The organism is Halomonas sp. McD50-4, from assembly GCF_022348135.1.
GTDB classification, from domain to species: domain Bacteria; phylum Pseudomonadota; class Gammaproteobacteria; order Pseudomonadales; family Halomonadaceae; genus Vreelandella; species Vreelandella piezotolerans.
Map to the genome: position 1 here is coordinate 56,774 of NZ_JAKRFG010000006.1, position 55,602 is coordinate 112,375.

Annotated in this window: 56 protein-coding genes (2 of these 56 only partly in view); 40 read left to right on the plus strand and 16 right to left on the minus strand. The window is 59.5% G+C overall.

What is annotated here, in order from left to right; all coding sequences use genetic code 11:
• The 4 genes in view from pcaF to pcaG are tightly spaced (at most 32 nt apart) and all read left to right on the plus strand, a layout consistent with a single transcriptional unit that may run on beyond the window.
• Window positions 1-718: the 3' portion of a 3-oxoadipyl-CoA thiolase gene (gene pcaF / locus MHM85_RS09145; RefSeq protein ID WP_219862272.1), read on the plus strand. Its footprint begins 485 nt before the window's first position; the window shows 718 of its 1,203 coding nt (coding positions 486-1,203); its start codon lies off the left edge, out of view; the stop codon is at window positions 716-718.
• An 11-nt stretch (window positions 719-729) separates the two neighbouring features.
• Entirely contained in the window at window positions 730-1,899 is a 1,170-nt protein-coding gene (locus tag MHM85_RS09150) for an alpha/beta fold hydrolase (protein ID WP_219862270.1), read from the plus strand.
• Between the two features lie 32 nt (window positions 1,900-1,931).
• A complete protein-coding gene (gene pcaH, locus MHM85_RS09155) occupies window positions 1,932-2,663 on the plus strand; it encodes a protocatechuate 3,4-dioxygenase subunit beta (protein WP_219862268.1) in 732 nt (243 codons plus the stop codon).
• Window positions 2,664-2,678: 15 nt separating this feature from the next.
• Window positions 2,679-3,323: a protocatechuate 3,4-dioxygenase subunit alpha gene (pcaG, locus tag MHM85_RS09160; protein ID WP_219862265.1), complete on the plus strand. Its 645-nt coding sequence runs from the start codon at window positions 2,679-2,681 to the stop codon at window positions 3,321-3,323.
• Window positions 3,324-3,469: 146 nt separating this feature from the next.
• On the opposite strand, the gene MHM85_RS09165 is transcribed toward pcaG, so the two are convergent.
• Both MHM85_RS09165 and MHM85_RS09170 read right to left on the minus strand, forming a co-directional pair.
• On the minus strand, window positions 3,470-4,579 hold the full coding sequence (locus MHM85_RS09165) for a 2-dehydropantoate 2-reductase (RefSeq protein WP_219862262.1): 1,110 nt from the start codon (window positions 4,577-4,579) through the stop codon (window positions 3,470-3,472).
• Window positions 4,580-4,806: 227 nt separating this feature from the next.
• Window positions 4,807-5,706 (minus strand): LysR family transcriptional regulator, encoded by a 900-nt coding sequence (locus MHM85_RS09170; RefSeq protein ID WP_219862261.1) that lies wholly within the window; start codon window positions 5,704-5,706, stop codon window positions 4,807-4,809.
• 99 nt (window positions 5,707-5,805) lie between these two features.
• Here MHM85_RS09170 and mdlC point away from each other — a divergent pair, with 99 nt between their 5' ends.
• The 6 genes from mdlC (at window position 5,806) to MHM85_RS09200 (ending at window position 13,181) form a co-directional block, all read left to right on the plus strand.
• Window positions 5,806-7,392 (plus strand): benzoylformate decarboxylase, encoded by a 1,587-nt coding sequence (gene mdlC / locus MHM85_RS09175; protein ID WP_219862259.1) that lies wholly within the window; start codon window positions 5,806-5,808, stop codon window positions 7,390-7,392.
• A gap of 73 nt (window positions 7,393-7,465) precedes the next feature.
• Window positions 7,466-8,485, plus strand: coding sequence for a TRAP transporter substrate-binding protein (locus MHM85_RS09180; RefSeq protein WP_219862257.1), 1,020 nt, complete (start codon window positions 7,466-7,468; stop codon window positions 8,483-8,485).
• A gap of 51 nt (window positions 8,486-8,536) precedes the next feature.
• Window positions 8,537-9,988: an aldehyde dehydrogenase gene (locus MHM85_RS09185; RefSeq protein ID WP_219862255.1), complete on the plus strand. Its 1,452-nt coding sequence runs from the start codon at window positions 8,537-8,539 to the stop codon at window positions 9,986-9,988.
• A 348-nt stretch (window positions 9,989-10,336) separates the two neighbouring features.
• Window positions 10,337-11,362, plus strand: a complete 1,026-nt coding sequence (locus MHM85_RS09190) for a TRAP transporter substrate-binding protein (protein WP_139526065.1) — start codon at window positions 10,337-10,339, stop codon at window positions 11,360-11,362.
• 12 nt (window positions 11,363-11,374) lie between these two features.
• The gene (locus MHM85_RS09195; RefSeq protein ID WP_219862253.1) at window positions 11,375-11,902 is read left to right on the plus strand and encodes a TRAP transporter small permease subunit; all 528 of its coding nucleotides are present in this window, start codon (window positions 11,375-11,377) and stop codon (window positions 11,900-11,902) included.
• Window positions 11,892-13,181: a TRAP transporter large permease gene (locus tag MHM85_RS09200; RefSeq protein ID WP_219862252.1), complete on the plus strand. Its 1,290-nt coding sequence runs from the start codon at window positions 11,892-11,894 to the stop codon at window positions 13,179-13,181. The genes MHM85_RS09195 and MHM85_RS09200 overlap by 11 nt, the downstream gene beginning before the upstream one ends.
• Before the next feature lie 6 nt (window positions 13,182-13,187).
• Here the strand turns inward: MHM85_RS09200 and MHM85_RS09205 are convergent, their stop codons facing one another.
• A complete protein-coding gene (locus MHM85_RS09205; RefSeq protein ID WP_219862250.1) occupies window positions 13,188-14,090 on the minus strand; it encodes a helix-turn-helix domain-containing protein in 903 nt (300 codons plus the stop codon).
• A gap of 143 nt (window positions 14,091-14,233) precedes the next feature.
• Here MHM85_RS09205 and pobA point away from each other — a divergent pair, with 143 nt between their 5' ends.
• Window positions 14,234-15,418, plus strand: coding sequence for a 4-hydroxybenzoate 3-monooxygenase (gene pobA, locus MHM85_RS09210; RefSeq protein ID WP_153843543.1), 1,185 nt, complete (start codon window positions 14,234-14,236; stop codon window positions 15,416-15,418).
• 154 nt (window positions 15,419-15,572) lie between these two features.
• A complete protein-coding gene (gene mscL / locus MHM85_RS09215) occupies window positions 15,573-16,064 on the plus strand; it encodes a large conductance mechanosensitive channel protein MscL (protein ID WP_153843542.1) in 492 nt (163 codons plus the stop codon).
• A 78-nt stretch (window positions 16,065-16,142) separates the two neighbouring features.
• On the opposite strand, the gene MHM85_RS09220 is transcribed toward mscL, so the two are convergent.
• The 4 genes from MHM85_RS09220 to hemC are packed head-to-tail and all read right to left on the minus strand — an operon-like array spanning window position 16,143 to window position 20,569.
• Window positions 16,143-17,405 carry a heme biosynthesis HemY N-terminal domain-containing protein gene (locus MHM85_RS09220; protein ID WP_139526059.1) on the minus strand — a complete coding sequence of 421 codons (1,263 nt, stop codon included), beginning with the start codon at window positions 17,403-17,405 and terminating at the stop codon, window positions 16,143-16,145.
• Window positions 17,402-18,832 carry a uroporphyrinogen-III C-methyltransferase gene (locus tag MHM85_RS09225; protein ID WP_239285778.1) on the minus strand — a complete coding sequence of 477 codons (1,431 nt, stop codon included), beginning with the start codon at window positions 18,830-18,832 and terminating at the stop codon, window positions 17,402-17,404. The genes MHM85_RS09220 and MHM85_RS09225 overlap by 4 nt, the downstream gene beginning before the upstream one ends.
• Before the next feature lie 43 nt (window positions 18,833-18,875).
• Window positions 18,876-19,628, minus strand: a complete 753-nt coding sequence (locus MHM85_RS09230) for a uroporphyrinogen-III synthase (RefSeq protein ID WP_219862247.1) — start codon at window positions 19,626-19,628, stop codon at window positions 18,876-18,878.
• Window positions 19,625-20,569 carry a hydroxymethylbilane synthase gene (hemC, locus tag MHM85_RS09235; protein ID WP_139526057.1) on the minus strand — a complete coding sequence of 315 codons (945 nt, stop codon included), beginning with the start codon at window positions 20,567-20,569 and terminating at the stop codon, window positions 19,625-19,627. Before hemC ends, MHM85_RS09230 begins: the two co-directional genes overlap by 4 nt.
• A 137-nt stretch (window positions 20,570-20,706) precedes the next feature.
• Here hemC and MHM85_RS09240 point away from each other — a divergent pair, with 137 nt between their 5' ends.
• The 8 genes from MHM85_RS09240 (at window position 20,707) to MHM85_RS09275 (ending at window position 29,267) form a co-directional block, all read left to right on the plus strand.
• Window positions 20,707-23,154: an EAL domain-containing protein gene (locus MHM85_RS09240; RefSeq protein WP_219862244.1), complete on the plus strand. Its 2,448-nt coding sequence runs from the start codon at window positions 20,707-20,709 to the stop codon at window positions 23,152-23,154.
• Between the two features lie 97 nt (window positions 23,155-23,251).
• Window positions 23,252-24,655 carry an argininosuccinate lyase gene (argH, locus tag MHM85_RS09245; RefSeq protein WP_139526055.1) on the plus strand — a complete coding sequence of 468 codons (1,404 nt, stop codon included), beginning with the start codon at window positions 23,252-23,254 and terminating at the stop codon, window positions 24,653-24,655.
• Window positions 24,652-24,780 carry a lipoprotein gene (locus tag MHM85_RS09250; protein WP_139526054.1) on the plus strand — a complete coding sequence of 43 codons (129 nt, stop codon included), beginning with the start codon at window positions 24,652-24,654 and terminating at the stop codon, window positions 24,778-24,780. The genes argH and MHM85_RS09250 overlap by 4 nt, the downstream gene beginning before the upstream one ends.
• The gene (lysA, locus tag MHM85_RS09255; protein ID WP_219862242.1) at window positions 24,780-26,051 is read left to right on the plus strand and encodes a diaminopimelate decarboxylase; all 1,272 of its coding nucleotides are present in this window, start codon (window positions 24,780-24,782) and stop codon (window positions 26,049-26,051) included. Before MHM85_RS09250 ends, lysA begins: the two co-directional genes overlap by 1 nt.
• Window positions 26,051-26,884: a diaminopimelate epimerase gene (gene dapF / locus MHM85_RS09260; RefSeq protein WP_219862240.1), complete on the plus strand. Its 834-nt coding sequence runs from the start codon at window positions 26,051-26,053 to the stop codon at window positions 26,882-26,884. Before lysA ends, dapF begins: the two co-directional genes overlap by 1 nt.
• A gap of 16 nt (window positions 26,885-26,900) precedes the next feature.
• Window positions 26,901-27,626 (plus strand): DUF484 family protein, encoded by a 726-nt coding sequence (locus MHM85_RS09265; RefSeq protein WP_139526051.1) that lies wholly within the window; start codon window positions 26,901-26,903, stop codon window positions 27,624-27,626.
• Window positions 27,619-28,533: a tyrosine recombinase XerC gene (locus MHM85_RS09270; protein WP_219862238.1), complete on the plus strand. Its 915-nt coding sequence runs from the start codon at window positions 27,619-27,621 to the stop codon at window positions 28,531-28,533. Before MHM85_RS09265 ends, MHM85_RS09270 begins: the two co-directional genes overlap by 8 nt.
• Window positions 28,530-29,267 (plus strand): HAD family hydrolase, encoded by a 738-nt coding sequence (locus tag MHM85_RS09275; RefSeq protein WP_139526049.1) that lies wholly within the window; start codon window positions 28,530-28,532, stop codon window positions 29,265-29,267. The genes MHM85_RS09270 and MHM85_RS09275 overlap by 4 nt, the downstream gene beginning before the upstream one ends.
• Before the next feature lie 5 nt (window positions 29,268-29,272).
• Here the strand turns inward: MHM85_RS09275 and yihA are convergent, their stop codons facing one another.
• A complete protein-coding gene (gene yihA, locus MHM85_RS09280; protein ID WP_139526048.1) occupies window positions 29,273-29,920 on the minus strand; it encodes a ribosome biogenesis GTP-binding protein YihA/YsxC in 648 nt (215 codons plus the stop codon).
• A 309-nt stretch (window positions 29,921-30,229) separates the two neighbouring features.
• Between yihA and MHM85_RS09285 the strand changes: the two genes are divergently transcribed.
• The 10 genes from MHM85_RS09285 to dtd all read left to right on the plus strand — a co-directional run bounded on the left by MHM85_RS09285 (window position 30,230) and on the right by dtd (window position 38,991).
• Window positions 30,230-30,859 (plus strand): c-type cytochrome, encoded by a 630-nt coding sequence (locus MHM85_RS09285; protein WP_219862236.1) that lies wholly within the window; start codon window positions 30,230-30,232, stop codon window positions 30,857-30,859.
• A 118-nt stretch (window positions 30,860-30,977) separates the two neighbouring features.
• Window positions 30,978-31,610: a thiol:disulfide interchange protein DsbA/DsbL gene (locus MHM85_RS09290; RefSeq protein ID WP_219862234.1), complete on the plus strand. Its 633-nt coding sequence runs from the start codon at window positions 30,978-30,980 to the stop codon at window positions 31,608-31,610.
• Between the two features lie 2 nt (window positions 31,611-31,612).
• Complete coding sequence (locus MHM85_RS09295) at window positions 31,613-32,461, plus strand: endonuclease/exonuclease/phosphatase family protein (protein ID WP_139526045.1); 849 nt, start codon at window positions 31,613-31,615, stop codon at window positions 32,459-32,461.
• A gap of 96 nt (window positions 32,462-32,557) precedes the next feature.
• The gene (locus tag MHM85_RS09300) at window positions 32,558-33,118 is read left to right on the plus strand and encodes a TRAP transporter small permease subunit (RefSeq protein WP_219862232.1); all 561 of its coding nucleotides are present in this window, start codon (window positions 32,558-32,560) and stop codon (window positions 33,116-33,118) included.
• Window positions 33,118-34,521, plus strand: a complete 1,404-nt coding sequence (locus MHM85_RS09305; RefSeq protein ID WP_219862230.1) for a TRAP transporter large permease subunit — start codon at window positions 33,118-33,120, stop codon at window positions 34,519-34,521. The genes MHM85_RS09300 and MHM85_RS09305 overlap by 1 nt, the downstream gene beginning before the upstream one ends.
• A gap of 172 nt (window positions 34,522-34,693) precedes the next feature.
• Window positions 34,694-35,803 carry a TRAP transporter substrate-binding protein gene (locus tag MHM85_RS09310; protein WP_139526042.1) on the plus strand — a complete coding sequence of 370 codons (1,110 nt, stop codon included), beginning with the start codon at window positions 34,694-34,696 and terminating at the stop codon, window positions 35,801-35,803.
• 113 nt (window positions 35,804-35,916) lie between these two features.
• Window positions 35,917-36,777, plus strand: a complete 861-nt coding sequence (thiD, locus tag MHM85_RS09315) for a bifunctional hydroxymethylpyrimidine kinase/phosphomethylpyrimidine kinase (protein WP_231125624.1) — start codon at window positions 35,917-35,919, stop codon at window positions 36,775-36,777.
• 150 nt (window positions 36,778-36,927) lie between these two features.
• A complete protein-coding gene (locus MHM85_RS09320) occupies window positions 36,928-37,773 on the plus strand; it encodes a universal stress protein (RefSeq protein ID WP_239285781.1) in 846 nt (281 codons plus the stop codon).
• A 104-nt stretch (window positions 37,774-37,877) separates the two neighbouring features.
• Window positions 37,878-38,459, plus strand: a complete 582-nt coding sequence (locus MHM85_RS09325) for a chalcone isomerase family protein (protein ID WP_219862226.1) — start codon at window positions 37,878-37,880, stop codon at window positions 38,457-38,459.
• A gap of 94 nt (window positions 38,460-38,553) precedes the next feature.
• Complete coding sequence (gene dtd / locus MHM85_RS09330; protein WP_219862225.1) at window positions 38,554-38,991, plus strand: D-aminoacyl-tRNA deacylase; 438 nt, start codon at window positions 38,554-38,556, stop codon at window positions 38,989-38,991.
• A gap of 4 nt (window positions 38,992-38,995) precedes the next feature.
• Here the strand turns inward: dtd and MHM85_RS09335 are convergent, their stop codons facing one another.
• Window positions 38,996-40,942 (minus strand): ATP-binding cassette domain-containing protein, encoded by a 1,947-nt coding sequence (locus tag MHM85_RS09335; RefSeq protein WP_153843530.1) that lies wholly within the window; start codon window positions 40,940-40,942, stop codon window positions 38,996-38,998.
• Between the two features lie 29 nt (window positions 40,943-40,971).
• Here MHM85_RS09335 and MHM85_RS09340 point away from each other — a divergent pair, with 29 nt between their 5' ends.
• The 7 genes from MHM85_RS09340 to MHM85_RS09370 all read left to right on the plus strand — a co-directional run bounded on the left by MHM85_RS09340 (window position 40,972) and on the right by MHM85_RS09370 (window position 47,316).
• On the plus strand, window positions 40,972-41,544 hold the full coding sequence (locus tag MHM85_RS09340) for a TIGR02444 family protein (protein ID WP_153843529.1): 573 nt from the start codon (window positions 40,972-40,974) through the stop codon (window positions 41,542-41,544).
• A gap of 196 nt (window positions 41,545-41,740) precedes the next feature.
• A complete protein-coding gene (dctP, locus tag MHM85_RS09345; RefSeq protein WP_153843528.1) occupies window positions 41,741-42,790 on the plus strand; it encodes a TRAP transporter substrate-binding protein DctP in 1,050 nt (349 codons plus the stop codon).
• Between the two features lie 270 nt (window positions 42,791-43,060).
• A complete protein-coding gene (locus MHM85_RS09350) occupies window positions 43,061-43,639 on the plus strand; it encodes a TRAP transporter small permease (protein WP_139526035.1) in 579 nt (192 codons plus the stop codon).
• A gap of 28 nt (window positions 43,640-43,667) precedes the next feature.
• Window positions 43,668-44,951 carry a TRAP transporter large permease gene (locus MHM85_RS09355; RefSeq protein WP_139526034.1) on the plus strand — a complete coding sequence of 428 codons (1,284 nt, stop codon included), beginning with the start codon at window positions 43,668-43,670 and terminating at the stop codon, window positions 44,949-44,951.
• A 21-nt stretch (window positions 44,952-44,972) separates the two neighbouring features.
• Window positions 44,973-45,416: a universal stress protein gene (locus MHM85_RS09360; protein WP_139526033.1), complete on the plus strand. Its 444-nt coding sequence runs from the start codon at window positions 44,973-44,975 to the stop codon at window positions 45,414-45,416.
• Between the two features lie 148 nt (window positions 45,417-45,564).
• A complete protein-coding gene (locus MHM85_RS09365) occupies window positions 45,565-46,245 on the plus strand; it encodes an FKBP-type peptidyl-prolyl cis-trans isomerase (RefSeq protein WP_139526032.1) in 681 nt (226 codons plus the stop codon).
• Between the two features lie 9 nt (window positions 46,246-46,254).
• A complete protein-coding gene (locus MHM85_RS09370) occupies window positions 46,255-47,316 on the plus strand; it encodes a PHB depolymerase family esterase (protein WP_239285820.1) in 1,062 nt (353 codons plus the stop codon).
• Between the two features lie 37 nt (window positions 47,317-47,353).
• Here MHM85_RS09370 and MHM85_RS09375 read toward each other — a convergent pair whose 3' ends face one another.
• Window positions 47,354-47,950: an SCO family protein gene (locus MHM85_RS09375; RefSeq protein WP_139526030.1), complete on the minus strand. Its 597-nt coding sequence runs from the start codon at window positions 47,948-47,950 to the stop codon at window positions 47,354-47,356.
• Window positions 47,951-47,953: 3 nt separating this feature from the next.
• The gene (locus tag MHM85_RS09380; protein WP_139526029.1) at window positions 47,954-48,457 is read right to left on the minus strand and encodes a hypothetical protein; all 504 of its coding nucleotides are present in this window, start codon (window positions 48,455-48,457) and stop codon (window positions 47,954-47,956) included.
• Window positions 48,458-48,578: 121 nt separating this feature from the next.
• Between MHM85_RS09380 and MHM85_RS09385 the strand changes: the two genes are divergently transcribed.
• Entirely contained in the window at window positions 48,579-49,493 is a 915-nt protein-coding gene (locus MHM85_RS09385) for an AEC family transporter (protein ID WP_139526028.1), read from the plus strand.
• A gap of 263 nt (window positions 49,494-49,756) precedes the next feature.
• Here the strand turns inward: MHM85_RS09385 and trmB are convergent, their stop codons facing one another.
• From trmB to thiS, 3 genes are read right to left on the minus strand one after another with little or no spacing between them, the layout of a single operon-like run.
• A complete protein-coding gene (gene trmB, locus MHM85_RS09390) occupies window positions 49,757-50,506 on the minus strand; it encodes a tRNA (guanosine(46)-N7)-methyltransferase TrmB (protein WP_139526027.1) in 750 nt (249 codons plus the stop codon).
• Window positions 50,507-50,518: 12 nt separating this feature from the next.
• Complete coding sequence (locus tag MHM85_RS09395) at window positions 50,519-51,313, minus strand: thiazole synthase (protein WP_139526026.1); 795 nt, start codon at window positions 51,311-51,313, stop codon at window positions 50,519-50,521.
• 27 nt (window positions 51,314-51,340) lie between these two features.
• Window positions 51,341-51,562: a sulfur carrier protein ThiS gene (thiS, locus tag MHM85_RS09400; protein ID WP_139526025.1), complete on the minus strand. Its 222-nt coding sequence runs from the start codon at window positions 51,560-51,562 to the stop codon at window positions 51,341-51,343.
• Window positions 51,563-51,704: 142 nt separating this feature from the next.
• Between thiS and MHM85_RS09405 the strand changes: the two genes are divergently transcribed.
• Window positions 51,705-52,085 (plus strand): DUF423 domain-containing protein, encoded by a 381-nt coding sequence (locus MHM85_RS09405; RefSeq protein WP_219862220.1) that lies wholly within the window; start codon window positions 51,705-51,707, stop codon window positions 52,083-52,085.
• A 6-nt stretch (window positions 52,086-52,091) separates the two neighbouring features.
• Here MHM85_RS09405 and MHM85_RS09410 read toward each other — a convergent pair whose 3' ends face one another.
• A complete protein-coding gene (locus tag MHM85_RS09410) occupies window positions 52,092-52,847 on the minus strand; it encodes a glutaredoxin (protein WP_219862217.1) in 756 nt (251 codons plus the stop codon).
• A 161-nt stretch (window positions 52,848-53,008) separates the two neighbouring features.
• On the opposite strand from MHM85_RS09410, the gene MHM85_RS09415 reads away from it, so the two are divergent.
• Complete coding sequence (locus MHM85_RS09415; RefSeq protein ID WP_139526023.1) at window positions 53,009-53,449, plus strand: DUF411 domain-containing protein; 441 nt, start codon at window positions 53,009-53,011, stop codon at window positions 53,447-53,449.
• Here the strand turns inward: MHM85_RS09415 and MHM85_RS09420 are convergent.
• Window positions 53,436-55,602, minus strand: partial view of an EAL domain-containing protein gene (locus MHM85_RS09420; protein ID WP_219862215.1) — the 3' portion only. The gene runs 323 nt beyond the window's last position; the window shows 2,167 of its 2,490 coding nt (coding positions 324-2,490); its start codon lies beyond the right edge, outside the window; it ends in the stop codon at window positions 53,436-53,438. The two genes, MHM85_RS09415 and MHM85_RS09420, sit on opposite strands and share 14 nt — an antisense overlap.

Consider the following 55,602-nt stretch of genomic DNA (forward strand, 5'->3'; position numbering starts at 1 on the left):
CATGCCGGAAACGGCAGAAAACGTCGCCGAACAGTTCAATATCTCTAGGGAAGACCAGGATGCGTTTGCGCTGCGCTCCCAGCAGAAAGCCTCGGCGGCCCAAAAAGCCGGGCGTTTTGCCCAAGAGATTACTGCCATCGAGATTCCCCGCCGCAAGCAGGAACCGCTGATCTTCGATCAGGACGAGCACCTGCGGGAAACCACGTTGGAAAAACTAGCGGCGCTGCCGACGCCGTTCCGTGATGGCGGCAGCGTCACTGCTGGCAACGCCTCCGGTGTGAACGACGGCGCGGCAGCCATGCTGGTCGCCAGCAAGGCGGCGGTCAAACAGCACGGCCTCAAGCCGATGGCGAAAATCATCGGCATGGCCACGGCGGGCGTCGAGCCGCGCATCATGGGCTACGGCCCGGTACCAGCGGTGCAGAAACTGCTCGAACGCACCGGTATCTCGATGGATGAGATCGATGTATTCGAGTTCAACGAAGCGTTTGCCGCCCAGGCGCTGGCCTGTATGCGCGACTTGGGCCTTGAAGACGACGACCCCCGTGTGAACCCCAACGGCGGCGCGATTGCGCTGGGCCACCCGCTGGGTATGTCCGGTGCGCGCTTGTTGATGACCGCGGCTCATGAGCTGCACAACAGCGGCAAGCGCTACGCGCTGTGCACCATGTGCGTGGGTGTGGGGCAGGGAATTGCTACCCTGATCGAACGCGCTTAACGGAGGCCGTCATGGCATTTCTTACCATCAATGGCCGCGGCGTGGCTTACCGCCTGCTCGGCGCAGAAGGCAACCCGCTGGTCGTACTGGCGCACCCGTTGGGCATGAGCCAAGCGGTGTGGGATGACGTCATTCCCGCACTGCTGCCCCGCTATCGGGTGCTGACCTGGGATCTCCCCGGCCACGGGGCCAGCCAAGCGGTGAGTGGGGATCGCATCGCCCCTGCTGATCTCGCGGCGGAGGCATTGGCGCTGGTAGACCTGGCGGGCGCGCAGCGCTTTCACTTTGCCGGTACCTCCATTGGAGGGGTAGTGGGCCAGCAGCTGATTGCCGAACATGCCGACCGCCTGCTTTCCGCGACGTTGACCAACACTGGCGCCGTGATCGGCAATCCAGATCTCTGGAACACGCGCGCCGGCCGCGTTCGCCAGGAAGGCCTAGCGGCGATGTCTGAAGAGATCGTGCCGCGCTGGTTTGCCAAAGCGGCGTTCGAGGCAAGCCCCGCGCTGAAAGCGGGCTGGTGTACCCAGATGGGCCGTGGCGACGATGAATCCTACGCCCAGCTGTGCGAAATGCTGGGTCGCGATACCTTTACTGGCAAGCTCTCAGGCAAGAGCACGAAAGTGCAGCTGTTTGGCGGCAGTGAAGATATGGCCACGCCCCCCGCGACGCTGGACGCCCTGGCGACAGAGCTCGATGGCGCACCGCTAGAGATTTTTGACGGCGTTGGCCATGTGCCTTCGGTGGAAGCCCCGGCGCTGTTTGCGGAGAAACTCCTCGCCGTACTAATGAGGGATTTAAGCGACGTGGCCAACCACGGCGTGGCTTATGCGACCGGCTTGGAGACGCGCAAGCAGGTATTGGGCGAGGAGCACGTCGCGCGCTCCACCGCCAACGCCAACCGCCTGGATGCGCCCTTCCAGCAGATGATTACCCGCTTGGCCTGGGGCGAGCTGTGGAGCAACGACGATCTCACCCGCCGTGAGCGCAGCATGATCACCACCGGCATTCTCGCCGCCCTGGGTCGCGAAGAGCTCACGCTGCACCTGAAAACCGCCAAGCGGATTGGACTGACCGACGCCGAGCTGCGCCAAGTGCTGATGCATGTGGCGATTTACGGCGGCGTTCCGGCGGCCAACCACGCCTTTGCCCTCGCCAAAGAGCTGGGGTGGGGCGAGTAGCGAATCAACATCATGGATAAGAGGTAAGGGCGATGACCCACGACAACAAACGCTTTGTGGCACGCGACCGCAACTGGCATCCGCCCGCCTATGCGCCGGGCTATAAAACCTCGGTGGCGCGTTCGCCACAGCAGGCGCTGGTGAGTATGCAGCAACCCACTGCTTCCGAACTGACCGGCCCGGACTTTAGCCACCTGCGCATGGGGCCCCACGATAACGACCTGCTGCTGAACTTCCGCCAGGATCCAGACCGGGGCGGACTTCCCCAGGGCGAGCGCATCATCATGTTTGGCCGCGTGGTCGACCAGTTTGGCAAGCCAGTACCGCACACCCTGGTAGAAATGTGGCAGGCCAACGCCGGTGGGCGCTACCGCCACAAAAACGATAAGTACCTGGCACCGCTGGACCCTAATTTCGGCGGTGTAGGGCGCTGTTTGACCGACGAGCAGGGCTTTTATCGTTTTCGCACCATCAAGCCCGGCCCCTACCCGTGGCCCAACGATATGAATAGCTGGCGGCCCGCGCATATTCACGTCTCGGTCACCGGGCCTTCGATCTCGACGCGGCTGATCACCCAGATGTACTTCGAGGGTGACCCGCTGATTCCCCTGTGCCCCATCGTGCACACACTCAGGGACCCCGACGCGGTGGACACCATGATCGGAAGGCTCGATATGGCCCATAGCAAGCCGATGGACTGTCTGGCCTACCGTTTTGACATCGTGGTGCGCGGTGAGCTGCAAACCTATTTCGAAAACCAGTAAGGCTAGGGGAATCTCATGAAACAGCCCGCTATTCAGCCCAATACCCAGCCGACAAGCGATCTGATGCTGCGGGAAACCGCCTCGCAAACGGCTGGCCCCTACGTACATATCGGTCTTGCCCTAGCCGCGGCGGGTAACCCCGTGCGCGACGAAGAAATCTGGAACGAGATGGCCAAGCCCGACGCCGAGGGCGAGCATATCGAGGTCGTCGGCACCGTGATCGACGGCAACGGCGACCTGGTGCGCGATGCGTTTTTAGAAGCGTGGCAAGCCGATACTCACGGCGACTACCAAGCCGATTATGACCTTAAAAAACCGTTCAACAGCTTTGGCCGCACCGCGACCACCTTCGATCACGGCAGCGAGTGGTCGCTGACCACCATCAAGCCCGGCGCGGTGAAACACCCCAGCGGGCAGTTGATGGCGCCACACATCAACCTGACGCTCTTTGCCCGTGGAGTGAACATCCACCTGCAAACGCGCCTCTACTTCGACGATGAGGCCGAAGCGAACGCTCAGTGCCCGGTGCTTTCGCGCATCGAGTCACCGACGCGCCGCCAAACGCTGATCGCCCAGCGCGAAGAGGTGGGTGGCAAGGTGCGTTACCGGCTGGATATCTGCTTACAGGGTGAGGGTGAGACGGTGTTTTTTGATTTTTGATTTTAAGCAGGCGGGTAGGCAAGCAATGATATGGGCAGCCAGTTGGCTGCCCATATCATTTGCCCTAGACTCGCACTAATGGCCCAATCAGCTATCCGCTACTCAACGTTAGCTTGAACGCTCATCGAGCAGATTTCTTGAGAATGTCATTGAGAATGATTAATCGATGTAGCCACTTCTAAGCGCCAGTCGATATGCCTAACAAGCTTCAGAATAGTGCGGGTAACAGGCACCGCGATGCGGTGTTCTTCCGCACGGCGTACGGCAGCGCCACAAATCGCTTCGATTTCGGTAGGCCTTTCTGCTAGCACGTCCTGAAGCATAGAGGGCTTATGGGAGGTGTGGCGTTCCAGAGCTTCGCTCACGGTTTTCTCGATACGCTCATTCTGAACCGCAAAGCCACACGCATGAGCGGTCGTACAAAGTTCATCGATAATTTGGAATGCAAGCTCCCTCGTATCCGCATTAGCCGCTATTTGGCCAACGGTCGAGCGAGTGATTGCGCAGAGGCCGTTCAAAGCGGCATTGAAGATGACTTTTTCCCAAATGGCGACTTCTACCTGGGGGGCAACGATGGTTCTTATCCCGCTATGCGTGAAGAGTTCAGGAATATCGTTAAGTATCGGTGGTGCAGCCGAGGTCGAGGCGGCAGCAAGCTTGACGATACCTTCACCGTGAGACTCCACACACCCTGTCTGCTTCGTGTCTGCAGGGTAAGTGGTAATGCCGATGATGATGTTCTTTTGATCGACGAACTCCATTAAAGAAAGCTTGTTATCGAGCCCATTTTGCAGGCTTAAGAGGACAGTATGAGAGTCTATGGCTGAACGTATGGCTGTTATTGCCGACTTGGTGTGCATTGTTTTAGTGAAAACTATAATAAGGTCATAGGTTTGACTTACTTCCCAAGGAAAAAGCACCGGGACAGGAATGAACCGTTCTCCTTTATCCGTCTTGAGCTTGAGCCCCTTCTGGCGCAAAGCGGCAACGTGCTCTGCATTGACATCAATCAGGGTAACGTCCGCGCCTCCTTCGGAAAGGCTTCCACCGATGAGTCCACCCATTGCTCCTGCGCCGAGGATAGCGATACGAGGTCTTTTTCTGTTTGGGTTATCCACTATTTGTCCTCTTGATAAATCTGTGCACATGTTTTTTGTTGGCTTTTTTGCAACGGAGTAAGCGTATTGGATGGTTGTTAACTGGGCTGATAGCCATCCATCAATGGCTTGTTGACTATCACTTGTATCGTGCCGCATGCTAATAAATCAAATAGATAGTTTGAGGAATATTTATAGATAGTGTTTATTCTGTTGGTTGGCAATGTCGCCGTTCATCGTTTCAAGCGTGACGGTTGGGGGCGGTATTTCATTGAGATGTTACGTTCTGTTTGCTTGGTGTTGAGTCGGTGCGTAAACGTATATGAAGAAGTGAAGGTGTTGCAAAAATAGCTGGGCTTGCGAAGGCGGCTTGTATTTGCCGAAACTTACTGTTTCTCAGTGATGGCGGTAATGATGCTTTCACAGAACCAACGTTGAGCGGGTGAACGCGACGTATGTGCCTGCCAGTAAAGTGTTACATCGAATGGGGGCACTTCGAACGGCAGCTCAAGTGCTTTCAAAGGAGCTTCATTTACGAAGTTGGACGCAATTTGCTGAGGTAGAATCACGACTAAGTCACTCTTTTGGAGCACTCTGGGTAAAATAGAGAAGTGGGGCACCACGAGGCTAACTTTGCGTTTTAACCCACGCTGTGCCAGCACATCTTCAGCCAGGCCATGCCCTGACGAAGCGGCAACCACAGCATGCTTGGCCTCCATGAATTGCTCCAGGCTGAGATGGTCACCAATCGTTGGGTGATGTTGATTCAGCAGGCAAACGTATCGCTCCTTGAGAATGACTTGGCGCGCTACGCCCGAGGCAGTCATCGGTCGACTACAGATCACCGCATTCACCTTCCCTGCCGCCAGCCACTCCTCAACCTTGTCGATTTCCAACGCAATGACTTCCAACTCCACGTTTGGCGCCTCGGTGTGCATGTGAGAGAGAATGCGGGGCAGTAGTGCCAGTTCACCGAGATCCGTCAGCGCTAGTCGAAAGCGGCGATGCGATGAGGACGGAACGAATTCGCGATTTTCCTCCAGCGTACTGTCGATCTGAGCGAGCGAGTCGCGCAGCGTTGGGTAGAGCTGAATCGCAGTGAAGGTTGGCTCCATGCCGTCGCGAGAACGTACAAAAAGACGGTCGTCAAATAGGTCGCGCAGTCTCGATAGCGCGTAGCTGACGGACGGCTGGGTCACGTTCAATCGATCCGCCGCGACCGTGACGCTACGGGCATCGAAGAGAGTGACGAAGACCCTGACCAGATTGAGATCGATAGCCGCCATAGAATAGACACCATTTATAATTTGTAGAACATATATTGATTTGATGGATTTTTAAAGGCCCATTAGTGTGAAACAAACGTCTTCACGCTAGGGCCACATATGCCAACCGTACACGCTATTACTTACCAGCTTCTGCGCCGACAGGGCCTCGACACCGTTTTCGGTAATCCGGGATCCAATGAACTGCCGTTCTTGAAGAGCTTCCCTGAAGACTTCCGTTACATTCTGGGCCTTCATGAAGGCGTGGTGGTGGGCATGGCCGACGGCTACTCCCTGGCCAGCGGGCAGCCGGTACTGGTCAACTTACATGCCGCCGCGGGAACCGGCAATGCGATGGGGGCGCTGACCAATGCCTGGTATTCCCATTCACCGTTGGTCATTACGGCAGGCCAGCAGGCGCGCTCTATGATCGGTGTTGAGGCGATGCTGGCGAATGTCGATGCCGCGTCACTTCCGCGCCCACTGGTTAAATGGAGTTACGAGCCTGCCTGTGCAGAGGATGTACCGAGGGCATTGAGCCAGGCGATTCACATGGCGAACCTGCCCGCCCGGGGCCCGGTCTATGTCTCGATTCCTTATGATGACTGGGACCACGAACTCGAAGGTGACGCAGATCAAGTCGTTCAGCACGATGTTCGCCATGCCGGTTTACCATCGGTCTCCCAGCTGGACGCCTTGGCTGAAACTCTCCAACAAGCGCATGACCCTGTGTTGGTACTGGGGCCGGAGGTGGATGCCGTTCGTGCCAATGCACTGGCCGTAGAGCTGAGCGAACGACTCTGTATGCCGGTGTGGGTGGCTCCCTCGGCGTCGCGCTGCCCCTTTCCCACGCGCCATGCCTGTTTCCGCGGTGTACTACCGGCGGCCATTTCGGGTATTTCAGACAAGCTGGAAGGCCATGACCTGATACTGGTGATTGGTGCGCCAGTGTTTCGCTATCATCAATATGCGCCGGGTCGTTATATACCTCAAGGTGCAACACTGTTGCATTTGACCGGCGACCTGCAAGAGGCGGCCCGCGCTCCGGTGGGACACGCTCTCGTTGGCGATATCCATGCCACGCTGGAAGCGCTGCTGCCGTTGTTACCACAACGTGACCGTGCGCTGCCCAGTCCTCTTCCTTTGCCATCACCTCAGGCGGTTTCCACTGGGCGCTTAGCGCCGGAGAGTGTCTTTGACGCACTTAACGCCCTCGCGCCAGAGGACGCGATCTACGTTAAAGAGTCGACGTCGACGGTGTCTGCTTTCTGGCAGCGCGTTGAGATGCGCCACCCTGGAAGCTACTTTTTTCCGGCGGCAGGCGGGCTCGGTTTTGGCTTGCCCGCTGCGGTGGGCGTCCAGCTCGCTCAGCCCCATCGGCAGGTGATCGCGGTCATCGGTGATGGGTCAGCGAATTATGCTATCAGCGCGTTGTGGAGCGCCGCCCAGTACAACGTCCCGGTGGTCTTTATCATTCTCAAGAACGATACCTATGGAGCGCTACGCTGGTTCTCACGGCTGCTGGATGCTGAAGACGCTCCAGGGCTCGATGTGCCTGGGCTGGATTTTTGCGAATTGGCTAGGGGGTATGGCGTTGAGGCGGTTCGTACAGAGACGCTCGAGACCTTCGAGGAGGCACTATGCCGAGCGCTGAAGGCTTCCCGCCCGATATTGCTGGAGGTGCCGACGACAACGATAGAGCCTTGATACGAAGCTATATCCAAGGGCGTTGTAATCACGCCAAACAATGAAGGTAATAACAATGACAGAGAGCACCCTCATGAAAAGAACCCTATCGCCACTGTTAGTCGGCCTATCGACAGCCGTTCTATGTACGTCGGCTAATGCTGATACGACACTCCGCATGGCCCACCTGTGGCCTGCCAGTTCGACGGTTAACCAGGAAATTTATCAAGCCTGGGCGCAACGAGTCGAGCAGGAGTCGAATGGCCAGTTGAAAGTAGAAATCTACCCTTCTCAAACGCTGAGCAAGGCTGACAAAGCTTACGAAGCAGCGGTGAATGGCATCGCTGACATTGCCATCACGGTACAAGGCTATACTTCCGGCCGCTTCCCTCTCTCCGAAATCGTGCAGCTTCCTGGCGTATCGACGAGCGCATCGCAAGGGGCCTGCATTTTACAGACACTCTATGATGAAGGGGATATAGCCGAGGAGTATGACGATGCCCATACGCTATTTCTATTCACCACTGGGCCAGCCTATTTGCATACACAAGATACCGCAGTCGAAACGCCCGCTGACTTGGCTGGCCTGAGGATGCGTCATCCCAGCGAGGTAGCAGGGGAAATGCTGACCAGTATGGGCGCGCACCCCGTGGGCATTCCTGCGCCGGATATTTATACGTCGCTGCAGCGTGGCGTGATAGACGGCTTGAGTTTCCCCTGGGAAGCCATGACGGTTTTCCGTATCAATGAGTTAGTGAATCATCATTTGGAGTTGCCCTACTATACGGGCACGTTCGTGGCCACTATGAATCAGGCGTCTTATGATCGCCTCTCCCCCGAACTAAAAGCAGTGATTGATAACAATAGTGGCATGGTATGGGCGAGTAAGGCGGGGCAAGTCTTTGATGATATTGACGAGGCTGGTCGTGCAGAGGCATTGGCGCAGGGCGATACCATCCATGTGGTTGAAGATCCACTCAATGATCCCGTCTGGGCTCCTCCACTCGAACAAGGCACTGAAAACTATCTAGCGCAACTCGAGCAGAGGGGCCTAGATAGTGCCCGCGCTGTTTACGAGAAAGCGTTAGCGTTACGCGATCAGTGTGAAGAATAAATCTTGGCGCAACGGTCATCCGTCTTACCATTTATATTCCAGGAGTACGCCATGAACACTCTCGATCTGCTAATCGGCGGCCATTCATGCTCAGCTCGCGCGTCTGCTACCTTCGAACACACCAACCCGCTGAGCGGAAAAACGGTCAGCTGCATAGCGGCCGCATCGGTTAGCGATGCCCAGGCCGCCGCTGAGGCGGCAGTCCGCGCCTTTCCGGCCTGGTCAGCGACCGGCCCCGGCGAAAAGCGCGCCAAGCTGCTCAAGGCGGCCGAGATCATGGAGGCGCGCCAGGCCGACTTCATCGAGCGCATGGTGGACGAAACCGGCGCTACGCCGGGTTGGGCGGGCTTCAATGTCATGGTCGCCGCCAACATCCTGCGCGAGGCGGCGTCGCTGACCACGCAAGTGAATGGCGAGGTCATCCCTTCCAACGTGCCCGACAACCTGGCGATGGGCGTGCGGGTTCCCTGCGGCGTGGTGGTCGGGATCGCTCCCTGGAACGCGCCGATCATTTTGGGTACCCGGGCCATCGCCACCCCGCTGGCGTGTGGCAACACGGTGATTCTCAAAGCCTCGGAACAGTGCCCCGCGACCCACCACCTGATTGGGGAGGTGCTGATCGAGGCGGGGTTGGGCGATGGCATCGTCAATGTGGTGACCAATGCGCCGCCAAAGGCCGCCGAAGTCGTCGAGGCGCTGATCGAGCATCAAGCCGTACGGCGTATCAACTTCACCGGCTCTACCCAGGTGGGGCGCATCATTGCCGAAAAAGCAGCGCGTCATCTCAAGCCGGTTCTGCTGGAGCTAGGCGGTAAAGCGCCGTTCGTGGTGCTTGACGATGCCGATCTGGACGCTGCCGTAGAGGCCGCCGCCTTTGGCGCCTTCTTCAACCAGGGGCAGATCTGTATGTCCACCGAACGGCTGATCGTGATGGATGCGGTCGCCGACGCCTTCGTCGACAAGCTGGCTCGCAAGGCGCAAACGCTGCGCGCGGGTGATCCACGTGGTGAAGGCAATGCGCTGGGTACGCTAATCAATCGCGAATCGGGCGAGAAGCTCAACGCCCTGCTGGACGACGCCCAGCAGCATGGCGCTCGTATCGCCTGCGGTGGTCAAGCCGAAGGCGTCATCATGCAGCCCACCGTGGTGGATGGGGTGACCAAGGCGATGCGCCTGTATGGCGAAGAGTCGTTTGGCCCGGTGGTCGCGCTGATGCGCGTTAAGGATGAAGAGGAAGCCCTACGCGTGGCCAACGATAGCGAATATGGCCTGTCGGCCGCCGTTTTCAGCCGCGACACCGCCCGGGCGATGCAGTTTGCCCAGCGCATCGAGTCGGGTATTTGCCACATCAACGCTCCCACCGTGCACGACGAGCCCCAGATGCCCTTTGGCGGCGTTAAGTCGAGCGGCTATGGACGCTTTGGCGGTAAGGCCGGGATCGAGGAGTTCACCAATCTGCGCTGGATGACCCTGCAGCTTGGCCCGCGCCACTATCCCATCTAGAAAAGCGCCTGGTACTTCTGCATTTGTCAGCAAGCCGCCGTTGCACGAGTGAAGGCGGCTTTTTTATGGATGTATCAGGAAATGGCAAATCGTGAGGTCATTCGACGATGGTCGTGAATCTATCTGGTAAAAGTCCAATTTTTTGATTCTATTTTGCTGTTAGCAAAGATCAGAGGGCTGGAACACGGCTTGATAGTGATGGCGCGGGTAGCAAGGCGTCCTATGCTGCTTGGACATAGACGAATGTCGATTAGCCTTACGCCTGATAGTGGACTAATGTGATCCCTTAAAGCGAACTAGTATTCGCTCTGCGAACTTACAATAATCCAAATAAGCCTGGAGTCCCCCATGAAAAATACCTTTGCTCGGTGCGTGCTGGCAGCCGCCATTGCAGGACTTTCCATTAGCGCTGCGCAGGCAGAAACCACTCTACGTATGGCCCACTTCTGGCCTGGCCCGTCGGGCGTCAACCAGGATGTGTTGCAGGCCTGGGCCGATACCATTGCCGAAGAGTCCAACGGCGAGCTGACCATTCAGATGTTTCCCGCCGGTACGTTAGCCAAACCGGACTCCATCTACGAAGCCGCCGCCAATGGGATTGCCGATATCGGCGCTACCGCCCAGGGCTATACGGCGGGCCGTTTCCCGCTGTCGCAAATCGTTGAGCTACCGGGCGTCGCCAGCACCGCGACCCAAGGGGCCTGTGTGCTGCAGACGCTCTACGACGACGGCCATTTGGACAGCGAATACGAAGATACTCGTCCGCTTTTCATGTTTACCACGGGCCCGGGTGGCATCCACACCATCGATACCGACGTGCAAACCCCCGCCGATCTGCAGGGTCTGCGCATTCGTCGCCCCACCGCAGTGGCGGGTGAGATGCTGGAAAATATGGGGGCGAGTCCGGTAGGCATGCCTGCACCCGACATTTATACCTCCATGCAGCGCGGCGTGATCGAGGGCCTGAGCTTTCCGTGGGAGGGTTTGAAAGGCTTCCGTATCAACGAACTCGTCAACTACCACACCGAGGTGCCGTTCTACACGCTGATTTTCGTGGCCACCATGAATCAGCGCAGCTACGACAGCCTGACCCCCGAGCAGCAGGCGGTGATCGACAATAACTCCGGTATGAAGTGGGCTGAAAACGCCGGTGCAGTGTTTGACCGACTCGACGTAGAAGGCAAGCAAGAGGCCGTCGAAGCGGGCCACACGATTCGCGAAATCGAAAACCCGCTGGAGCATCCCGACTGGCAGGCGCCGCTTCAAACAGGTATTGAAAACTACCTGACGCAGTTGGAAGAGCGTGGTCTCGATCAGGCGCGCGACGTCTATCAGGCGGCGTTGGCAGCCAGCGAGTCTTGCAGCGCCCAATAGGGGTAATGTGTCATGCAGTCTACTTTTTATCGGGCCAGCCATTGGCTGGCCCTCATTTGTCGCTTAGTGGCCGGGGTCGCTTTGATTGGCCTGCTGGGGGTCACCATGGCCGATGTCAGCACACGCTATCTTTCCCGGTTGACCGAGGGCGCGATTGCGCTGCGTGTCTCCGGAAGTGTGGAGCTGGTGAGCTACTTGATGCTGTTCGCACTACTGGCCGCGATGGCGGCCAATGTCGAAAAAAGCCAAGTAGTGGTGGAGGCGTTCTCTCACCGCTTGCCACAAGCCATCAAGAATCGTGTGCAAGGCGTCTTTTTGCTCGGTTTCATGGCGCTGGGGTTGGTCCTGTTCGTTGGGCTGCTGGATTCTGCTGCCGCCGCGACGCGTCACGGGGAGGTCACCCAAGACCTGCGATTGCCCATGGGGCCGATTTACCAATTGGCAGCGGTGCTGAGTTTGCTATTGGGATTGCGCAGCGCCATTCACGCCTTGCTAGGCATGATCTATGCGGCCGGTGAGGAGGCAGCTCATGGGGAGTGAAGCGATTGGTGCCATTGGGCTAGGGCTGTTATTGGTACTGATGATTCTGCGCGTCCCGGTCGCGTTGACCATGCTGATCGTCGGTGTGGTGGGGTTTGCTCAGATCATCAGTTGGGACGCCGCCGTTGCACAGTTGAAAACCGTACCGGTCGAGGTGCTCTCCAACTACAGCTTCAGCGCCGTACCCATGTTCATTTTAATGGGCGTACTCGCGGCTCACTCGGGGATGGCCGGTAAGCTGTTTGATTCGACTCGGATCATTTGCGGTGGCTGGAAAGGCGGCTTGGCCATTGCAGCGGTGGGCTCTTGCGGCATCTTTTCCGCCATCTCCGGTTCATCGCTGGCGACGGCGAGCACCATGACGCGAGTGGCACTGCCCGAAATGGAGCGCTACGGCTATAACCGTGGCTTGGCGACCGGTGCGCTGGCCGCTGGCGGCACACTGGGCATCATGATTCCGCCCAGTATCGCGCTGCTGATTTACGCCATTCTTACCGAACAGTCCGTGGGCGATATGTTCATGGCGGGGCTGATTCCCGGCCTGCTGGGACTGGTGATGTACTCGCTGACCATTACCGTGGTGATGTATCTGCGCCCCTCCCTGGCGGTAGCGGGTCAACCCACTGCCTGGAAAGAGAAGTTGCTCTCGCTGACCGGTTTGGTACCGTTCTTTGGCGTCTTCCTGGTGATGATTCTAGGGATCTATTTCGGTGCCTTTACGCCCACCGAGGGGGCCAGTGTCGGCGCCTTCGCCACGCTGCTCTACGCCTTGGCGAAGGGCATGCGCGGTGCCCAGCTATGGCACAGCGTACAGGAGACGCTGGCGCTTTCTGCGGTGGTGTTCTTCATGCTGGTCGGGGCGGAAACGCTGGGTTACTTCATCTCCGTATCGCGCATTTCGTTCTCCATCACGGATCTGCTCTACGGCATGGACCTCACGCCCATCGTCGTGGTGCTGTGCATCCTGGCGCTCTACTTCGTGCTGGGGATGTTCATGGACTCCATCGCCATGCTGGTGATCACCGTGCCGGTGGTCTACCCGATCATTCAGGCAATGGGCATCGACCCGGTGTGGTTCGGTATCTTGACCGTACTGACCGTTGAGCTGGGCCTCATGACCCCGCCGGTGGGGATGAACGTGTTCGTCATCAAAGCGATGGCACCGCATGTCGGGCTAGGGGAGATCTTCAAGGGCGTGACACCCTTTGTCGTGTCTGATTTGCTCCGCTTGACGCTGTTGATCCTCTTTCCGGTGCTGTCGACCTTCTTTTTGCTCTAAGGCGGGTTAACGCCCTTGCGATTGACGCGTTCTGAAATCGCGAGGTGACAGCGCCGTATTACGTTTGAAAAAGCGCGTGAAGTAGGCCGGTTCGGAGAAGCCCAAGCTGTCAGAAACTTGCCCAATGGTCATGTTGGTGTAGGTAAGCTGGCGCTTGGCCTCTAGCAGTAGCCGTTCGTGTAGCAACTGTAGGGCGCTGCGCCCGGCGAGTTGGCGGCAGAGCATGTTCAAATGTGCACTGCTCACCCCCACTTGCCCGGCCAGCCACTCGATGCTGGGCTGCTCACGGTAATGCGTTTCGATGAGCGTTTGAAACTGCTCGACATGTTGCTGCCCCTTGTCATTTTGGCGAGGGGTATAGCGCCTTTTAGGGCTACCGACCGCATGGCCAAGCCGCGAAAGCTCGACGACGAGTGCCTGGATCAGCGCTTCGAGTAGCAGGCTGCGTCCAGGCGCTGGCTGGCGATACTCGCGATCGATCTGGGTCACGAGCGTGGTAATGCGCGTTTGCTCATGAGCCAGCGATAGGCGAAAGAAATCGGCCTTTTTAAGGGCGCTGCTTTCGCCCAGCAGGGTATGCAAGTGTTCGGCCAGCGGCTTGGCTAGGGTAATGATGTGTCCTTGTACGTCGGGTGAAAAGTGAAACCCGTGAATCGCCATGGCGGGAACGACAATGGCGGCCACGCTTTGCAGCTCATGACGCGTACCCTCCAACTCCAGCGATACGCTCCCCTGATCAATCAATAAAATATGCACCAAGTCGGCATGGCGATGGGGGCGGATACGCCAGTCATGCAGGCGGCTGCGCTCGGGAATGGACTCACAGTGGAGCAAGTCGGGCGTCGGCCAGTGCTGCGTTTCGCCATAGAGCTTGAAGACGGGAACGGGAGCGTTCGACGAGGGCGTCATGGGGGCTCTCCTTTACGACTAAGGTTGAGTGATGCAATGTCGAATGTCCAATAATTGATCTAGATCATGCCTTATTAAGCGACGTGTTTCATTGAAAAATACAAGTTATCTGATTTTGACAATGACAACGACGAGGCATCCCTATGAAAACGAAGGTCGCCATTATTGGGGCCGGGCCGTCAGGCCTACTGCTGGGGCAACTGCTCCAGCGTCAAGGTATCGATAACGTGATTGTCGAGCGTCGCAGCGGTGAGTATGTGTTGAGCCGTATCCGCGCAGGTGTGCTCGAGCAGGGCATGGTCGATCTCCTGCGTGAAGCAGGTGTGGACCGGCGCATGGATGAAGAGGGCCTGCCCCACGACGGTTTCGAGCTCGTGTTCGATAACCGCCGCGTGCGCATTGCGCTGGACGAGCTGACCGGCGGCAGCAAGGTCATGGTCTATGGCCAAACCGAGGTCACGCGGGATCTGATGGAGGCCCGCGCCGCCGCTGGTGCGACTACGCTCTATGAGGCAGAAAACGTCCAGCCCCACGATCTGGAGAGCGATAGTCCGTACCTTACCTTCGAGCACCAAGGCAAAACCGTCAGGCTCGACTGCGACTACATCGCGGGCTGCGATGGCTACCACGGCGTCTCCCGCCAAGCGATTCCCCAGGGCCGCATCCAAGAGTTCGAAAAGGTGTATCCCTTCGGCTGGTTAGGGCTACTCTCGGATACGCCGCCGGTGTCCGATGAGCTGATCTACGCGCGCCATGCGCGTGGCTTTAGCCTATGCAGCATGCGCTCCGCCACTCGCAGCCGTTACTACCTGCAAGTACCGCTGGATGAAAAAGTAGAAGACTGGTCGGACGAGCGTTTTTGGGAGGAACTCAAGCGGCGCTTGCCGGACGATGTGGCGCAAAAGCTCGTGACAGGGCCCTCCATCGAGAAGAGTATCGCGCCGCTGCGTAGCTATGTGGTGGAACCGATGCAGTATGGGCGGCTATTCCTCGTGGGCGATGCCGCCCATATCGTGCCTCCCACGGGCGCCAAGGGACTCAATCTGGCCGCCAGCGATGTGAATACGCTCTATCGCTTACTGGTCAAGGTCTATCAGGAAGGCCGTACCGATCTGATAGAGCGCTATTCGCAAACCTGTTTGAAGCGTATCTGGAAAGCAGAGCGTTTTTCCTGGTGGATGACCTCCATGCTGCACAACTTCTCCGATGAGGAGGATTTCAATAGTCGCATGCAGCTGGCCGAACTGGACTACGTGACCAGCTCAGCGGCAGGGCTGACGACCATCGCAGAAAACTATGTGGGGCTGCCTTACGAATCGCTCGAATAAGCGACGCTGGCGCTCTTCCTCCTTGCCCAAACCCCACGGTTTGGGTTTTTTATCTGACCGCTGCCTCTTGTCGCTCTGTTGGCCTTGGCCCATTCTTCTTTCTGGGCAGTGTCGCCCTTGAGCGTTTCATTAGCTGGGTGAGGAGAGAGGGCGTATGGCTAAGTTTTTTCGGGAGTTCCGCGAGTTTGCCGTCAAGGGCAACGTCATCGACATGGCGGTGGGCATCATCATTGGCGGAGCGTTTACGCTGATCGTGCAAAGCCTTGTCAAAGACGTCATGAACCCCCTGATTGGTTTACTGGTGGGCGGTATCGATTTTTCGAACCTGTTTGTCGTGTTACGGGAGGGCGTGGCGGAGGCCCCTTATGCCACTTTGGCGGACGCCCAGGCGGCGGGAGCGGTGACGCTGAACGTGGGATTGTTCATTAACGCGGTGGTGAGCTTCTCCATCGTCGCGTTCGTGGTGTTCTTGCTGGTGCGCACCATCAACCGTTTGAAGCGTGAAGAGGCGGTGGCGCCCGCTGATCCGACTGAAAAACCGTGCCCCTACTGTTTGATGGTGGTACCGATCAAGGCCGTTCGCTGCGGGCATTGCACCTCTGAGCTACAGGTAGCGACGCCAGAGAAACCGATGGAATCCGTGTGATTCGCGGTCAGCTCTCCTGGCGAGTCGCCATCAAAAAGGGTGCCCAATGGGCACCCTTTTTGACGTTGAAGAGGGCCGTTAAGCCGTCTTTTTCGCCGCTTTCTTATCCGTTTGCTTACTATCACTGGCATCGCTCGGCTGTGGCAGCGACGGCAATGATTTCGCCAGCATATCGACGCTGTGGCGATAGTAGAGCTGGCTCTTGTTATGCTCGCCTAGGCTTGCGTAAAGGCGCGCAAGCTCGGCGCATACTTCGCCGTTGGGGCGCTGGCGCTGGCTGGCTTCGAAGTACTCCAGCGCTTTCTCCCACTGGCCCACACGCAGCGACAGGCGGCCACAGGCGAGCAGCAGTTCGGGGTCGTTGGGGCGCTCTTGCAGCCATTTCTCTGCCTTGGCGAGCTGACGTGCGGCGTCCACGTTGAGCAAACCGTAGCGTTTGACCAAGCGTGCATCCCAGTGATGATCCAGCGAGTGGTTCAGCAGGCGTTCGGCAATCGGCTCTTCGTTGGCGTGCAGCAGTGCTTCGGTGTAGAGCACGATCAGCTCGGTATTGCCGCGCAGGTAGTCAGGCATATCGGCCCACAGCCCGCGAACCCGTTCGATGTTGGTGGGGTTTTGCGCTTCGAAGATGATCAGCTCACGATACGCCTTGAACTCCAGCTGTTCACGCTCTTGTTGCGTAATCAGCTTTTGCGCCGCCAGGCGTGGAATCAAGCGGCGCAGGCCCTCCCAGTCGTTGACACTAAGGTGGACCTGTTTCAGCAGCTTCAGCACCTGGGGATGATTGGTGAGCTGCTTGTCCAAGCGGTTGAGGATGGCCAGCGCCTCTTCCGGCTGCTGACGGTCGATCATCAGCTGCGCCTGCATCAAGCCGATGGCGGTATCCGCGCCGTCGGTAGTCAACTGGGCCTGGTTCAGGTGCTCTTGGGACTTCTCATGATGGCCCTGGTAGTGCGCGGCCAACGCTGCCGAGAGGTAGTTAACGAGCGGCGTGCTAGAGTCGTCCGCGGCGCGAACCAAGGTTTTCTCCGCTTTCTTCCAGCGGCCCTCGGTAAGTGCCACCAAACCACGCACGGTACGTTTCATGGCGCGGCGGTTGCGAGCACGGCTATTCCAGGTACGGAAGCGGCCCACCGGACGAATGATGCCAGTGAGCAGGCGCAGCGCGAAGTGCAGGACGATAAAGGCACCCAGTAGCAGCACTAGCCCAAACCAGAACGAGGTTTGTACCGACGTGTCGCCCACTCGAATCAGCCAGTAACCGGGCACCGACATCATCAGATGCCCAAAGAGCGCGCCAACCGCAAGGCCCGCGACGATCAGCAGGATGAGTTTTCTCATGCATCACCTCCATCCTGACGACGCGACTCGAAACGGTTGTCGATGAAGCTGGCCAGCGCTTGCTGTGAGGCGCTGATATCCGGCAGCTCGGGCTTTACTTCGGCCTGCTTCAGCTCTTGAAGGCGGGCTATGACGCTCTGGGTCTCTTCACGTTCGGTGTCGTAGTAGCCGTTCAGCAGCTCCAGGGCTTTGTCGATGCTCGCTTCGTACAGCTCGGGCTCCTCTTTGAGCAGCGCCAGCTGAGACTGCTCGAGAATCAGGCGCAGGCTCTGGCGCAGGTAGGACTCCTGCTCCGGCGTGATCAGCGCTTCCAGGGCTTCATCATGCTGGCGAATGACCACGAGATCTTTTAGCTCTTCACCGAAGCGGGCGAGCTGGCGCTGGAAGGTGCCGGTAGGCGGCTGCTCAATGCTCGACGTCACGGCGCGCTCTTCGATCTCTTGAGATAGGCGCAGACCCGCTACGCGCTCTTGCTGGGCATTCAGAGCTAAGTAAATGCCTGTGCGGTCCACTTGAGGAACGGCGTCCAGCGCGGCGAGCTCGTTGGCAATTTCACGACGCACGGGCGTTAGCGCCGGGTTATCGGCATCGGCCAGACGGGCATCGGCGGTGCGCAGCAGAGCGGCGGCACCTTCCACATCACCCTCCAGCTGCAGGCGCTGATTCGCCAAACGCAGCAAGTAGGCCGCTTCGGCGTGAAGCCAATCGCGCTCGTCGGTGTCCTGCTCTTGTGAGAGCTGCGTCAGCACCTCGTCCAGCGTGCTGTTGACGTCGCTGCGATAGCTATCCAGCTCGCTGCGCAGTTCGCTCACGGTACTCTCCAGCGCTTGGCTTCGTTCGGCTTCGCCCTCTTCGATCCGTGACTCAAGCTCGCTGACCGCTTGCTGGGAAGCGCTGTTTTGCGCTTGCTGGGCCAATTCGTCCAGGCGCTGCTGCTGACTATCCAGGCGCTGCCAGCCTTGCCAAGTGATCAGGCCCAGGGCGAGTGCCAGGATAATCACCAACGCGATGGCAAGACCGCCGCCTTTGCTGCCGCCACTACCGGCTGTAGAGGCGGGCGGGATTGGCTTACCGGCACTGCCCGACGAAGCGGCTGGCTTGGTGTCGGCGGCGCTGTTCTTGGCGTCCTTAGTGTCCTTCGTTTCTTTCGTGTCCTTGGTGTTGCTAGCGGCGGACGTTTTGGCCGAGTCAGACGTCGGCCCGTTATGGCTCGCCGTGCCGGTTTGCGGTGCCGAAGAGGCACTGTTGCCACTCTTATGGCGGCGGCGCGAACGGCTATTTTTGGCCGCATAAGACGAGGAGGCGCTGCTAGCAGTCGACTCGCTTTTCGACGATGATGCCGCAGTATCGCTCGACGGCGTGTTCGCTTGGGATGTATCGGCAGACGTATTGTTGACGCCTTCCTGCTCGTTTGGTTGTTTGCTCATCTGTCGCTAGCCCTTATTAAGTTCCTTGATCGACATCGGCACCCTATGGGTTGCAGGACCGATCCAACGCGGCCACCAGCGCAGCCGGCGTTGCTCCCGACGCCACCTTGAGGTCACAAAAACCCAGTTTACCGGCCAGTGTAGCTAAACGGTGACTGGAAACGATTAGCGGTTGGTTCAACGCTGCTGGACCACACCATTTTGCCAGATATTCAAGCAGTTCGCCGCTGGTGACGATGAGCGCCCGGTAGTCACCACCGTGAAGGCGCTCGCGCAGGGCGGGGAGCGGCGGTTGATACACACGCCGATAGACTGCTAGACGCGTCACCTGGGCGCCGCGTGCTGTCAGCGTGTCGGCGATGAGCGTGCGACCGCCTTCACCGGCCACCAGCAGCACCCGCTGGTGCGCCAATTGGCGAAGCGACGCCAACGAGAGCAGCGCTTCACTGGTGTCTTCACCCCGATGGGGCGGGGGTATACGAACCTTAACCCCGAGCTGGTCGGACAGTATGCTGGCAGTGGCCCGCCCAACGCTATAGTAATCGATGCCAACGGGCAGCTGTGGCCAGTAGCGATCCAATGCCTCGCTCAAACAGTGTGCGGCAAAGGGGCTGACCACTACTATCTTATGGTACTGATCGATATCCAACCATATTTGGCGTTGGGCCGCCGCTTCGGGCAAAGCCTCCAAGCGCATGACGTCAAGGGACTCTACCCAGTCGTGGCGTTCGCGCAGGGCATCCGCCAGGGTTTGTCCACGCTCTCCTGGGCGGCAAATCAGAACCGGTTGGTTCATACGTGGCGACCGTAGACCTCTGCCAAGATATCGCCAGCGCCTTGATCTAGAAGCTCTTCGGCAATTCGGATGCCGAGCGCTTCCGGCTCGTGAATCGAGCCACGCCCCTCGGCTCGCAGCACTTCTGTGCCTTCTGGGTTGCCGACAAGCCCTCGAAGCCACAGCGTTTCGTTGCCTTTATCCAGAATGGCGTGTCCGGCTATCGGCACTTGGCAGCCGCCTTCCAGGCGCGTGTTCATGGCGCGCTCGGCGCGCACGCGGGTGGCGGTATCCTGATCGTCCAAGGGGGCCAGTAGCGCAATCAATTCGGGGTCGTGCAAGCGACATTCAATGCCTAGTGCGCCCTGGCCGCAGGCGGGCAGGCAGATTTCGGGGGGCAGTGCTTGGGCGATTCGCGCGTCGAGCCCCAGGCGCTGCAGGCCAGAGGTGGCCAGAATGATAGCGTCGAACTCGCCATCGTCGAGCTTACCAAGGCGAGTCTGGACGTTGCCGCGCAGGTTGAGGATTTGCAGGTCCGGACGGGCTTCACGCATTTGTAGGCCACGACGTAGGCTGGCGGTACCGATGCGCGCACCTTCGGGCAGCTCGTCGATGCTGTTATAGTGGTTAGACACGAACGCATCGGTGGGGTCTGCCCCCTCTAAAATCACCGATAGCCCCAAGCCTTCGGGGAAGTGCATGGGTACGTCTTTCATGGAGTGCACGGCAATATCGGCGCGACCATCCAGCATGGCGTCTTCGAGCTCCTTGACGAATAGCCCTTTGCCACCAATTTTGGAAAGGGGCGTATCGAGGATTTTGTCGCCTTTGGTGGAGAGGGGGACAAGCTCGACGTCCAGTCCGCTATGGGCCGCCATCAAGCGGTCGCGGACGTACTCGGCCTGCCACATGGCCAACTGACTTTTACGTGTGGCAATGCGCAATTTAGTGATGGATGACACCTGATTCTCCCTTTGCCGCTGACACGGCGCGTCGAACTGTGATAATTCTCATCATAAAGCACCCAGCCACACAGTAAAAATAACCGGCCATATTTAGGGCCAGCGCTGACCGCGTTTAACGCCTGCTAGGAAACGCCATGCCCTCTGTCGAACCGCAAGGCAAGCTAGACCAATTCTTCCTGTTATCGCAGGATTTGCTCTGCTGCATTGACTTTTCGGGCACGCTGCTGAGCGTCAATCCTACCTTCGAGTCGTTGCTCGGTTACCCGGCACATGCGCTATTGGGTAAGCCCTGTGGTGTCGTCGTCGAGCCACGCGATCATCCCGTGATCGAAGCGGCACTAGCGAGCTTGTGCCGTGGTGAGAAGGTAAATACCTTCGACGTATGCGCGCGGACGGTCGAGGGCCAGCGTATTTGGCTTGAGGTATCGGCCTCCAGCGGCGACCAAGTCATTTATGTCATCGCACGGGACGTTACGCGGCGAAAAGCGGTCGAAAAGCAGTTGAGGCGCAACCAGCGGTTGTTTCGCATTGCCGGTGAAACGGCCCATATCGGGGGCTGGTACATGGACCTGGCCGTAGGGCTACCCATATGGTCCGAAGAAGTGTGCCGTCTGCACGACATGCCGGTGGGGCACCAACCCACCCTCGACGAAGCGCTCGGCTTCTACACGCCTCGTGTGCAGCCGCGTATTCGTTCCGTCTTTACTGCTTGCTGCGAGCAGGGCGTGAGCTTTGACGAAGAGCTCGAAATCGTAACCCGAGACGGGCGGCGACGTTGGGTGCGCGTGATTGGCCGCGCGGTGCGTGACGAGCTGGGCCAGATCATTCAGGTGCAGGGCTCGACTCAAGACATCACCGAACGTAAAGACACCGAGCGGCAGCTCACCTTGCTGGAGCGCAGCGTCGAGTCCAGCACCAACGGCGTGGTGATCGTGGATGCCCAGCGCCCCGATTTGCCCATGGTCTACGTCAATGCCGCTTTCGAGCGCATTACCGGCTACTCGCGTGACGATGTGCTGGGCCGCAACTGCCGCTTCTTACAGGGCGTCGACACCGATCCCGCCACCCTGGCGCAGCTTCGCAAAGGCATCGAAGCGCAGCGCGATGTGCATGTGGTGATTCGCAACTACCGTCGCAGTGGCGAACCGTTCTGGAACGATCTTTATATTTCGCCAGTGCGCGACGAAGAGGGCGTGGTGACGCACTTCATTGGCGCGCAAAACGACATCACCGCCCAGCGTGAGTACCAGGCTCAACTCAGCCATAACGCCAATCACGACGCGCTGACGGGGCTGCCCAATCGGCTCATGCTCGATCAGCGCTTGGCCCAAGGGTGCCTGCTCGCCAGACGCTATCATCGCTATTTGGCCGTACTGTTCATCGATCTGGATGACTTCAAACCCATCAACGACACTCTTGGCCATGAGGTCGGTGACTTTATCCTGCGCGAAGTGGCCAAGCGCCTAGAAGAAGAGCTGCGGCCTTGGGACACCGTGGCGCGCTTTGGTGGCGACGAATTCATCGTCTTGCTCCCGGACTTGGCGCAAGAGGATGACGTGCTACAGGTCGTCGAGCGGCTGCTGACGCGGGTGTCTGCTCCCTACTGGTATCGCGGCAGCGAGCTGCGCATTACCGCCAGTATCGGTATCGCCACCGACGACGGCACGATTCGAGCGCCGCGCCAGCTGATCCAGCAGGCCGACCTGGCCATGTACAAGGCCAAGCGGCGAGGGCGTAACACCTTCCAGTGGTATACCGACGAGCTCAATCGCAAGGTCACCGAGCGGGTGAGCTTACGCCATGCGCTGCAGCAGGCCATCGAACAGCAGCAGTTCGAACTACACTATCAGCCGCAAATTCATCACAGCGGTCGAGTCGCCGGGGTCGAAGCGCTCATTCGTTGGCGCCACCCCGAGCGTGGCAACATCCCGCCGGGGCAGTTCATTTCGCTGGCCGAGGATACCGGTCAAATCATTCCAATCAGCGAGTGGGTGCTAGAGACGGCCTGTCGCGATGCGATGGTGCTCAATGCGCAGAGTGCGACGCCCATGACCATGGCGATCAACGTCTCGCCCATGCAGTTTCAGCGTCCCGGCTTTTTGGACTCGGTGAAGAACGTGTTGGCGCGCAGCGGTTTGCCACCGGCCTTGCTGGAGCTTGAACTGACCGAGGGCGTGCTCATGGATAGCGCCGAGCACACCATTCAAGCGCTCAAAGCACTGCGCCAGCTCGGTGTGCATATCGCCCTCGATGACTTCGGCACCGGCTTTTCCAGCCTGAGCTACCTGAAACGGTTGCCCATCAACAAATTGAAGGTCGACCGCTCGTTCGTACGCGACGTGGCGACCGACTCCCGTGATGCGGCCATCGTCGAGGGGGTCGTCACCATGGCCGACAAGTTGGGACTAGAAGTCCTCATCGAAGGTGTCGAAACGGCCGAGCAGTTTCATCATCTGCGCATGCTGCAGTGCGATCACTTCCAAGGCTACTACTTCGCTCGCCCAATGGCGTTGAGCGTGCTCAAGCACTTCTTGGACTCGCCATCCGCCGCCACGGCCAGCGCCGCTGATCCCATCTCCTGAGCGTGACGGCTGCAAAACGGCATGCCGTTCCAGGCGGTGACTCTGGTACACTTTCTTTTAACGACTCCATTAGATTTGTCAGCAGGATATCTCTCCGATGAGCCAAGCTACGAACCAGTCTTGGGGCGGTCGCTTCAGCGAGCCCACCGATGCCTTTGTTGCGCGTTTCACCGCGTCCGTGACGTTTGATCAGCGCCTAGCGCGCCAGGATATTCAGGGCTCGATCGCCCATGCCACCATGCTGGCGCGGGTAGGCGTGCTCACCGACGACGAGCGCGATGCGATCATCAACGGTTTGACCGAGATCCAGGGCGAGATCGAACGCGGCGAGTTCGACTGGTCGGTGCCGCTGGAAGACGTGCACATGAACATCGAAGCACGCCTGACCGACAAAATCGGCATTACCGGCAAGAAGCTGCACACCGGACGCTCGCGCAACGACCAGGTGGCCACCGACATTCGTCTGTTCATGCGCGATGAGATCGACGTGATCGAAGCGGAGCTGACACGCCTGCGCGACGGCATGATCGAACTGGCCGAGCGCGAAGCCGACACCATCATGCCAGGCTTCACCCACCTGCAAACCGCGCAGCCGGTCACCTTCGGCCATCATCTGCTGGCGTGGCAGGAAATGCTGGCCCGCGACCATGAGCGGCTTTTGGACTGTCGTAAGCGCGTAAACGTGATGCCGCTGGGCGCCGCGGCCCTGGCGGGCACGACTTACCCCATCGACCGCCACGTCACCGCGGACCTGCTCGGCTTCGACCGCCCGGCGGAAAACTCGCTGGATGCGGTGTCGGATCGCGATTTCGCCATCGAATTCACCAGTTTTGCCAGTATCTTGCTGATGCATCTCTCCCGCATGAGCGAAGAGCTGGTGCTGTGGACCAGCGCCCAGTTCGACTTCATCGACCTGCCCGACCGCTTCTGCACCGGTTCCTCCATCATGCCGCAGAAGAAGAATCCCGACGTGCCCGAGCTGGTGCGCGGTAAAACCGGGCGTGTCTATGGCCACCTGATGGCGCTGCTGACGCTAATGAAATCGCAGCCGTTGGCCTACAACAAGGACAACCAGGAAGACAAAGAGCCGCTGTTCGACGCCGTCGACACCGTGCGCGACTGTCTGAAAGCCTTTGCGGACATGGTGCCCGCCATCGAGCCCAAGAAAGAGAGCATGTACGAAGCGGCGCGTCGCGGCTTCTCCACCGCGACCGATCTGGCGGATTATCTGGTACGTAAAGGCGTCGCGTTCCGCGATGCTCACGAGATCGTGGGGCTGTCCGTCGCCTACGGTCTAAAAACCAAGAAAGACCTCTCAGAAATGAGCCTGGAAGAGCTTCAGCAGTTCTCCGATACCATCGAGCAGGACGTGTTCGAGGTGCTGACCCTGGAAGGTTCGGTGGCGGCCCGTAACCACATTGGTGGCACGGCCCCCGACCAAGTACGCGCGGCCGCAAGCCGTGCCCGTGAAGCGCTGGCGGCGCTCAAGGGGACGTCATGAAGCGCTATACGATCACACTCGGCGCGCTGCTGCTGGCCTCGCTGCTACTCGTCGGCTGTGGCCAGAAAGGGCCGCTCTATTTGCCTGACGACACATCCGATTCGGCCGCCGAGCAGGAGGGGTAATGGATCACTTTAAATACCGCGACGGCGTGCTCTACGCCGAAGACGTTCCGCTAACGCAACTGGCGGACAAGCTGGGCACGCCCTGCTACGTATACTCCAAAGCGACGTTGGAGCGCCACTTTCGCGCTTACACCGAAGCGCTGGGCGGCCATCCGCACCTGATCTGCTACGCGGTGAAAGCCAACTCCAACCTAGCCGTGCTGGGCCTGCTGGCCCGCCTAGGCGCCGGTTTCGATATCGTCTCCGTGGGCGAGCTGGAACGGGTGCTAAAAGCCGGTGGTGACCCCAGCAAAGTCGTGTTTTCCGGGGTCGCCAAGCAGCCCCAGGAAATGGCGCGGGCGCTGGAGGTCGGCATCAAGTGCTTCAACGTCGAGTCGCGCCCCGAGCTCGAGCGCTTGAACGCCGTGGCAGGGGAGCTGGGCCAAGTCGCCTCGGTATCCCTGCGCGTCAATCCCGACGTGGACGCGGGCACCCACCCGTACATCTCCACCGGTTTGAAGGACAACAAGTTCGGCATTCCCGTCGACGACGCGTTGGAGGTGTACCAGTTGGCCGCTAGCCTGCCCAACCTGCGGGTGACGGGACTGGATTGCCACATCGGTTCACAGCTCACCGAAACTGCGCCGTTCCTGGATGCCCTGGAGCGCCTGCTGGTGCTCATGGAGCGCCTGCGCGAGCACGGCATCGAGATCGACCACCTCGATTTAGGCGGTGGCCTGGGCGTGCCCTACCGCGACGAGAAGCCACCCCAGCCGTTCGACTACGCCAGCCAGCTGTTGGCGCGCCTCTCCCGCTGGGAAGGCGGTGAAACGTTGACGCTGCTGTTCGAGCCGGGCCGCTCCATCGCCGCCAACGCTGGGCTGATGCTCACCCGCGTCGAGTTTTTGAAACCTGGCGAGACCAAGAACTTTGCCATCGTCGATGCGGCCATGAACGACTTGATTCGCCCAGCGCTGTACCAGGCGTGGCAGGCGATCGTGCCGGTGGACACCCGCCAAGCACGGGACACCGCCACCTACGACGTGGTAGGGCCGGTGTGCGAAACGGGCGACTTCCTGGGCAAGGAGCGCGAGCTGGCGATTGCCGAGGGCGATCTGTTGGCGGTGCGCTCCGCCGGTGCTTACGGCTTCGTCATGGCATCCAATTACAATAGCCGTCCCCGTCCCCCCGAAGTGATGGTGGATGGTGATACCTTTCACGTGGTGCGCGCTCGGGAAGCGCTGGAAAGCCTGTGGGCCGGCGAGGCGCTGCTGCCCGAAGGAGCGCGCTGATGCTGCTGCACTTCACTAAAATGCACGGCTTGGGCAACGACTTCATGGTGGTGGATCTGGTCACCCAGCGGGCGCGCCTGCGCGACGAGCAGATTCGCCAGCTGGCGGACCGACGCTTCGGCATTGGCTTCGACCAGCTGCTGATCGTCGAGCCGCCCCGCGATCCGGACATGGATTTTCGCTACCGTATCTACAACGCCGACGGTAGCGAAGTGGAGAACTGTGGCAACGGCGCGCGCTGCTTTGCCCGCTTCGTGCGCGACCAGCGCTTGACCCATAAGCATGACATCCACGTGGAAACCGCCGGAGGCCCGCTGGTGCTCCACGTACAGCACGACGGCATGGTACGCGTGGACATGGGCAGGCCGCGCTTCAACCCAACCGCGCTGCCTTTCGAGACGCCGGGTGACCAGCCGCTGCACGAGCTGGAAGCCGACGGTGAGACGCTGCAGATTGGTGTGGTGTCCATGGGCAACCCCCATGCGGTTCTCCAGGTCGAGAACGTCGATAGCGCGCCGGTGGAGCGCCTGGGGCCACTGTTGGAGGCGCACCCGCGCTTTCCCAACCGGGTCAACGTGGGCTTCATGCAGGTGGTCTCGCCCAGCGAAATTCGCCTGCGGGTATTCGAACGAGGCAGCGGTGAAACCCTGGCCTGCGGCACCGGTGCCTGTGCGGCGGTGGCCAGCGGTATTCGTCAGGGTCTTTTGAAGAGTCCGGTGAAAGTGCATTTGCCCGGCGGGCAACTCAGCATCGAGTGGCCGGACCCTGAGGCGTCGCTGGTCATGGTGGGCCCCGCCACGCGGGTGTTTGACGGTCGGGTATCACTCAACTAATGCGAGGAGAACGGCGATGTCTCAAGCTCCTGAGCCGCGTAAAACGCTCGATCCGGATCAAGTAGCGTTTTGGCTGGCCCGACACCCCGATTTTTTCATTGGTCGTGAAGGGCTGCTGCAGCAACTCAAAGTGCCGCATCCGCATATCGAAGGCGCCGTATCGCTATTAGAGCGTCTGGTGATCGACCTTCGCCAGCGCGCCGAAACGGCGGAAGGGCGGCTTGAGCATTTGTTGGAAACCGCGCGGCACAACGAGTCGCAGTACCGCCGACTGCGGGAGACGCTGCTCAGCTTGGTCGAAGCGGAAGACCGCGATGCCCTCGCTCAAGCGCTGGCGACGCAGTTGAGCGAGCGTTTTCAAACCCCCGCGATGGCGTTGTGGTGCCCCGCCTCGTTGAGCGATGCGGAACCGGCGCCGCCTCAGCCACCGCGCCACGTGCTGGATCAGCACGCCAGCGCCCGCTTGGCAGCGCTGCTGGATGGTCGAACCAGCCGCTGCGCCAAGCTAAGCGTCAGCGACTGGAAGTGTCTGCTGCCCCATACCAAAGCGCCCCGCAAGGCGGGCTCCTGTGCCATCACGCGACTCTCGGCCGGAGAGCAGCTAGGCTATTTGCTGCTTGCAAGCCCCGACCCCGACAGCTATCGCGCCAGCATGGATACGCTATTTACCGAGTACCTGGGCGATATCGTCGCGCGCCTGCTGCTGCGATTAGGCCCCCACGGCGTGGAGCAGCATGGCTAGCCAAGCGACGCTGACAAACGCCGTTGAAGAGTACCTAGCGCAACTGGCGACTCACGCCAGTCCCGCAACGGTGGCAGCCTACCGCCAGGATCTGGCGGCGTTTTGTCAGTTTGCTGACCAGCGCGGCGTGACTCAGGCCAGCGCGCTGGACACGACGCTGGCAAGAGCTTTCCTCGGTACCGAGCGTAGCCGGGGGCTGGCGCCCCGAACGCTGGCCCGCCGTCGCGCGGCACTGTCGCGTTTCGCCGATGCCTTGGTAGAACGCCATGTGCTGGTGGATAACCCGATTCAACTGTTGCGCACCCCCAAGCAGCCCAGCCACCTGCCCAAACCGTTGGACGTAGACGCGCTGTCGCGCTTTCTGGACACTCCTCACGACGGCTCGCCGCTCTCGCTTCGTGACCAGGCCATGTTGGAGCTTTTCTACTCCAGCGGTCTGCGTTTAGCAGAGCTCGCGGCGCTGGACGTGAATCACTTGGCGGCCAACCATGTGCGGGTGAGGGGTAAAGGCAGTAAGCCTCGCCAAGTGCCGGTGGGACGGCGTGCCCAGCAGGCGCTCACCGCGTGGCTCGCCTGCCGGGCCAGTTGGGTAGACAGTGCTGAAACGGCACTGTTCGTCGGGCAGCGCGGGCAGCGGTTGGGCCATCGGGCGATTCAGAAACGCTTGGCGCAACTGTCAGTGATGCGCGGCCTCCCCGAACACCTTCACCCCCACCGCCTGCGCCACTCTTTTGCCAGCCATCTGTTGGAGTCCAGCCAGGACTTGCGCGCTGTGCAGGAGCTGTTGGGCCACGCCAATCTATCGACGACCCAAGTGTACACGCGGCTGGATTGGCAGCATCTTGCCGAGAGCTACGATGCCGCGCATCCCCGCGCCAAACGCCGCCCCAGTGGGAGTGAATCATGATCACGTTAGACGCCATCACCTTTGATTTGGACGACACCCTGTGGGACAACCAGGGCGTGATGTTGAAAACCGAGGAAGGGCACTACCGCTGGTTGCTGGAAGCGCTCACCGCGTGGCGGTCGGCGCGTCAGGAGGCACCGCTACCACTCACCTACGAGGAGGGGGTAGAAGACTATTTAAAGCGTCGCCAGCAGTGGGCCCACCAGGTGCCCGAACGACGTGGCGACTTCACGTGGTTGCGTCTGCGAGCGCTGGAGGCCCAGTTGGAGGAGAGCGGCTTGGCACGTAGCGCCGCGCTACTATGGGCCGCTGCCGCCATGAACGAGTTCCACCGTCTGCGTGTGCAGGTCACCCCGCACCCTGAAGCGGCCGGGCTGCTCTCGGCGCTCGCCGAGCGCTATCGGCTCGCGGCGATTACTAACGGTAACATTCACCTCAAACGTCAGCCGCTGGCGGCGCACTTTCCAGTGGCGATTGCAGCGGGTGAGCTGCTGGCACCGAAGCCGGATCCCAAGCCGTTTCTCACCGCGTTGGAGCGCCTGAATACCGTGCCGAGACGGGCCATGCACGTGGGTGACTCCTGGCAAGAAGACGTACTTCCCGCTCAGCAGCTCGGTATGCACGCCGCTTGGGTGGCCGAGCGCGGCGACCAAGCGCTGCCCGAGCGGGTACATCGTATTGCCCACGTCAAAGAGTTACCCGAGCTGATCGCATGGCTGGAGCGACAAGCCTAGGCCCGTTACTCGTTGGCGTCTTCAGGGGTGTAGAGCCACTGGTCGAGCTTTTGGGAGAGCATGTCGACGCCGTCACGCTTCAGCGACGAGAAGAGCTGGACCGATACCAAATCTTCCCACTCCCTCAAGCGAGAGCGCACCTTTTGGAGGGCGGCGCTGGCCGGGCCGCGTTTCAGTTTGTCGGCCTTGGTTAGCAGGATGTGCACCGGCATGCCGCGCTGGTCGGCATAATCGAGCATCATTTGGTCGAATTCGGTCAGCGGATGGCGAACGTCCATGAGCAGTACGAGGCCGCGCAGGCTAAAACGGCCGCGCAGATAGTCGGACAAGTGCTGCTGCCACTCGAGCTTGACCGCTTCCGGTACTTTGGCGTAGCCGTAGCCGGGCAAGTCCACCAAGCGACGCGACGTATCGTTCATCACGGTGAAGAAGTTGATGAGCTGGGTGCGGCCGGGTGTTCGCGAGGTGCGCGCTAGCGCGTTTTGCCGGGTAAGCGCATTGATAGCGCTGGATTTACCGGCATTGGAGCGCCCGGCAAAGGCCACTTCTGCCCCCGTATCGTCTGGGCATAGCGCCAGGGTCGGCGCGCTGATCATAAAGCGCGCAGTGGGGTAGTTTAGCCGAGGGACTGGGCTATCATGAGGGGTAGACATGGAGTTCATCCTGAAAAACAAACGTATGACACGGCCTGCCCGAGCACTCTCGAGTGAGCGAGGGCGGTACCGCGACGAATTACCCCAAAAGCAGACCTGGACTTGCATTCCCGCCGCTAGGGTGATTCGTTATAATGCAAGCGGTTTATAACTGCGACCTGGGGCGCTAGTGTACCATCGCGCTCTAGCCAGCAGCGACCAACGCGATATGTTGTTCGTTTTGGCGGAGCTGACCCTGGTAATGTGCTGAACCTGGGCAGCGCCCAGGGTGCGTACCAGTCAATAATCAAACGGCATAGTGGAATAGCAATGAGAAAGTTACTGGCAAGCCTGGCAATTACCATGGGTGCCGTTGGCACCACCCACGCCCAAACGGACCTTCAAGCCGACGCTGATGCAGCGGCGGGTCGCGAACTTGCGCAAACCTGTGCCGCCTGTCATGGCCAGCAGGGCATTAGCGCAGTGGGTACCTTCCCCAACCTGGCAGGACAGCAGATGTCCTATCTGGCCAAACAGATCATGGACATTCGTGACGGCAACCGTGTCGTTGCTCAGATGGCCGGTTTGGTCGATGACTACTCAGACCAAGATGCTTGGGACGTCGCTGCCCACTTTGCAGGCCAAGAGGCTAACCTCGGTCAAACCAGCGATGAAGACGCTGAGTTGCTGGCCCGCGGTGAAGAGCTGTACCGCGCAGGCGATATGTCCAAAGGCATTCCCGCCTGTAGCGCCTGTCATACGCCCACGGGTGTCGGCATCGGCAGTGCGGTCTATCCGGCGCTGTCAGGCCAGCATGCGGAGTACACCGTCTCCACGCTGCAAGACTTTGCCTCCGGTGAGCGCGCCAATAGCCCGAACAACATCATGGGCGATATCGCTTCCAAGATGAGCGACCAAGACATGGAAGCCGTCGCCAACTACGTGCTGGGCTTGAACTAATTTCCCCTCCGCCGGTTTCCCTGTCCTGTGAAATATCCGCCGGATGGGGAACCTGCCTGACCCGCCAGGGGTCATAGCCACACTTTTTGTTGGCCTGCTTTTTTGGAGAGTTCTCGCTATGTTGAAAACGTTAATGGTCGCACTGGCCGGTCTGGGCTTGTCTGCAGCGGTAAGCGCTCAAGAACTGGTCGAAGGCCAACACTACACGCTGCTGGAGTCGCCGGTGGCGACCCAGGTAGACGATGATCAGATCGAAGTGACCGAAGCGTTCTGGTTTGGCTGCCCGCACTGCTACCGGCTGCAAACGTCCGTGAATGAGTGGTACGAAACGCTGGACGATGACGTAAGCATCGTGAAAATGCCTGCTACCATGGGCGGTGACTGGAATACCCATGCGACGGCTTTCTATGCTGCCCAGTCGTTAGGAATCGAAGAAGACCTGCACCAGGACTTCTTCGACGCCATTCACCAAGACGGTCGTTCGTTGACCGAAGCAGACGACATCGCCGACTTCTTCTCTGATTACGGCGTGAGCGAAGAAGAAGCCCAAAAAGCGTTGACCGCGTTCAGCGTGCGTAGCGAGGTCAACAAGGCCAACAGTCGTATGCGTGACATGCGTCTCATGGGTGTGCCAGCACTGATCGTGGATGGCCGCTACGTGGTATCGCCCCAGTCGGCTGGCAGCTTGGAAAACATGCCACAAATCGCCGATGCGCTGATCGACAAAGTTCGCAGCGAGCGTGCGCAATAACGGTGCTTGAGCACGGTCACACGGGCGGGCCAACTCGCTCGCCCGGAGCGCTTCCCTCCTCCGCGCTGTTGGAACGCGGCCATCTTCGGCTGCTGACCTTCAACTTACAGGTAGGTATTCAAACCTCTGCCTACCACCACTACCTCACGCGGAGTTGGCAGCATGTGCTGCCCAACCCCCAGCGTATCAAGCGGTTGGCGCTAGTGGGCAGCGTGTTGGAGCAGTTCGACGTGGTAGGGCTTCAGGAAGTCGATGGCGGCAGCTTTCGCTCCAGCCGGGTCAATCAGGTGGAGTACTTGGCAGCCCAGGCGAAGTTTCCGCACTACTTTCAACAACTCAACCGCAATTTGGGGCAGTTTGCCCAGCACAGCAACGGCCTGCTTTCTCGTTTGACCCCTAGCCACATCGAAGAGCATCGGCTGCCCGGCATGTTGCCCGGCCGCGGCGCGATTCACGTGCGTTACGGCGAAGGCCCAGATGCGCTGCATATCTTCGTCGCCCATTTGGCGCTTAGCCACCGAGGCCGAGTGCGCCAACTCGACTACCTTAGCGATATCATCGAACCGCTGCGACACGTGGTGGTCATGGGTGACTTGAACTGCACGCCCGATCAGCTTCATGCCCACGAGCGGTTTAGCACCTCACTACCGCTGCACCCTGTCAAACCGCTACTCAGCTACCCTTCCTGGCAACCGCGCCGCGCGTTGGATCATATTTTGCTGTCGCAAACGCTGGAAGCCGCCGAGGTGCGCGTACTGGATCATCTCTTTTCCGACCATCTGCCGATCGCGGTGGATCTGCCGCTGCCAGCGGCGTGTCTCTCGTCTATCAGCGCGAACGTTGAACAATAAGCCGTAAGAGCGTCTTTGGGGCGCTGCATTGTCTGCGTATATGCGCTATTGTCTGGGGCGCTGACTCCCCTTAGCCGTTTTACGCGAGACACTTCCATGTCGGACACAACACAACTACCTGCGTTTATCGGTGCGCTGGACCGCGCTTCGGAGTGGTTCGGGCGTACCCTTGCGTGGCTGATCATCATCATGATGTTGATTCAGTTCGCGATTGTTCTGCTTCGCTATATGTTCAGTATCAATAGTATCTTCATGCAAGAGCTGGTGATGTACATGCATGCTAGCGTCTTCATGCTCGCTGCTGCCTATACCTTTCGCCACGATGGCCATGTCCGCGTCGATATTTTCTATCGTGGGATGACCCCTCGCCGACAGGCGCTGGTGAATATAGTGGGTATTCTGTTGCTGATGATTCCGGTGATGCTGTTCGTCATCGCGTCCAGCTATGGTTATGTGGCGAACTCTTGGCGCATCATGGAAACCTCCTCGGATTACGGTGGCATACCCGCCGTATTTGCACTGAAGACGCTGATTCCGGTGTTTGCGTTCTTGATGATCCTTCAAGGGCTGATCGAAGTCGTGCGCAATGGCTATGTCTTCACCGGTCGAATGACGCCGCCAACTGCCGATGACAATCACCTCGAGGAGCGTGTTTGATGCTCGAATTTATGCCGCTTATTCTGTTTGCCGCCATCTGCGTCGTATTGATGTTCGGCTTTCCCGTGGCTCTGTCGCTGGCGGGCACTGCGCTGCTGTTTGCAGGCATGGGTCTGGGGCTGGAAGCCATTGGCATCGACGCCAACTTCGATAGCGGCTATCTAGCCGCGCTACCCAATCGTCTTTACGGCATCATGACCAATCAGACGCTCTTGGCGGTACCGCTATTCGTCTTGATGGGCGTGCTGCTGGAGAAGTCCAAAGTCGCCGAAACGCTGCTGGATGCCATGGCGCTGCTCTTCGGCTCCATGCGTGGCGGCCTGGGGATTTCGGTCACGCTGGTGGGCATGCTAATGGCCGCTTCTACCGGCATCGTAGGGGCAACCGTGGTCACCATGGGGTTGATGTCGCTGCCCACCATGCTCAAGCGTGGCTACAGTACGTCGCTGGCCACGGGCACCATTTGCGCTACCGGCACGCTGGGGCAGATCATTCCGCCCTCCATTGCCCTGGTACTGCTAGGCGATGTCTTGTCGTCTGCGTATCAGCAGGCCCAGCTCGACATGGGCATCTTCAGCCCGAAAACGGTGTCCGTGGGCGACCTGTTCATGGGGGCGCTCGTGCCAGGGTTGATTCTCGTCGTCATGTACATGATCTACGTGGGCTTGGTGGCGTTTTTCCGTCCCAGCATGGCGCCAGCGGCAGACCGCGAAGAGCTGATGGCCGAGCTTGGCCACACCTCGGGCTTGGGCATCCTGCTACTCAAAGGCCTGGTGCCGCCAGTGGTGCTGATCGTCGCCGTACTGGGTTCTATCCTGAGTGGTTTTGCAACGCCCACTGAGGCATCGGCGGTGGGTGCCTTTGGTGCCTTAGTGCTGGCATTGGCTTATCGTCAACTGGATTGGGCAACCCTCAAAGACGTGCTGCGTTCGACCACCCATGTCACCACGATGGTGTTCCTGATTCTGATCGGCGCGGCACTGTTTTCGCTGGTTTTCCGCGCCTATGGCGGTGAGCACATGGTCACCGAGCTGTTCGAGAGCATGCCAGGGGGCGTGATTGGAGCCACGATCATCGTCATGCTGGTGATCTTCCTGCTTGGCTTCATTCTCGACTTCATCGAAATCACCTTCGTGGTGGTGCCAATCGTCGGTCCGATCCTGCTGGCGATGGGACTCGACCCGATTTGGTTGGGCATCATGATCGCCATCAACCTGCAGACCTCCTTCCTGACGCCTCCGTTCGGTTTCGCGCTGTTTTATCTGCGCGGCGTGGCGCCACCGTCGGTGCCCACCTCGGCCATCTACCGTGGCGTGGTGCCGTTCATCCTGATGCAGTTAGGAATGCTGCTGTTGCTGACGTTCTTCCCGCAGTTGGCGACCTGGCTGCCGACACAGTTCTAAGACGCACTTAGTTGAAAAATAACGCTGCTATCAACGCAAGAGAGTGGCAACCTTCACTAAAAGCAGCCAAGCTGCAGACACACAATGGCTTGTAACAACCCGCTTGGTGGCACACGCCAAGCGGGGTATTCCCTACCCATAACAGCAATAAAACAAGCAAGAGGGTTAACGCATGAAAGCCAAAGCACTGCCTGTCGCCATTGCCATGACGACCGCTCTTTCTGCCAGTCTGCTGGTCGTATCCAGCTTCGATAACCAGGCCCAGGCACAAGAGAATTTTCGCTGGAAAATGGTCACTTCCTGGCCGAAAAACTTCCCCGGTGTGGGCCAAGGCCCTGAGCGGCTCTCCCAGCTCGTCGAGGAGATGTCCGATGGCCGGTTGACCATCGAAGTCTTCGGAGCAGGTCAGCTCGTGCCAGGCTTCGAGGTGTTCGATGCGGTGGCAGACGGCACCGCCGAGCTGGGCCACTCCGCCTCCTATTACTGGAAAGGCAAAGCGCCAGCGGCCCAGTTCTTTGCTGCCGTACCGTTTGGCATGAACGCTCAGGAAATGAATGCTTGGCTCAGCTACGGCGGTGGTATGGAGCTGTGGAACGAGCTTTATGATGATTTCGGCGTCGATGTGTTGGTCGCAGGGGCCTCCGGTGTTCAGATGGGCGGCTGGTACAACAAAGAGATCAACTCGGTAGACGACCTGGAAGGCTTGAAAATGCGCATGCCGGGTCTGGGGGGCGAAGTGATGAGCCGCATGGGCGTGGCCATCGTTAACATGCCCGGCGGTGAAATCTTCACGTCGCTACAGTCCGGTGCCATCGACGCCACCGAGTGGATCGGCCCCTACAACGATCTCGCCTTTGGTTTGCACCAAGCCGCTGATTACTACTATTACCCAGGCTGGCATGAGCCGACGGTGATGTTCGAAGCCATCGTGAATGAAGAGGCATGGGCGGAACTGCCCGCCGACCTTCAGGCGATTCTGCGCACTGCCATCAGCGACATCAACCAAAGCGTTCTGGATGAGTACACCGCCCGAAACAACGACGCCTTGGAAACCCTGGTCAACGAGCACGATGTCGAACTGCGCCGCATCCCTGACGACGTGCTGGCCCAGGCTCGCGAACACTCAGCCGACGTAGTGGGTGAGCTGGCTGCATCCAGCGAGCTGGCGACCCGCATCTATGACTCTTATCGCGAGTTCCAGGACAAGGTCGAGGATTACCACGCGATTTCCGAGCAGGCGTATTACAACGCCCGCAACCCGGACGGCGATACCACCCAGTAACGCCATGCCTCCACAAGGCCGCCCTCGGGCGGCCTTTTCGTGAGATTAAGGCAGCGTAAGTGCGGCGGCTTGAGTATCCTATGCAGATACTGTTCTGCTTGGTAAGGAGCCCCATGTCCACGCCCGCTATGCTCACGCCTTCACGACCTGCCGACGCTCGCTTGCGTAATGTATTGACCATCGCTGGCTCCGACCCCTCTGGAGGTGCCGGTCTGCAGGGCGATCTCAAGACATTTTCCTCCCTTGGCGTTTATGGCACGAACGTGATCACGGCGGTGATTGCCCAGAACACCTGTGGCGTCGCCTCGGTGTACCCTGTATCGCCCCAAGCGATCCGTGAGCAGCTCGAGCATCTGTTGAACGATGTGACTATCGATGCAGTGAAAATCGGCATGGTGGCAAGTCGTGACGTGGCGGAAGTCATTGCAGACGTACTACGCCAACGGCGTCCGCGCTGGATCGTGCTCGACCCGGTGATGGTAGCGAAGAGCGGCGATATCCTGGTCGATAACGCGGGCATTCGTGCCGTGCGGGAAGTGCTGGTGCCGCTCGCTGACGTGATTACCCCCAACCTACCGGAAGCGGCCGTGCTGCTGGACGCACCTGCGCCCACCAGTTTGGACGAAATGGAAGCGCTGCTGCCTAAGCTGGTGGCCCTTGGCGCGCCCTTTGTGGTGCTAAAGGGCGGCCATTTGCGTGGCGATACCTGCCCCGACTTGCTGGCCACTCCCAGCGGACAGCAGTGGCTACCGGCTTCCCGCATTGCTACTGAGAATCTTCATGGCACGGGCTGCGCGCTCTCTTCTGCCATTGCTGCCTGCCTGGCAAAGCTGCCTGACGCGGCTGAAGAGGATGCGCCAGAGCAGGCCATTACCGAGGCAAAGCAGTGGCTGCATAGCGCACTGGCGGCCAGCCACCGTTTAACCGTTGGCAAAGGGCGTGGTCCGGTACACCACTTCCATGCGTGGTGGTAGGCCGTTAGGCGAGCGCCACGCAGAATAAACGTCGGATCGAGGGGAAAAGGCGGCGCAGAGTCTCCTTGCGAGATAGGGCAGCGGGCACCATGCTGAAGGGTGCCCGTTTGTTTGCCTATCAGGCTGAGCCATTCGGCCAAGGAGCTAGCCATGTCTCGCACGCTGCTATTTGCCACTGACCTGTCACAGGAAAATCGCGCGGCCTTTGCCCGTGCGCTGCGACTTGCCCATCAGCAGGGCGCGCAGTTGGACGTGCTCCACGTGCTCGACCCCTACCTTCCCCATCGGATGCTTCACGACCTGGAGCGCGCGGTCAGCGATGACATTAGCGCGACGCTCACCGATCTTCGTGAGGATTACGCGCTCGAACTCCCTTCGCTGATGATTCAAACGGTGGTGGGCGATGCCCATGTGGAGATCGTTCGCGAAGCCCATGAGCGTCATGCATCGCTAATCGTGCTTGGCATGCACCGTAAGCGGGGTGAGAAAGATTTACTCTTTGGCACGACCTTGATGCGTATTCTGCGCAGTACCCCTTGCCCCGTGGTGGTAGCGTCATACCGACCGACGCAGCCGTGGCAGCATATCGTGGTGCCGATCGACTTCTCTCTCACCGCTCGACAAACGCTAAAAGAGGCACTGATCCGCTTTCCCGACGCTCAGCTCACGCTGCTGCACGCGTGGAACCTGCCCGGTGAGCGAGAGCTGGGTAACCAGGCATTTTATGCCCATTGGCGTGATCATGAGGTCGCCCGCCTACGAGAAGCGCTGGACAACGAGGTCGAAAGCCTCATGCGCGAACTAGACGGCATACCCGATATCGAGCTGGTACTGGAACCGGGCCAGCCCTGCGACGTGCTGCACGACTATATCAAGCGCCACTCGCCAGACTTGGTCATGTTGGGTAGCCGCTGCCGACCGCATCAACCCAACCCGCTCACCGACATGTTGCTGAGCGAACCCCACTGCGACGTGATGGTGTGTCGACCTTGGTAGCCGGTAGTGCCGTTTCGAGCATGGCTGTACGGAACCTTTATTGTCCTGGTGGGTATGTATAGCTATACGTGAAGCCAGCCAAGCCAATACGGGAGGAGGACACCGTGCAACCACGCCTTGTGACAGCCCTACTGTCGACCTGTTTGCTCATAGGAACCACCGTGGCGGTCAATAGCGCCCAAGCCGAAAGCGTGACCGAGCGGGGCGAACGCTTCGACCGTGTGGTGGAAGAGAATGGCCAGCGCTATGTGCTGCTGGGAAGCGGCGTATTTCGTTACATGATATGGACCGCTTATGCGGGGGCGTATTATCAGTTGGAAGGGGAGCGCGAGCCTCAGCCGTTAAGCGATGTACCCCGCCGTTTGGAACTTGCCTACTTTCATGAGATTGCTGCCGACGACTTTGCCGAGGCGACAGAGAAAACGCTCGACGATTCGTTGACGCTTTACGAGTTCAATCAGGTGAAAGAGAACATGGCGCAGTTGAATCAACGGTACCGGGATGTGGTACCCGGTGATCGGTACCTGTTGAGCTGGGACGGTGAGCAGTTACGCCTTGCCCTCAACGGTGAGACGCTCTACGAGGATAGCAGCGCCGAGTTTGCCAGCGCGATGTTCGGCATTTGGCTGGGCGAGCGCCCGCTGGGTGAAGAGTTTCGCGACGCGCTACTGGGCGTGGACGGATAGCGGCTGACCACGCACCATCTCGCTTGGGCCAGCCCTCGCCTCAGTTTACACTCGCCCTCTTCGACAGCGCCAATGAACGGACAAAGGGGTAAGCGTGAAAGCACTGATTCAGCGGGTCAAACACGCCAGCGTCACGGTGGATGGCAGCACCATCGGTGCGATCGACCACGGGTTGCTGGCACTGATAGGTGTCGAGAAAGGCGACAGCGAGGCGGAGGCCGATAAACTGCTGCACAAGCTGCTGCATTACCGCGTGTTCAGCGACGACGCGGGCAAGATGAATCACAACTTGCAGCAGGCCCAAGGAGGCTTGCTGCTGGTGTCGCAGTTCACGCTTGCGGCCGACACGCACAAGGGGCTGCGCCCCAGTTTTTCCAGCGCCGCGCCGCCCGAGGAGGGGCAGCGGCTGTTTCATTACCTCGTCGATCGAGCGCGCGCTGCTTGGCCCCAGGTGGCGACTGGCCAGTTTGGCGCGGACATGCAGGTTGCGCTGACGAACGATGGCCCGGTCACGTTTCTGCTGGAGAGCTAGCGCTCTAGGCACTCTCACTGGCGAGCAATTCGGCTTCCATGGCTTCCAGTGCCTCTTCGGCGGCGAGCCACGCCTGCTCGGCGTCGTCTAGCTGCGCTTTGATCGTTGCCTGCTTGGCCAGCGCATCGGTCAGCTCCGCTTTGCGGGCGCCGTCAGTGTAGAGCTCAGGGTCGGCGAGTATGGCCTCGACCTCCTCTAGCGAGTGCTGCGCTCTTTCCATGGCCTTTTCCGCCTTGTCGCGCTCTTTTTTCAGAGGGCGCAGCTTTTCGCGCAGCTCGGCCGCTGCTTTGCGGGCGGCTTTACGGTCGCCGCTGGGCTGTTGGCTCTGGCGTTCGCTCTTTTCACTACGGGCGTCGCGGCGGTTCTCTTCCAACCGCGCCTTGAGCCAAGCCCGGTAATCCTCCAAGTCACCGTCGAAGGGCTCGACCCGGTGGTCGGCGACCCGCCAAAACTCATCGACCGTGGCGCGCAGTAGGTGACGGTCGTGGGAGACCAAAATGACCGTGCCCTCGAAGCCTGCCAGCGCTTCCGTGAGCGCCTCGCGCATTTCCAAATCCAGGTGGTTGGTCGGCTCGTCCAGCAGCAGCAGATTGGGTTTTTGCCAAGCGACCAGCGCCAGTGCCAGCCGCGCTTTCTCACCGCCCGAGAAGGTGGCGACTTCCCCGAAGGCGTCGTCGCCCTTGAAACCAAAGCCGCCTAGAAAATTGCGAATCTCTTGATCGCTGGCGGTGGGCGAGAGCCGCTGCACGTGGACGAACGGCGTCGTGGTCACGTCCAGCCCCTCCAGCTGATGCTGAGCAAAGTAGCCAATCGCTAGGTGCTCGCCGGGCACGCGCTTGCCGTCGAGCAGCGCCAGTTCGCCGGTGAGCGACTTGATCAGGGTGGATTTACCCGCGCCGTTGGGTCCCAGCAGGCCGATCCGGCTGCCGGGAAGCAGCGTAATGTTCACCTTGTCGAGCTGTGCGACGTCGCCCGCCTGGCTGCGGTAGCCTAGCGTGGCTTGATCCAGCACCAGCAGCGGGTGAGAGGTCTTATCTGCCGCGGGCAGGGTGAAGTGAAAGGGAGAGTCCACGTGGGCCATGGCGATATCTTCCATGCGCTCCAGCATCTTGACGCGGCTCTGCGCCTGACGCGCCTTAGTGGCCTTGGCCTTGAAGCGAGCGATAAAACGCTCGATCTCTTCGCGGCGCGCCTGCTGTTTGGCCGCTTCGGCCTGCTGCAGGGCGAGCTTCTCCGCCCGTGTGCGCTCGAATCGAGAGTAGTTGCCCCGATAGAGTTCCAGCGTTTGATGATGCATGTGGACGATGTGGTCGCACACGGCATCCAGAAAGTCCCGGTCGTGAGAGATCAGCAGCAGCGTGCCGGGGTAGCGGGTGAGCCACTGCTCTAGCCACAGCAGGGCGTCCAGATCCAGGTGATTGGTCGGCTCATCGAGCAGCAGCAAGTCGGAAGGCATGAACAGCGTACGGGCAAGATTGACCCGCATTCGCCAGCCGCCGGAAAAATCTGAAAGCGGGCGCATCAGGTCCGACTGGACGAAGCCCAGCCCCACCAGTAGCTGGGCCGCGCGGGATTCGGCGGTGTAGCCATCCAGCGTTTCGATCAGCCCGTGTAGCTCCGCTTCGCGATGGGCGTCGCCCGCTTCCCGAGCGGCGAGCAAATCGGCTTGCGCCTTGCGCAATGCGTGATCGCCATCCAGCACGTATTCCACGATGGGGCGGTCCAGCGCCTCCACTTCCTGGGCCATGTGGGCGATCCGCTGGCCACCGCTCATTTCGACGTCACCCTGATCAGGGCCCAGTTCACCTAACAGGAGTTTAAACAGACTCGACTTACCGGCACCGTTGGCTCCAATGATGCCGGCCTTGACCCCGTTATGGAGTGTTAGATCGGCGTTTTCTAGGAGCGTTTGCGTACCCCGTTGCAGGGCGACTTGGCGCAGTGCGATCATGTTTTCTCCCGAAAAAAGTGGGTAAATCAATGCGCGATTCTAACCGATTGCAGCGCTTGCAGCAGAGGCCGCTGTGGGATTTTGCTTTGGCGCTCTATGCCAGGCCCGGCGTCGAGCAGGCCTGCCTCACGTTGCAGGATGAGGCTGGTGTGGATGTGTGTGAGCTGCTGTTCCATTGCTGGCTCTATCAGCAGGGTCTGGCGGCCTCGCCAGGCCCGCTCGCTACCATACGCGCCGAGCGCATGGCTTGGCAGCAGCAGGTGACGGCGACGCTACGAACGCTTCGCCGCCGATTGAAACCCGAAGCCGCCCACAACGAGGCCGTCAAAGCGTTGCGTGCCACGCTGCAGAGTGCCGAGCTGCAGGCAGAGCGTGAAAACCTTCAACGTTGGCAGCAGTGGGCGCTCGGCTCATCAGACGCGGACGCGCGCTTAACAAAAAGCGACATAAGCCAGCATAATGTTGCACAGTGGCTGCAAGATACGCTGTTTTCGACACCGCTTGACAACGATTTGTGTCGCGCGCCACGCGGGCGCGAGAGGACGAGAGCGGCCCTTTTTGCCTTGGCAAGCCAGCTTGACCGCTGTGAATCACCACGCTAGCCTGAAATTAAGCTGTTTTTGAATAACCCGTGTTAGCTTCGCTGGCGATCGTCCGCTAACCCACAGCAATGAACGACGTTACTGCGTGTTAGCGGCTGAACAAACGCTGAATAAAAGTGGAGCGACTCGGGATATACAAACACTAAGATCCTTGCGCTCTCGTACGGCGCGCTTACCACTGCTAGGGGAACTCTGCATGAAGGCAAGCACATTAGTTTCGACTCGTTCCGTCACCACCAAGTTGCTCACCACGGCAAGCGTGGGTGCACTGCTGCTGGGTTTGAGCGCGACCGCTCAGGCAGATAACTGGCGTTACGCACACGAAGAGTACGAAGGCGACGTGCAGGATGTCTTCGCTTACGCATTCAAGGAGTACATCGAAGATAACTCCGACCATACCGTACAGGTTTACCGCTTTGGTGAACTGGGCGAGTCCGACGACATCATGGAGCAGACGCAAAACGGCATCCTCCAGTTCGTCAATCAGTCACCTGGCTTTACCGGTGCGCTGATCCCAGAAGCGCAAATCTTCTTCATTCCGTATCTGCTGCCGACCGACGAAGAGACCGTTCTAACGTTCTTCGACGAGAGTAAAGCCATCAATGAAATGTTCCCGGAGCTTTACGCCGAGCAGGGTCTCGAGCTTCTAAAAATGTACCCCGAGGGTGAAATGGTGGTCACCACCGACGAGCCGATTAGCTCGCCGGAAGACATGAATAACAAGAAAATCCGCACCATGACCAACCCGCTGCTGTCGGAAACCTACGACGCCTTTGGCGCGACGCCGACACCGCTGCCGTGGGGCGAAGTCTACGGTGGCCTGCAGACCGGCATCATCGATGGTCAGGAAAACCCGATCTTCTGGATCGAATCTGGCGGTCTGTACGAAGTGTCTCCGCACCTGACTTTCACTGGCCACGGTTGGTTCACCACCGCGATGATGGCCAACCAGGACTTCTACGAAGGCCTGTCCGATGAAGACAAAGAGCTGGTCCAGAACGCCTCGGACGCGGCCTACGACCACACTATCGAGCACATCAAAGGGCTAGCCGATGAAGCGCTGGCCAAAATCCAGGAAGCGTCTGACGAAGTCACCGTGACACGCTTGAACGAAGAACAGATCCAAGCGTTCCGCGAGCGCGCACCGCAGGTCGAGGAAGCCTTCCTCGAAATGACGGGCGAGCGCGGTGCCGAGCTGCTGGAGCAGTTCAAAGCGGACCTCGAAGCCGTCGAAAGCGAGTCCTAATCGGTTAGCGCGCTTGCGTTAATCACATGACGTCGCCAAGGGGCAGCCAGCGCTGCCCCTTTTTTGTTGTCCACCCCTCTAGCGAAAAAACACATGCTCGCGGGGGCGAACACAGAAAAATCTACGTCCATCCAGCGTTGAAGCGAAAAGAGTCATTACCCATTACGCTACAAAATGAGCAAGGCCGAACCTGCTCCGTTCGGTGTCAGTGATGGGAAGGTCGCGTCGCCATCGAGCAAGCGACCACGCTGCGTTCAAAGGAGAACGGCCATGTCCGAAGAAGAGTCCGAAAAGAACTACCGCTCGGGTTTGCCCGGCGTACTAGGAGTGATCGACACTGCAATTAGCAAAATCGAGTCAGTCATACTGGCGATGGGGGTTTTGCTAATGGCGCTGAATACGGTCACCAACGTCGTTGCCCGCTTCGTGTTCGGCAATAGCATCATGTTCTCAGGCGAGCTGAACCGTATCCTGATCATCATGATCACCTTTGCGGGTATTGGCTACGCTGCCCGCCACGGTCGCCATATTCGCATGTCGGCGATTTACGATGCGCTGCCGGTGGGCGGTCGCAAAGTGCTAATGATCGGCATCGCGTTTTTCACCTCGCTGGTGATGTTCTTCCTGCTTTACTACTCCGTCGTGTACATCCTCGACCTGTATAGCAAAGGGCGCGTACTGCCGTCGCTGGGCTTACCGGTATGGATCATCTACGTCTGGGTGCCCATGGGCTTTTTGATCACCGGGATTCAGTACCTACTGACCGCGATCAAGAATCTCACCACCCGAGACGTCTACCTCTCTACCGGGGTGGTAGACGGCTATAAAGACACCGAAACAGAAGTGTAAAGCAGGGATTGCACCTTAGGGGAACGCTATGACGACGATAATGGTAGTCACCATGATTGCCCTGCTGCTGCTGGGCTTTCCAATGATGATCCCGCTGATCACTGCGGCAGTGATCGGCTTCTATATGATGTTCAACGGCTTCGGCCAAATGGATACGCTGATTCAGCAGATGATGGCGGGCATACGCCCGGCGTCGCTAATCGCCGTGCCGATGTTCATTCTGGCCGCCGACATCATGACCCGAGGGCAGTCTGCGAATCGCCTCATCGATATGGTGATGTCCTTCATTGGCCATATCAAAGGGGGGTTGGCGGTCAGCACGGCGGCTTCTTGTACGCTGTTCGGCGCCGTGTCGGGGTCGACCCAGGCCACTGTAGTGGCGGTAGGCTCGCCGCTGCGTCCGAAGATGCTCAAAGCGGGCTACTCCGATCCCTTTACGCTGGCGCTGATCATCAATGCCAGTGATATTGCCTTTTTGATTCCCCCCAGCATTGGCATGATCATTTACGGGGTCATTTCCGGCACCTCGATTGGCGAGCTGTTCATCGCCGGTATTGGTCCCGGCCTGCTTATCCTGTTCATGTTCTCCACGTACTGCATCATTTACGCCATCGTAAAAGACGTGCCTACCGAAGAGCGCTCAAGCTGGAAAGAGCGGGCCACGGCCGTTCAGAAAGCGCTCTGGCCGCTCGGCTTCCCAGTGATCATCGTGGGCGGCATTTACGGCGGGATCTTCAGTCCTACCGAAGCGGCGGCCGCCTGTGTCCTGTATGCGGTGCTGTTAGAGTTCGTCGTCTTTCGCTCGCTGAAAATGCGCGATATCTACACCATCGCCAAGTCTACTGGCCTGATCACCGCCGTGGTGTTCATTCTGGTGGCCGTGGGCAATGGCTTCTCTTGGATCATTTCGTTTGCGCAGATTCCCCAAGCGATCCTCGAAGCCGTGGGGGTCAACGAGGCCGGACCCACGGGGGTGTTGATCGCCATCTGTATTTCATTCTTCGTGGCGTGCATGTTCGTCGACCCCATCGTGGTGATTCTGGTATTGACGCCGATCTTTGCCCCGGCGATTGCAGCCACCGGGCTCGATCCCGTACTGGTCGGTATCCTGATTACGCTGCAGGTGGCGATTGGGTCGGCCACGCCACCCTTTGGCTGCGATATCTTTACCGCCATCGCGATCTTCAAACGCCCCTATTGGGAGGTGATCAAGGGCACGCCACCGTTCATCTTCATGCTGATTCTGGCGGCGGCGCTGTTGATCATGTTCCCGCAAATTGCGCTGTTCCTGCGTGATGTTGCCTTCCGTTAAGCAGTCACAAGGAGAACGCGGATGTTCAATCGCATCTTGATCCCTGTCGATGGCTCAAAGGGGGCCATCAAGGCGCTCGAAAAAGCCGTTGGTCTGCATCTGCTCACCGGGGCAGAGCTCTACCTACTGTGTGTGTTCAAACATCACAGCCTGCTGGAGGCGTCGCTTTCCATGGTGCGCCCCAACCGGTTGGATATCCCCGATGACGCGCTCAAGGAGTACGCAACGGAGATTGCCGTGCACGCCAAATCCCACGCCATCGAACTGGGCGCCGATAGCGTTCGCGTGCGAGCTTTTGTCAAAGGCGGACGTCCCTCCCGTACCATCGTGCGCTTTGCTCGTAAGCGGGAGTGCGACCTGATCGTAATTGGCGCACAGGGAACCAATGGGGAAAAGAATTTGCTGCTGGGCAGCGTTTCCCAACGCGTGGCCGGTGCCGCTCATTGCCCCACGCTGGTGGTCTAGTGTGAAGGCGACCGGCTAAACCTCTACGCAATCGTGTGGTCTGAGCAGCACCCGCCGTTTCAGGTAATGCAGCCTGAGGCGGCGGGTGTTAGTCTTTGAAGCACCCCAAAATATTTGGCGCGCTGCGCCGCTGGATAAGGTTTTTTCCATGAAAGCACTACTCTCTTCTACCGCGCTCACTGGCCTGCTGCTAGTCGCACCGTTTGCCGCCGCTGCCCCGGAAACCGACGAGCAGCGCTTGGCGTATAGCCTGGGCGTGACCCTGGGCGAAAGCATGCAGGCAGACATCGAAGATCTCGATCTGGATGCGTTCACCGACGGTATGCGCGATGTCTTTGATGGCAACGAGCTAGCGATGAACGAAGAGGAGATGATGGAAGCGCTGATGGCGTTCCAAGAGCGCTCGATGGAAGCGCGCGAGCAGCAAGCCGCTGAGTTGGCGCAGATGAACCTGGAAGAGGGCCAAGACTTCCTGGCCGAAAACGCCGAGCGTGACGAGGTCGAAGTGACCGAGTCTGGTCTGCAGTACGAAGTCATCGAGTCAGGAGATGGTGCAACGCCTGGCCCGGAAGATACCGTCGAAGTGAACTACGAAGGCATGCTGTTGGACGGCACCGTGTTCGATAGCTCCTTCGAGCGCGGTGAGCCGGTGAGTTTCCAGGTCAACCAAGTGATCGAGGGCTGGCAAGAAGCCCTGCAGCTGATGAGCGTGGGTGACAGCTGGATGCTCTACATCCCGGCGGATCTCGCCTACGGCGAACGCGGCCAGGGCCCGATTGGTCCGAATGAAATGCTCACTTTCCGCGTCGAACTGCTAGGTATCGAATAAGCCATGGGTATGGCCTCTCGTCAGCGCCGCTGGATGGCGGCGCTTATTGTGTTGGGCAGCGGCGCTGCCCAGGCCCAGGAAGCACCTATTGAGCTCCCAGCGCTGGCAGCGGCTAACGATCAAGCAAGCGTCGTGGGCGTCTCCGCGGGGGGCTACATGGCCACTCAGCTTGCGGTGGCCTGGCCCGAGCGCTTTAGCGGACTGGGCGTACTGGCAGCAGGTCCTTGGGGCTGCGCGCAGGGGGCTTTGAGTACGGCTCTCAATCAGTGCATGATGACCCGGCGCGGCCTGCCGTCGCTCGACGAGCTGGAGCAGCGTCGCCAGCGCTACGCAGAGATGGAGCAAGTCGGCAGCCAAGAGGCGCTGCGCTCGCTGCGTGCTTTTGTGTGGCATGGTACGTCGGACGAGACGGTCTCGCCTGCGCTGGGCGACCTGCTCGCGCAGCAGTGGCAGCGCTGGCTGGCGGACCCCGAGCAGCAGCTACGCTTCGTTCAACGGGAAAACACCGGGCACGGCTGGCCGGTGGCGATGCCCAAAGATGCGCCTATCGACCCGCAGTCGCTAGGTGACTGCCATAATGGAGGTGGTAGTCACGTGTTGGCCTGTGGCGACGACGTCGCGGGGGAGATGCTGGCGTGGCTCTACCCCGAGCGTGAGGCGAACGCTAGCGAAGGCGAGCTGCTGGCCTTCGATCAATCTGATTTCGCGGTGAAGGGGGTGGCCGATACAGGCTATCTGTTCGTGCCCGAGACGTGTGAGTTGGGGGGGTGTCCGGTCACCGTAGCGTTGCACGGTTGCCAGATGAACGCAGAGACCATCGGCGATACCTTCGTTCGCTACAGCGGCTTGAACCGTTGGGCGGCGACGCATGGCCAAGTGGTGCTGTATCCACAGGCCGAAAGCAGCATGGCCAATCCGCAAGCGTGCTGGGACTGGTGGGGTTTCGCGGAGAGCACGTGGCAGATCAACCCGCTACACGATACTCGAGACGGCACCCAAGTACAGGCGCTGATGGCCATGCTGGATCGGCTGCAAGCCGATCAGACGGAGGAGGCGACGACGGCCGAATAGCCGCCGTGTCGCTAACGCATCAAGCCGTTTTAGAGCGTTAACTGCCTAGTTCGCGCTCGAGCGCCGATACCAACCCATGGGGCGTTGGTGAGTAGAGCACCCGCTGCAGTATCTTCCCCTCGCGGTTGACCAAAAACAGCGAGGCGCTGTGGTCGATGGTATAGGCCATGGCCGACTCCGGCGCCTCGACCCGTCGCCAAATCACACCATAGCGCCCGGCCACCTCGTTGAGCTGCGCCTGGCTACCCACCAAACCAATGAACTCTTCGCCGAAAAACTGCATGTACTCGCGCATGCGGGGCAGCGTATCGCGTTCTGGATCGACGGTAATCATGACAGGCACCACTCGCTCACGCTGGGCATCGCTCAATTGTGCCAGCGCTTGGCGCTTGACCGCCTGATTCATGGGGCAGACATCGGGGCAGTAGGTATAGCCGAAAGAGACGATGGCAATCTCGTCGTTGCCGAGCTGATCCAGGGAGAAATCGCCTTGCGTCGACGGCATGGCAATGGGCCCGCCTGTTGGTTCGTCGGGATCCTCCCCTGCGCGTAGTTGGTACAGGCCAACGCTTGCCACGACCAGCAGAAGAGCCATGAGGGCGATACCTAGCCAAAGCGGCTTGCGAATTGCCATGCGCTAACTCCTTGTCACATCGAAATCGAACCAGCTGCCTAGCTTACCGTCCGGGGTTTCCAAGATCACTCGCGCCCGCCATGGCATCACGGCTTGCGTGCACACCCCCACTTGTCCCTGGCCGTGGAAGTGCCCCGGCGCGGTGGCGGTGAGGGCGAAGCGGTTGAGACCCATATCCATGTCGCGACCTACGAAATCGACCGTCACATGGCGAGGGCTAACGCCCTCTACCTCGACATCCAGCGGCAGCACTTCAAGTGCCTCGATACGCCCATCGGCATCGATGGTCAGTGTCAGTTCACCTTTATCGCCCAGCGTTGCCGAACAGGGCGCTCTATGCAAGTTGCATTCGCCATTGGGGGTGAACCACACGATATCGCGATCATCGCGCAGCCAGTTAGCAAAGACGTACCACGTGCACGCGGCCAGCGCGATGCCCGTCACTAGAATAAGCACTTTCAGCGCTGGAAAACCCGTCACCTCGACAGGTTTAAGCAAATTCTTCATGGCAGAATAGTCGCTACGCAGGCCATAAGGCGTGTCATTTGTGTCAGGGTATGCAAATCATGGTAACAGCTATCCTGCAGATGTCTCTGTGCTGGGATGTCGCACTTGATAAGGAATGACAATGGAGAGCATTACCGGGGCACTAGGGCCCCTGTTTTTACTGATTTTATTGGGGGCAGGCTTAGGGTATGCCCGCTGGCCTACTATGGATTTTTGGGCGCAGATGGAGCGGCTGATCTATTTCGTGCTGTTCCCCGCCATGCTGGTAGGCACGCTGGCCACGGCCGATGTGAGCCAAGTGCCCGTCGGCCGATTGGCGCTGGCGCTGCTGGGAGCGATGGCGCTGTTTGGCATGCTGTTGTGGCATGGACGTAGCTGGTTAAGGCTCGGCCCGGCGGCGTTTACCTCCGTGTTTCAAGGCGCCGTGCGTTTCAACACCTACGTAGGCGTGGCGGGAGCGGCCGCGCTGCATGGTTCGCTAGGCGCCACCACGGCAGCGGTAGCCGTGGCGCTAATGGTGCCCGTGGTAAACGTCATGTGCGTCGCCAGTTTCGTGGCGGCGGGCACTCTAGGCAGGGCAAGTCTGGGCAAGAGCGCACTGGCATTGGCGAAAAATCCGCTTATTTTGGCGTGTCTGGCCGGTATTGGGCTAAACCTTAGCGGTGTTGGTCTGCCAGGTTGGAGCGAAGCAACCGTCTCGTTGCTGGGCCGCGCAGCGCTGCCGCTGGGCCTAGTGGCAGTGGGGGTGGCACTTCGACCCATGGCGCTGCTGCGCCTCGACCGCGGTGTGATGGCGACCAATACGATCAAGCTGCTGCTCATGCCCGCTTTCGTGCTGTCGTTAGCCTGGCTGCTGGGGCTCGACCCCGTCAGCCGAGACGTCGCACTGCTGTTTGCCGCCCTGCCCACGGCAACCTCGGCGTATATTCTGGCCCGTCAACTTGGCGGCGATGCGGAATTGATGGCCGCCATCATTACCGGACAAACGCTGCTCGCTATGCTGACGTTGCCGTTGTGGCTCCAGCTCATCAGTTGATTTAAAAATAAATAAAAAGTATTCGCATTTGTGTTGACGGGGTAAATGAGAATGATTATATTGTGATGGTCAGCGTTTGATGAGACGCTGGCAACCACGACAGAAACCGCCAGTTTCCTGTCATGGTTTCTCCCTCTCATTGCTAGTCACGGTCTTTTGCCGCTCCTTTGGAGCGGCTTTCTTTTTTTGATGGGTAGGGCTTTTGTACGAGTTCGTCGCGGCGGCAGACGCAGGGCCGCGCGTGGCCTGCTGCCAATCGAACGTCAGGCTTCCCGGCGGTAGATCAAGTCCCACACGCCGTGGCCGAGCTTTTCGCCGCGCGCTTCGAACTTGGTGAGCGGGCGGAAGGCCGGACGCGGCACGTAAGGTGCGGTCTCGGGCGTTGCGGTGTTGACGTAGCCAGGGGCGGCGTCCATCACTTCCGCCATCCACTCGGCGTAGGCTTCCCAGTCGGTGGCCATGTGGAACGTGCCCCCGGGCTTGAGGCGCGTGCGAATCAGCTCCACGAAGGCGGGCTGGACGATGCGCCGTTTGTGATGCTTCTTCTTCGGCCACGGGTCGGGGAAGAAGAGCTGCAAGGTAGTCAACGAGCCTTCGGGTAGGCACTGCTCCAGCACGGCCAGGGCGTCTTCACGGTAAACCCGTAGGTTGGTCAGGCCGCGTTTGTCGGCTTCGTCGAGCAGTTTGCCAACGCCAGGGGCGTGCACTTCGATACCGATAAAGTCGGTATCCGGGTGGGTTTCGGCCTGCTCGATCAGCGAGTTACCCATGCCAAAGCCAATTTCCACCACGCGAGGGGCTTGGCGGCCGAAGAGGGCGTCTAACTCCTGGCGGCCATCGGCAATGGTCAGCCCAAGGCGCGGCCATACCTCTTCAAGTCCGCGGCTTTGGGCCTGGGTCATGCGTCCGGCGCGAATCACATAGCTTTTAATGCCGCGACGGTGCAGCGGTGCGTCGGCACTTTCGGGGCCAGTGGTGTTGCTCTCGGGCGCGGTATCGTTCGTATCAGTCATGGTGTCTCTGTATCAGCCGTTGATGCGGCCTGCAAAAGGCGAAGAGGGGTCGGCGCTTTGGCGGCGCGGCATGCGGCCCGCCAAAAACGCATCGCGGCCAGCCTCGACGGCGAGCTTCATGGCGTTGGCCATGCGCAGCGGGTCGCGTGCATGGGCGATGGCGCTGTTGAGCAGCACGCCGTCGCAGCCAAGCTCCATGGCCATGGCCGCATCGGACGCCGTGCCAATGCCGGCATCCACCAGCACCGGCACGCGGCTCTGCTCGACGATCAGGCGCACGTTATGTGGGTTTTGAATGCCATGGCCCGAGCCAATCAGTGAGCCCAGCGGCATGATGGCGCAGCAGCCCATGGCTTCCAGCTCGCGTGCAACGATCGGGTCATCACTGGTGTACACCATCACGTCGAAACCGTCGGCCAGCAGCGTTTCTGCCGCTTTGAGTGTCTCGACCACGTTGGGGTAGAGAGTATGATCATCGCCCAACACTTCCAGCTTCACCAGATTGTGGCCATCCAGCAGTTCGCGGGCCAGGCGGCAGGTACGCACGGCATCTTTGGCGTTGTAGCAGCCCGCGGTATTGGGCAGCAGGGTGTACTGCTTGGGCGAGATGACGTCCAGTAGGTTTGGGGCATCGGCATCTTGGCCAAGGTTGGTGCGGCGCACGGCAAAGGTGACGATCTCGGCACCGCTCTGGGCAATGGCAGCACCGGTTTCGGTAAAGTCTTTGTATTTGCCGGTGCCTACGAGCAGGCGAGAGCGAAAATCACGTCCGGCAATGGTGAACGGTGTATCGGTCAGTTGCGTCATAGCGATTCCTTGAAAAAGCATCGGCAGCTAGCCGCCGCCAATGGCGTGGACCACTTCGATCTGGTCGCCTGCGGCCAGCGGGGTCGCGGCCAGTTGGCTTTTGGGCACGATCTGTTCGTTGATTTCGACAGCGATCCGCCGCCCGCTCAGGCCCAGCTGCTCGACCAAATCGGCAGCGGTCAGGCCCGCAGTCATGGCGTAGGGTTCGCCGTTGAGCGTAAGCTGTATCGACTCATGGGGGGTAGACATAAACAATAAGCACCCTGGTGGATGAGGCAAAACGGCCTCTATTGTAGCGGTTTCACCCCGTGCAAGGTATGCAACGGGGTGAATATCTCGATGATTAACAGTGCGGCGTGTGGCCGCTAACATGCGTGAAAAGGAGCAGGGCGTGCAGCGAACCGACAAACTGTGGTGGTGTGTGGTGGCGCTATCGGGGGCCGTCATGGTGATGCTGGGGGCCTATGCCGCCCACGGTCTAGCGGCCCGCACCAGCGCCGCCATGGTGGATATCGTGGAAACCGGGGTGCGCTACCAAGCGTGGCACACGCTGGCCATGCTGGCGGTGCTTGCGTGGCGCAGCCACCGCCCGCTCCCTGGTCAGCAGGTCGTCCTCGCCTTATGGGCGTTAGGCGTACTGGCCTTTGCCGGTTCGCTCCACCTGATGGCGCTGGTCGGGTTGAGCGTGGGGATCGTGACACCCATCGGCGGGCTTCTACTGATGGCCGGTTGGTTGGCCCTGGGTGTCACGGCGCTCCTTAGCCGCACTTAATCGACGTTAGCCCAGCAGCATGCGCAGCGGCATCCACACGCCCATACCGATCATTACTAGGTTCTCGGTGAGTGACACAAAGCCAAGCGGAACGTTGCTGTTGCCACCCACACAGGCGCACTTGAGTTCGCGCTTGTCGATGTACACCGCTTTGAACACTGATACCGCGCCTACGGTGCCGACGAACAGCGCCAGCGGCGCGGCCACCCATATCAGCGTGCCTGCCAGCATCAATAGCCCGGCGGCGGTCTCGGCGTAAGGGTAAACGTAGCTATAGGGCACGTAGCGCTGGGCGAGCAGGTCGTAGTTGAGGAACATGGTGCTAAAACTCTCGATATCCTGCAGCTTTTGCAGGCCCAGCAGCACCATCGCAGTCGCCACGGCAAACTCCGGCATACGCGCCGTCAACAGCGTGCCCTGTATCGCCCAGCTCATCGCCACGCCTATCAATAGGGCGACGGCAAAAATGGCCAGGACCGGGCGGTAGGTAGTCTCTTTGGCGCTGGGAACGCTCATCCCCAGGTGGTCGCGCAGCTCTTCGTAGCCGCCGATCCGCTCCCCGTCGATATAGACCTGCGGCGTCGTATCGACGTGCTCCTGCTCCTTGAACGCGTCGATCTCCTCGCGGGACGTGAGCGTGTGATCGTCCACCGTGTAGCCTTTGCGTTTGAGTAAATCAACGGTTTTCAAACCAAACGGACACAGATGCTCGGCGGTTTTCATCCGATATACCTGAGCGTTGGGGTGGGTCGTTGCTGCCATGATCAGCCTCCTTGTCGTCTTGCGGTCAACGTGCAACTTCAAGCATAGAACCCGGTGCCGCCCATAGGTCAAATGGGAGAGGATGGCGGTTGCCTGGATCTTGACCTGCAGGTAGCACCTAGGTTGTAAGCTATACAAGCAGAGTGTCATAGGAGAGCCATATGAAACGACATACCACGGCGCTGCTAGTATCCGGTGCTTTGATGTTCGGTGCAGCCACGGCCCATGCCGCGCTGCCCGATGAGGCGACGCTGTATAAGAACCCGCAATGCGGCTGTTGCGATGAGTATGCGCGTCATCTGGAAGCGTTGGGTATAGACGTCACCATTATCGATGACGTCGAGCTGGGTGAGATCAAGCAGCAGGCAGGCGTGCCTTACGGCATGGGCGCCTGTCATACCATCGAGATAGGTAACTACTGGATCGAAGGGCACGTGCCGTTGGAAGCGGTCGAAGCGCTGTTCGAACAGCAGCCCGAGGTGGATGGTATTGGTTTGGCCGGTATGCCGATAGGCACTCCGGGCATGCCTGGGCCGCAGAGTGAGCCTTACCACGTCTACACGTTTAGCGACCACAACGCCCAGCCGTTCATGACGCTGTAAACGAAGAGGCACCGTTGTGTTGGGTAAACGCCTGCGCGGGAGTGGGCTTGCCAAAGTAGTAGCCCTGATACACATGGCAGCCCAGGCGAGCCAGTACGGTGGCTTGGTCGACGGTTTCTACGCCTTCGGCCACGACATCCAGACCTAGGCTCTCGGCCAGCGCGATGATAGTGGCGGCAATCGGCGTTGCCTGCATATCCAGGGTCAAATCCCTGACGAAGGCAATGTCGATTTTGAGCGTGTTCAGCGGCAGCGATTTCAGATACGCCAGCGACGAATAGCCTGTTCCAAAGTCGTCCAGCGCGAAGCGAATTCCCAACTGCCGCAGGCGCAGCATTTTATCGATGGTGCCTTCTGGGTCGCTCATCAGCAGCGACTCCGTTAACTCTAGTGTCAAGCGTTCAGGCGGTGCGCCGGTCGACGTTAGAGTGCTCATGACCTGCTCGACAAAAGTGGGTTGCTGGAATTGACGCACGCTAACGTTGAGCGAGAGCTTCAAGCGGCTCAGACGTGGATCGTGCTGCCATTCGCCAAGCAGTCGGCAGCCCGCTTCGAGCACCCAAGCCCCTAAAGGAAGTATCAGCCCGGTTTGTTCGGCGATGGGAATGAAACGGGCGGGTGATATCATTCCCCGCTCCGGGTGTTGCCAGCGCAGGAGGGCTTCGGCGCCAATGACCTCATGCTCCCCATTCACCTGCGCCTGTAGATGAAGGTTGAGGGCGCCGCGCTCGATCGCTAGGCGCAATTCGCGCTCCAGGGTGATGTCCTCCTCCAGTTTTTGCTCCAGTGCGGAGCAGAAACGCTTGGGTTCGCCGTCTCGCTGGCGCTTGGCTTCCAGTAGTGCGAGCCCGGCGCGTTTGAACAACTGCCCAACGCTCTCGATCTCACGAGGGCAAAAGATCAGCGTGCCTGTGTTGATTTTGCATGGGTGGGTGTGACCGTGCAGTTGATAGTCAGCCGTCAACAATGCCAGTACTCGCTCGATGTATTGATGGGCGAGCCGTTCTGCAGCGGTGTGCTCGGTGGCTGCGAGGGATGCGAAAAGCGCAAACTCATTGCCGTCCAGCCGGGCTGCATAAATGTGATCGTCGGCTTGCTGTAAACGGCGGCCTAGCTGCCGCAAAAGCTCGTCGCCAATATCTTGTCCCATGCTGTCGTTCAACACCTTGAATCGGTTGAGATCCAGCAGTGCGAACACGGAGTAGCCCCCTTTCGTTAAGGGGCTTTTCAAATGAGTGGAGAGATGCTCTTGAAGGGCCAGCCGGTTCGGCAAACCGGTCAATATGTCGTGGTAGGCCAAGTAGCGGATACGCTGCTGCGCGTTCTGCTCGTCGGTGCGGTCACTGAACAGGGCCACGTAATCTCTGTCTTTGCTGTTGGCATAGTTCACTCGGCTGATGCTGATCCACGCAGGATATTCGTCGCCATTGGAGCGCAGTGCCGTCACCATGCCGCTCCACTCACCTTGTGACACCAGTGCGCGCTGTATGGTGGGCGTCAGTGCTTGGCTCTCTTTGGCGTAAGGCACCTGAGTGATATCCGCATCGATGAGCTGGGCTTGGGTCATCCCGGTTAATTGCTCAAAGGCGTTATTACACAGCCGGATGCGGGCGCCATCGTCAAACAGCACCACGCCATCTTGCAGTGCGGCGATCACCTCCAGCAGCCGCTGCTGGGTCATATAGCCGTGGCGCTCGCTGTCTTGTAGGCGGCGCTGAATTTTGATCGCCATCAACGTAAGCAATGCCGCAAAGACGGCAGTGCCGCTGATGACATAAATGAGCCAGTGCGAGGTCTCTATTGGGGCTTGGCCGATGGCGCCATCCGGCACGAACCAGGCGGCCTGCATGGCCACGTAGTGCATGCCGCTCACCGCAACCGAGATGCATAGGGCAGATACGAAAGCATACCGCTGATAGTGAGTTTTGCCGTTATCCAGGCGGCATAGGCGGTACGCGTAAGCGCTCAAGACGCCTAGCCCAATGGCTACCACCAGCGAGGCGAGGAATAGGTCCAGGGCGTAGAACAGCGTTGCCGGCATGCGCATAGCGGCCATGCCGCTATAGTGCATGACGCCGATGCCTAGCCCTAGGCTCGTGCCCGCTCTGATCAGCGTGTCGTGTGGGAGTCTCTCTCGGCAGAGCAGCGTCATG

Excerpts from the sequence above, each read along its gene's own strand:
- MHM85_RS09150 (WP_219862270.1), top strand. The coding sequence starts at position 730 with ATGGCATTTCTTACCATCAATGGCCGCGGCGTGGCTTACCGCCTGCTC.
- pcaH (WP_219862268.1), top strand. The coding sequence starts at position 1,932 with ATGACCCACGACAACAAACGCTTTGTGGCACGCGACCGCAACTGGCAT.
- pcaG (WP_219862265.1), top strand. The coding sequence starts at position 2,679 with ATGAAACAGCCCGCTATTCAGCCCAATACCCAGCCGACAAGCGATCTG.
- MHM85_RS09165 (WP_219862262.1), bottom strand. The coding sequence starts at position 4,579 with ATGCGGCACGATACAAGTGATAGTCAACAAGCCATTGATGGATGGCTA.
- MHM85_RS09170 (WP_219862261.1), bottom strand. The coding sequence starts at position 5,706 with ATGGCGGCTATCGATCTCAATCTGGTCAGGGTCTTCGTCACTCTCTTC.
- mdlC (WP_219862259.1), top strand. The coding sequence starts at position 5,806 with ATGCCAACCGTACACGCTATTACTTACCAGCTTCTGCGCCGACAGGGC.
- MHM85_RS09180 (WP_219862257.1), top strand. The coding sequence starts at position 7,466 with ATGAAAAGAACCCTATCGCCACTGTTAGTCGGCCTATCGACAGCCGTT.
- MHM85_RS09185 (WP_219862255.1), top strand. The coding sequence starts at position 8,537 with ATGAACACTCTCGATCTGCTAATCGGCGGCCATTCATGCTCAGCTCGC.
- MHM85_RS09190 (WP_139526065.1), top strand. The coding sequence starts at position 10,337 with ATGAAAAATACCTTTGCTCGGTGCGTGCTGGCAGCCGCCATTGCAGGA.
- MHM85_RS09195 (WP_219862253.1), top strand. The coding sequence starts at position 11,375 with ATGCAGTCTACTTTTTATCGGGCCAGCCATTGGCTGGCCCTCATTTGT.
- MHM85_RS09200 (WP_219862252.1), top strand. The coding sequence starts at position 11,892 with ATGGGGAGTGAAGCGATTGGTGCCATTGGGCTAGGGCTGTTATTGGTA.
- MHM85_RS09205 (WP_219862250.1), bottom strand. The coding sequence starts at position 14,090 with ATGACGCCCTCGTCGAACGCTCCCGTTCCCGTCTTCAAGCTCTATGGC.
- pobA (WP_153843543.1), top strand. The coding sequence starts at position 14,234 with ATGAAAACGAAGGTCGCCATTATTGGGGCCGGGCCGTCAGGCCTACTG.
- mscL (WP_153843542.1), top strand. The coding sequence starts at position 15,573 with ATGGCTAAGTTTTTTCGGGAGTTCCGCGAGTTTGCCGTCAAGGGCAAC.
- MHM85_RS09220 (WP_139526059.1), bottom strand. The coding sequence starts at position 17,405 with ATGAGAAAACTCATCCTGCTGATCGTCGCGGGCCTTGCGGTTGGCGCG.
- MHM85_RS09225 (WP_239285778.1), bottom strand. The coding sequence starts at position 18,832 with ATGAGCAAACAACCAAACGAGCAGGAAGGCGTCAACAATACGTCTGCC.
- MHM85_RS09230 (WP_219862247.1), bottom strand. The coding sequence starts at position 19,628 with ATGAACCAACCGGTTCTGATTTGCCGCCCAGGAGAGCGTGGACAAACC.
- MHM85_RS09240 (WP_219862244.1), top strand. The coding sequence starts at position 20,707 with ATGCCCTCTGTCGAACCGCAAGGCAAGCTAGACCAATTCTTCCTGTTA.
- argH (WP_139526055.1), top strand. The coding sequence starts at position 23,252 with ATGAGCCAAGCTACGAACCAGTCTTGGGGCGGTCGCTTCAGCGAGCCC.
- MHM85_RS09250 (WP_139526054.1), top strand. The coding sequence starts at position 24,652 with ATGAAGCGCTATACGATCACACTCGGCGCGCTGCTGCTGGCCTCGCTG.
- lysA (WP_219862242.1), top strand. The coding sequence starts at position 24,780 with ATGGATCACTTTAAATACCGCGACGGCGTGCTCTACGCCGAAGACGTT.
- dapF (WP_219862240.1), top strand. The coding sequence starts at position 26,051 with ATGCTGCTGCACTTCACTAAAATGCACGGCTTGGGCAACGACTTCATG.
- MHM85_RS09265 (WP_139526051.1), top strand. The coding sequence starts at position 26,901 with ATGTCTCAAGCTCCTGAGCCGCGTAAAACGCTCGATCCGGATCAAGTA.
- MHM85_RS09270 (WP_219862238.1), top strand. The coding sequence starts at position 27,619 with ATGGCTAGCCAAGCGACGCTGACAAACGCCGTTGAAGAGTACCTAGCG.
- MHM85_RS09275 (WP_139526049.1), top strand. The coding sequence starts at position 28,530 with ATGATCACGTTAGACGCCATCACCTTTGATTTGGACGACACCCTGTGG.
- yihA (WP_139526048.1), bottom strand. The coding sequence starts at position 29,920 with ATGTCTACCCCTCATGATAGCCCAGTCCCTCGGCTAAACTACCCCACT.
- MHM85_RS09285 (WP_219862236.1), top strand. The coding sequence starts at position 30,230 with ATGAGAAAGTTACTGGCAAGCCTGGCAATTACCATGGGTGCCGTTGGC.
- MHM85_RS09290 (WP_219862234.1), top strand. The coding sequence starts at position 30,978 with ATGTTGAAAACGTTAATGGTCGCACTGGCCGGTCTGGGCTTGTCTGCA.
- MHM85_RS09300 (WP_219862232.1), top strand. The coding sequence starts at position 32,558 with ATGTCGGACACAACACAACTACCTGCGTTTATCGGTGCGCTGGACCGC.
- MHM85_RS09305 (WP_219862230.1), top strand. The coding sequence starts at position 33,118 with ATGCTCGAATTTATGCCGCTTATTCTGTTTGCCGCCATCTGCGTCGTA.
- MHM85_RS09310 (WP_139526042.1), top strand. The coding sequence starts at position 34,694 with ATGAAAGCCAAAGCACTGCCTGTCGCCATTGCCATGACGACCGCTCTT.
- thiD (WP_231125624.1), top strand. The coding sequence starts at position 35,917 with ATGTCCACGCCCGCTATGCTCACGCCTTCACGACCTGCCGACGCTCGC.
- MHM85_RS09320 (WP_239285781.1), top strand. The coding sequence starts at position 36,928 with ATGTCTCGCACGCTGCTATTTGCCACTGACCTGTCACAGGAAAATCGC.
- MHM85_RS09335 (WP_153843530.1), bottom strand. The coding sequence starts at position 40,942 with ATGATCGCACTGCGCCAAGTCGCCCTGCAACGGGGTACGCAAACGCTC.
- MHM85_RS09340 (WP_153843529.1), top strand. The coding sequence starts at position 40,972 with ATGCGCGATTCTAACCGATTGCAGCGCTTGCAGCAGAGGCCGCTGTGG.
- dctP (WP_153843528.1), top strand. The coding sequence starts at position 41,741 with ATGAAGGCAAGCACATTAGTTTCGACTCGTTCCGTCACCACCAAGTTG.
- MHM85_RS09350 (WP_139526035.1), top strand. The coding sequence starts at position 43,061 with ATGTCCGAAGAAGAGTCCGAAAAGAACTACCGCTCGGGTTTGCCCGGC.
- MHM85_RS09355 (WP_139526034.1), top strand. The coding sequence starts at position 43,668 with ATGACGACGATAATGGTAGTCACCATGATTGCCCTGCTGCTGCTGGGC.
- MHM85_RS09360 (WP_139526033.1), top strand. The coding sequence starts at position 44,973 with ATGTTCAATCGCATCTTGATCCCTGTCGATGGCTCAAAGGGGGCCATC.
- MHM85_RS09365 (WP_139526032.1), top strand. The coding sequence starts at position 45,565 with ATGAAAGCACTACTCTCTTCTACCGCGCTCACTGGCCTGCTGCTAGTC.
- MHM85_RS09370 (WP_239285820.1), top strand. The coding sequence starts at position 46,255 with ATGGCCTCTCGTCAGCGCCGCTGGATGGCGGCGCTTATTGTGTTGGGC.
- MHM85_RS09375 (WP_139526030.1), bottom strand. The coding sequence starts at position 47,950 with ATGGCAATTCGCAAGCCGCTTTGGCTAGGTATCGCCCTCATGGCTCTT.
- MHM85_RS09380 (WP_139526029.1), bottom strand. The coding sequence starts at position 48,457 with ATGAAGAATTTGCTTAAACCTGTCGAGGTGACGGGTTTTCCAGCGCTG.
- MHM85_RS09385 (WP_139526028.1), top strand. The coding sequence starts at position 48,579 with ATGGAGAGCATTACCGGGGCACTAGGGCCCCTGTTTTTACTGATTTTA.
- trmB (WP_139526027.1), bottom strand. The coding sequence starts at position 50,506 with ATGACTGATACGAACGATACCGCGCCCGAGAGCAACACCACTGGCCCC.
- MHM85_RS09395 (WP_139526026.1), bottom strand. The coding sequence starts at position 51,313 with ATGACGCAACTGACCGATACACCGTTCACCATTGCCGGACGTGATTTT.
- thiS (WP_139526025.1), bottom strand. The coding sequence starts at position 51,562 with ATGTCTACCCCCCATGAGTCGATACAGCTTACGCTCAACGGCGAACCC.
- MHM85_RS09410 (WP_219862217.1), bottom strand. The coding sequence starts at position 52,847 with ATGGCAGCAACGACCCACCCCAACGCTCAGGTATATCGGATGAAAACC.
- MHM85_RS09415 (WP_139526023.1), top strand. The coding sequence starts at position 53,009 with ATGAAACGACATACCACGGCGCTGCTAGTATCCGGTGCTTTGATGTTC.